Below are 57671 nucleotides of genomic sequence, written 5' to 3' on the forward strand. Positions count from 1 at the left end.
CGCTCTGCCCCGCACCGATTCATTGGTCGGGTGCAAAAGGCGCCGAACGTCGCCGCGTGTACAACGAATCAGAAGTGGAGGAGTTTCATGGAAGGCTTTATCACCGACTGGTTGAATCTTGCGATTCGCTGGTTCCACGTCGTCGCCGCGATTGCATGGATCGGCGAGTCGTTCTATTTCGTCGCACTCGACAACAGCCTGAAGCCGCCGCACGACCCGAACCAGCGCAAGCGCGGCGTGTTCGGCGAACTGTGGCACGTACACGGCGGCGGCTTCTACAACATGCAGAAGTACACCGTCGCGCCGCCTGAAATGCCCGACGATCTGCACTGGTCGAAGTGGCCGTCATACACCACGTGGCTCTCCGGCTTCGGTCTTTTCACCGTGCTGTATCTGTTTTCGCCGTCCACGTATCTGATCGACAAGAATGTGCTCGATATGGGCCCGGTGGTTGCCGTCGCGTCGGCGCTAGGCTTTCTGGCTGCTGGCTGGATCGTGTACGACTCGTTGTGCCGCATTCTCGGCAACAAGGACAAGGTACTCGGCATCTGCGTCGGCGTGTACGTGCTGATCGCGGCCTGGCTCGCGTGCCACATCTTCGCGGGGCGCGCGGCATATCTGATCATGGGCGCGATGCTGGCGACGATCATGTCGGCCAACGTGTTCTTCGTGATTATCCCCGGCCAGCGCAAGATGGTCGACGCGATGCTCAAGGGCGATACGCCGAACCCGATCTACGGCAAGCGTGGCAAACAGCGTTCAGTGCACAACACTTATTTCACGTTGCCGGTGGTGTTCGCGATGCTGTCGAACCACTACGCGATGACCTACACGCATCCGTACAACTGGGCCGTGCTGGTCGTCATCATGCTGGCCGGCGCGCTGATCCGTCAGTTCTTCGTGATGCGTCATCGCGGCCAGGTGCTGTGGTATCTGCCGCTCGCCGGTATCGCGCTGATGTTCGGCGCGCTCTTCTGGACCATGCCGAAGCCGGTGGTGCCGCAGGCGCAAGCGGCCAATGCGCCCACGGTGAAAGTGGCCGACATCGTGCCGGTGTTGCAACAGCGCTGCGTGGCATGCCACTCCGCGCATCCGACGATGATGGGCAGTGCCCCCGCCGGCGTGCTGCTCGATACGCCGGATGAGATCTCGCAGAACGCACAGCGGATCTATCAGCAAGCGGTGACGCTAAAGGCGATGCCGCTGGGCAACGTGACCCATATGACCGACGACGAGCGGATGAAGATCGCCGCCTGGTTCCAGGGTGGCGCGGCGAAATAACCGAACTCTAGCCTCTGCCGGGCCAGGCGTGGTCGAGCGTCACGAAGCGGGCTTTTCGCGGAAGCGGGAAGCCCGTTTTTTATTCGCTGCTTTCTATCTCTTTGCTGGTTGCCGTTCGCCGCGATTACGTCCGTATGGATAACTGCCTTGTCCGCAACGCTGAGTGTGCGTCGGGCAGTGCGGCCGGAGAGCGTCGTGCATTCTGGCCTTGCACTTGTCCCGCGCGCGCAGTCGGGACCTACATCTGGGGATGCGCTACACCAGGATGAGCAAGCAGGCGCGCTCGCTTTGCAAAAGCAAAAAGCCCACGGCATTGCTGCCGTGGGCTTTTAAACTGGCGGCTCGTAAACGCCGAAGCACGAACCTTAAACCACCACCGCGCTCACCGCAGCTTCAGTGAGCCAAAGCGACTCCGTCAGATCCTGCTCGTTCAGATTAAGGCCCTCCCCGCCGCGATCCACGACAATAAAGTCGCTCACGTCGCCCAACGCAATCAGCGGATGGTGCCACACGCCCTTCGCGTAGTTGACGCCCTGCCAGCCGCTCGTCACGAAGGCGCGGATTTGCGATTCGTCGAGCTCGCCGGCCGGCGCGACCACCACCAGATATGGCTTGTCGTTCAGCGGGACGAACGCCTGGCTGCCGAGCGGATGGCGTTCGAGCATCTTCACCTCGAACGGCAGCACGCGCGGCTGTCCGCGAAACAGGTTCACGAGCGTGCGGCCGTTCTCGTCGGTCACGTCCACTTTTGCCAGATCGTGATAGCGGATCGTCGTGCCGAGGTTGATCGGAATCTGCTTCGCGCCTTCGAGTTCGATCACGTCGCCGAACGCGGCGAACGCTTCTTTCGTCAGCGGTTCGATTGCAAGCGTCTTCATGATGCGAGTGTGCCCCACAGACGCAAACGCGACACGCCGCCGTCCGGAATGATGTTAAAGCGCACATGCGTGACCGGCCCGAGCGCGGCGATCTCGCTTTCAAAGTAATGCTGTTTGTCCATTTGCAGCTTCTGCTCGCCGAGCAGCACAGGCCAGAACATCGCTTGCGTGATCAGCGAACTGTCAGTGCCGCCCGTCACATACGCGGCCTGAATCGAGCAGCGGTCCGGATAGTTGCCCTTGAAGTGCGCGGTGTCGACTTCGATCTTTGAAATCACGCCCGGCTGTGCAAGCGCGACGATCGCCCAGTCGTTGCCGGGTTCGCGGCGCCGCCGCGTTTCCCAGCCGTCGCCCATGTTCACGCCTCGGCCCGGCATCAGAATGGTCGACGCAGCGCCGAAGTGCTGATTATTCGCCGCGACGAGGTACGCACCGTTTTCCATCGCGGCGAGGTCGAACTGTTCCGTGCGGCTCGCGCCTGCCCAGTCGACTTGCGGCTGCCCATACACGCGCAGACGCGCGATGCCGCCGTCCGGGTAGATGTTCACGCGCAAGTGCGTGTACGCGTTTGCGTCGCCAACTTCGAGGTAGTGGTGGCTGTTGCCCTGCAACGTGGTGGACGGAACGATCTCGGTCCATTGCGTCGACTGGTTAGGCACGCCGTCCACCACGCGCGCCGCTTCCACCGACGCCGCCGGCGGAAAGTTACCCGTGAAATGGCTCGTGTCCAGGTCGAGCCCCTTGATTACGCCCGGGCGCGCCAGCTTGACGATGCACCAGTCGTAGCCGCTCACACGTTTGCGGCGCGTTTCCCAGCCGTCCATCCACTTGCCGTGTTCGTCGTATTTGCCCGGAATGAAGACGGCCGGCTCCGGGTTCAGCATGCGTTCCTTCGGGGCGAAGAAGTCGTCGCTGGCCTCGAGCGCCTGCGCGCCCAGGCGCGGGTCCGCCAGGTTCACGTAGCGGCGCGTGAAGTCGGGTGCGTTGGGGTCGAGAATCGGGAGTGCCATCTTTGTGTTCCTTGATGTTTGTTAGTGCCAGAAATTTTCCGGTGAAGCCGCCGCGTAATGCAGTAACGTAAAGCCGCAACACAAAACCGAAGCTCGAAGCGCGGCGGCGATCATCCGTTCATCGCGCGTTCGTCACGCGCCGATCAGGTCTTCCAGCCGGAAACGTGCGATACGGTAGATCTGATCGAGGCTCGCGCGTAGCTCGTCGGCGCGGCTGTTGTTCACGCGCGCCTCGAAGTTCGCGATGATGCCGTGACGGTCGTAGCCGCGCACCGCGAGAATGAACGGAAAGCCGAACTTCTCGCGATACGCGGCGTTCAGCGCAAGCAGCTTGTCGAACTCTTCCTGCGTGCACTGCGCGAGACCGGCGCCGCTCTGCTCGCGAGTCGATTCCGCCGTGAGTTCGCCGCGCACCGCTGCCTTGCCGGCTAGCTCCGGGTGCGCGTTGATCAACGCAAGCTGCTTCTCTTCGCCCGCCGTCTCGACGATGTTCGACATCTTGCGATGCAACTCGTCGATGCTCGCAAATGGCCGCTCATGCGCCGCGATTTCCGCGACCCAGGGCGAGTGCTCGAAGATGCCCGACAGAGCCGCGACGAACGCGTCGGTCGAAATGGTGTTGAGTTGGTCCAGTGTGTATTGCATCGCCTTCATGCCGCAGCCCCGCGGTTATTTTGCTGGTAGGGATGATGTTCGCGCCAATGCCGCGCGATATCGACGCGCCGCGTCACCCACACGCGATCATGCTGTTCGATGTGGTCGAGAAAGCGCTGCAGCGCGCGAAAACGCCCAGGGCGTCCGAGCAGCCGGCAGTGCATGCCGATCGACAGCATCTTCGGCGCTTCGTCGCCTTCTTCGTAAAGCACGTCGAACGCGTCGCGCAGATACGTGAAAAAGTGGTCTGCCGTGTTGAAGCCCTGCGGGCTCGCGAAGCGCATGTCGTTCGTGTCGAGCGTGTACGGCACGATCAGTTGCGGCACTGTTGCGCCGCCTGTCACTTGCACATCCATCCAGAACGGCAAGTCGTCCCCGTAGTAATCGGAGTCGTACAGAAAGCCGCCATATTCGGCGACCAGCCGATGCGTGTTGGGACTGTCGCGGCCCGTGTACCAGCCAAGCGGCCGCTCGCCCGTGACACGTTCGATGGCTTGCATGCCGAGCCGCATATGCTCGGCTTCCTTTTCTGGCGATACGTCCTGATAGTGAATCCAGCGATAGCCGTGACACGCAATCTCATGACCGAGTTCGACGAACGCGCGCGCGAGTTCGGGATGCCGTTCGATCGCCATGCCGACGCCGAAAACCGTAAGCGGAAGCCCACGCTTTTCGAATTCACGCAGGATGCGCCACACGCCTGCACGCGAGCCATATTCGTAGATCGACTCCATGCTCATGTGACGCGCGGGATACGCCGCTGCGCCGACAATCTCCGACAAGAACTGCTCCGAGCCGGGATCGCCGTGCAGCACGCAATTCTCACCGCCCTCCTCGTAATTAAGGACGAATTGCACTGCGACGCGCGCTCGCCCTGGCCAGTTCGCCTGCACCGGGTGGCGGCCGTAGCCGATCAGATCGCGTGGATAGTTGGGGTCGAGTGGCATGGTTTGACGAATGCGTGGTGACGATACGTTGTGCTCGCAAGGTGCGTTGCGAAAGCTGCTGAAGGCCGTGCCTCGTGTAACAGCGGCAATAGCCGTGGCAGCGTCGGAAAGCACGTCGGGCAGCCCGCGCCGAGTTGGACCAGTGTAGCGAAAACGCCCGGGTGCGCCCATACACCCGGGCAGATAGTGCGTGTCAGACTGAATGTATGTGCGGCTCGGATTCGCTGGTGTTTACCCGCAGCGAATCTCCATTGACGACACGCGGCGGCGCGGGATTCGGATCCGTTGCGCTGGGACTGAACGATTCGAGCGCGCCGTCATAGCGCTTTGGCAAGGGCCGCGCATAGTCACCGCGCTTGGCCGTCGAAAGACGCAGGGAGATCAGGGCCTCGGTCCATTTGACGGCTGCCGTCACGCCTTCGATCACCGGCGCGCCGAGCGCGTCCTCGATCTCCGCGCACAGTTCGGCCATGCCCGCGCAACCGAGCACGATCGCGTCGGAGTCGTCCTCGGCAAGCGCGCGCCGGCACTCGTCGAGAATGATGCGGCGCGCCGCCGAGCCGGGCTTGTCGAGATCGAGCACCGCGACGTCGGTCGCCCGCACGTTGCGGCAGAAACGCCGCATGCCGTAGCGCTCGGCGAGATGCCACGCCATCCCGCAGGTACGCGCCAGCGTCGTGACCACCGAGAAGCCCGGAGCCAGCACGCTCGCCGCGTGCATGGCCGCCTCCGCGATGCCGATCACCGGCCCGCGCGCGAGCTCGCGCGCCGCGTACAGGCCCGGGTCGCCGAAACAGGCGATCACATAGCCGTCGCAGTGCTCGCGCTCGCCCGCCATCACTTCGGCGAGCAGACCCGGCGTGGCAAGCGCTTCGTCGTAGTAACCTTCGATGGACGGCGGACCCATCGTCGGACTGACCGCAATGACCTCGGTGCCCGGCGCGGCCACTTCGCGCGCGCAGCGGCCCATTGCGTCGGTCATGCGTTGGGTCGTGTTCGGGTTGATCAGTTTGATGCGCATCTCGTCTCCTTTTCGACTGCAATGACGGCGGCGCTGTCACCGTCGGCCACCACCTGTCACTGCTGTCACAGCATGACCCGCGCCTCGATGCTCAGCGCGCGAGGACGCGATAGAACAGTGCTCCAAGGCCCGCGCCAATGAACCACGAAAAATTCGCCATACCGTCGAGCGACGGCACCATCACGCACAACACGGCGATGATCGCGGCCGGCAGCAGCGCGGCAACCGCCCGATAGTTGACGCCGTTGCGATACCAGTACGATCCCGTCGGCGCAACGGTGTACAGATCGTCGAGCACGATTTTCTGGCGCTTCACGAGGTAGTAATCGACGATCAGGATTCCGTACAAAGGTCCGATGAAGCTGCCGAGCACGTCAAGCGTGTAGTGAATCACTGCGGGGTTGTTGAACAGATTCCACGGCGTGATGAAGATAGAAGCGACCGCCGCGAGCATGCCGCCCGCACGCCAGCTGATGAGCCTCGGCGCCACGTTCGAGAAGTCGAAAGCCGGCGACACGAAATTCGCGACGATATTGATGCCAATGGTCGCAATCGTAAAAGTCAGCGCGCCGAGAATCACGGCCGTCGGATAGTCGATGCGGCCCACCGTTTCCACCGGGTCCGTAATCAGTTGGCCGAACACCGGCAGCGTCGCTGCGGTCGTGATCACCGTCACGAGCGAAAACGCCAGGAAGTTGACCGGCAGTCCCCAGAAGTTGCCGCGCTGCACGCTACGAAAGCTCTTGCCGTAGCGCGAGAAGTCGCCGAAGTTGAGCATCGGCCCCGAGAAGTACGACACCACCAGCGAAGTTGCCGTGATCATCACCGGCAATACCTGCATGCCGTGATACTTGACGCCGCCCAGGTTGATGCCGATGTTGCGCCAGCCGGCCCGATACACCATGTAGCCCGCGAGAATGAACATCACCACATAAACCGCCGGGCCCGCGAAGTCGATGAACTTCTTGATCGTCTCCATGCCGTGCCAGAAGACCAGCGCCTGCAACACCCACAGCAACATGAAGCCGGACCAGCCGAGCGTCGACAGGCCCATGAAACCGTGGCGATGAACGTCCGCATACGGCAGCAACTGCGGGACAAACTTGAGCACGACGATCACCAGCGCGCTGGAGGCCAGGTAGGTTTGAATGCCATACCACGCGACCGCAATCAGACCGCGAATCACCGCGGGAACATTTGCGCCGAGCACGCCGAAGGTCGCACGGCACGCAACCGGATACGGCACGCCGTTGGCCTGGCTCGGCTTCGCAATCATGTTGCACAGCACGTTGACGATTCCGATGCCCACCAGCAGCGCAATGAGCACTTGCCAGCTGGTCAACCCGAGCGCGAAGAGACTGCCGGCGAACACATAGCCGCCTACGCTGTGCACGTCCGACATCCAGAACGCGAAGATGTTGTAGGCGCCCCAGGTCTGGTGACGCAACGGCGCCAGGTCCTTGTTGTATAAGCGCTCGCTGTAACCCGCCGGCATGAACACATCGCCGGATGCGTCACCGTCTGCATAGGGGGGGATTGCGGAACTGCCGGGCGCTGCGCTGAACTGAGCCATGATTCCTCCTTGTGATGGGGACCGTCGATTGCGAATCGAAGGGCATTGCATTGGCCATGCCAGTTGCGGCTCTGGCGCCTTCCTCGCGCTTCGCGTCGTTCGGGACGAACGAGGCTCGAGCCGCCGCCATGGCCACGCCGCGGTTGTCTCCGTACTGAAGTACTTGTGGTTATCGCATTGCCGGCTTTCCGCGGACGTCCGGCAATGCGTTACTGCATTCGAGGCCCGTCGCCCAGGCGACGAACGTGCGCGCGCAAGCCGGCAGCGCCCGCGCAGGGCCGCCTTGCAACGCTCGATCAATCCGGTTCAGTTCAGTGCGGCGCGCACCAGCAACGGGCGCACGCCGGCCGCTTGCCTCAGCTTGGCGCGGACTTGGCTTTGGGTGATCCTTTGGGTGATTCTTTGGGTGAGTCTTTAGGTGATTCTTTAGATGTCGCCTTGCCGGCGCTGTTAAGCGCGCCGAATACCTCATGCAGATCGGCTGCGCCACGCGCGGGCCGCTCCAGCATTTTCAACTCGACGCTTTGCAAATGGCGCGACATGAGCGCCGCCGCCTCTTTTGCATCGCCGGCGTCGAGCGCGGCGAGGATCGCTTCGTGATCTTCGAACGAACACGGGCTTCGCCCCAGTGACTCGTACAACGCTGAAATCAGCGTGGAGCGCGCCACGAGTCCGTTCAGGCAATCGCACAGCACCGTGTTGCCCGTTAGCTGAGCCAGTTCCGTGTGAAACTCGCCGGACAGACGAATCCACGACGAAAAGTCGCGTGTCTCGAACGCCTTGCGTTCGCGGCCGATCATGCCGCCGATGCTTTTCAACCGCCGCATGCCATGCCCGCCGCAGATCTTTTCGACGACGGCCAACTCGATGATGCGGCGCATCTCGAACACCTCATGCACCTCCTGAAGCGACGGGCTCGCGACAAACGCGCCGCGGTTCGGCTCGAGATCCACCAGATGATCGGTCGCCAGTTGCGCCAGCGCTTGCCGGATCGGACCACGTTTCACGCCGAACACTTCGCACAACTGCGCTTCGGTCAGCTTCGCGCCCGGCGCCAGCCGATGCTCGAGAATCGCGGCGCGAATGCGCTCGGCAATTGCTTCGGGCTTCGAACTATTTGCGTTGGCTGATTCGGTGTCGGACATGATATGTGTCTCGGTATGCAGGTCATAATAGGATGGACATAAAAATTGTCAACAATTTTTGTTTGGATCATCGACAATTTTTGCAGCGCAGCGTGCGACGACGACGGGCTGCCTGGCCGAAAGCCCCGCCGGTGCTGGTAAAAGCTGGATTCGATATGATGATTGGCGTCGCTGGCGCGACCCATTTTGTCGACAAAATGGTCGAGCGCGGTGGCTTTGCGCTTCGCTGAAACGCCGCACTTGCCGGCCGTGAGTTCCGCAAATGAGCGGCGAAAAGGCGGCCTGACCCGCGCCGCTTTGTTTGCGGCCGTTCAGCGCAGGCAGGGATAGTTCGATAAGGTCAGCTTGAAGCCGTTCGCATCTGCAATGAGGTGCGCGTCGGCGCCCACAGGCAGCGTAAGCATGTCCGGCACGTGGCCGAACTGCAAGCCGGTGACGATCGGAATGCCGATCACCGACCTCATCTGATCGATCATTGCTTCCAGGTCATAGCCGTTGTCGTAGTCGTACGGCTTGCCGCCCGAAAAATCGCCGAGCACGAGCGCCTGCTGCTCGCCGAGAATGCCGGACAGGTGCAGTTGATAAAGCATCCGCTCGATGCGAAACGGTTGCTCGTTGACGTCCTCGACAAACAGCACCCCGCCCTGCACCGACGGCATATAAGGCGTGCCGACGAGCGACGTGAGCACCGCGAGATTGCCGCCCCAGAAGGTACCCGAGACATCCACCGCGTGCGCTTGCGGCACGTTCCTCGCGATGGTCAGCGTCGGCTTTGTCAGCGCGGACCAGAAGTGCTGCATGGTGAAGTCGCTGACATGTTCCGCGCCGAAATCGCTTATCAACATCGGGCCGCCGAACGTTTTCAAGTTGGCGCGCGCGAGCAGCGCAAGCTGAATTGCCGTGAAGTCGCTGTGGCCCACCAGCGCGACCGGCTCGCCGGTCAAACGACGTTGCAACCCATCGTAATCGAGGCCGTGCAGGATGCGCGCCGCGCCGTACCCGCCGCGCACGGCCAGGACGATGTCCGGCAAGGCACGGGACGCATCGGCCAGCCGATTCAGATCCGCCGCGCGCTCGCCGTCTGTCCCGCCGAAGCGCTGATAACGGCGCCGCGTCGCGTCCACTCCTTCCACGCGATGCCCTTGTGCGCGCAGGCGCTGCAACGCGCGATTGAGCACGTCCGCGTCATGCGGATAGCCGGAAGGCGCAATCAGGTTGAAGGTACGGTGGACGCTCATCGACAGGACCTTGTCATAGTGTTCGGCGCGGTTTGGAGAGCGTTGCGGTTCAGGGCGTGTCGGACGGGTCTTTTTCCGCGTCGATGGCCGCATGCGCCGCCGCGCGCGCTTCGCGGCTCGCGCGCCGCCGCTCGGCAAAGAACGACTTCAGCGCAGCGCCACATTCGCTATCGAGCACGCCGCCGGTAACTGCGGTGTGGTGATTCAACTGCGGGTTTGCAAATGCATCGACGACGCTGCCGCACGCGCCCGTTTTCGGATCGCTAGCGCCGAACACCACGCGGGCAATCCGGGCGTGCATGATGGCGCCCGCGCACATCAGGCAAGGCTCGAGCGTCACATAGAGTTCGCAGCCCGGCAAGCGATAGTTCTGCGCGATCTGTGCCGCGGCACGCAACGCGACCATTTCCGCGTGCGCCGAAGGGTCATGCGCGCCGATCGGATGGTTGAAACCTTTCGCGATTACTTCGTCGCCACGCACGAGCACTGCGCCGACGGGCACTTCACCAGCCGCGCGGGCTTCTTCGGCGGCAGCTTGCGCGAGGGCCATGAACCGGCGGTCGCGGTCGGAGACGATGGGGTTCGCGGTGGTTGGGAGCGGCGTGGGAGAGTTCGACGTGGCTGAGTTCGGCGTGGTCTCGGCAGCGACACCCGGCTCGCTGACTGCGAAGTCACCGACGATAGTGCCAACACCACCGACAGTAACAGGCGGCATATCCGGCTCCTTCCCTGCCTCGATCCAGTCCAGGTTCGAGCCCAACATGTCGCGACGAACGACCGGCTCGCTCACTGCGGCCCCGCGCCGACGACATTCGCGGCGGACGTCGCCGCGGCGGAGCTTTCCAACCCAGACATATCGTTGTTAGAAGCTCGCTCGGACAATCGCTCTGCAATCCGACGGCAATATTCACGCGGCAGCACCAGCGGGCCTCCACGCAACGATTCGAGCGCCATGTGGAGCGCCAGCATGCGAGCCTGAAGGCGGCACCGCGCGGCCTGATCGCTCACGGCATTCAACTCGGCCTGCAAGTCACGCAACGCGCGCAACTGCTCCATTGCGGGCGGCACGAAGCCCGCGTTTTTCAGGATCCGGTTGGCGACGCGCACTTCTTCCGGGACCAGAGCATCATCGTCCAGGTTGAGCGGCGCGCCTGCGCCCGGCAAATCGTCGAATTCGCCCCGGGCGGCGGCGGCGGCAATACGCTGTTCGACTAACGCATCAAGCAATCTCATCTGCAATCCACTACGTTGCGGCCCAAGCATTCTATCAGGGAGCGCACACGGGTTCCTTCCGCCCGATTCACCCGACCCGCCGGCTTTTCGGATTTTGCGTATTGGGGCTCGCACGGATGCAAGCTAGGCTTCAACACTTTTTGCGCGGCACGCTCGCGGGATGCTTTGCCCGCCTGCTTCGCGGCATGCTTCTCGGCCTGCTTCGCTTGCCTGTTTGGCCCCCTCTTTCGCTTCCCTGTTTCCTGCTTTTTTGCCACCGATCATGCAATTGCAAATGACCCACTCACGCCTTAACGACGCTGCGAGAAACACTGCCACAAACACTGCGCCGCAGCCCGCAGCCCGCAGCCCTTGTGCCCGAGCGCCGCGCCCCACAACCCGCGCTCCGCGCCCGGCTTGACAGGCGCTCATTCATTACGGCATTGCGCGCCGCATGCGTAGCCGCAGCGATGTCCGCCCTGCTTTCCGGCTGCGCAGTTTTCTGCGGCGGAGCCGGCGGAAGCGGCGGTGGCTTCGCCGGCGTTTGCGCTACCGGTATGCAATTCTAGGCGCACGCGAACCACTCCCCCCAAATCACAACTGGCTTCACGCCCTCCGTTCATGTCCCTCTTCACGACCATCGAATCGTCGCGCCGTTGCCACTAGGGAGCGGCACCTTCGAGCGGCCAGCGCGCGAGCACGATATGCCGGGTACGCCCCAACAAACTGTGTATCAACGCGAAACCGCGCACATTCCAGCAGACCGGCTCCACCGGACGCGCGGCGGCCCAGGGCAAGCCGTAAGCCAACGTGACATGCGGCGTATAAGCCACTGCCGCGGAACCCGCGCGGCTTTCGATGCCACTGTTGTGCAGCGCGTCTGCCAATGCATCATGAAGCCGATGCAGACCCAGCACGCCCTCACTCCCTGTCAACACTAAGGGGCCCGGTCGCGGCTTCGAAGCGAAGCTCTCCGCCGTATCGAATTGGACGCTAAAGGGCGCCATGCGAACCGCGGCAGCCGCTTGCATGGCCGCCTCCACGTGTGCCTGCGGCAGCCCCCCCGCGAAAATGCCGAGATGACGCAGCGTGACGTGCAAACGCCCGACGGCGAGCGGCTTACTGCGGACGCGCGCCTCCCCGCAAAGCTGTTGCGCGAACTTTGAAATGCTGGCCGCCGTATCGGCGTCCGGGAAGACAGCGAAAAACAGGCCGTCTGTTGGCGTTGGCGGCGCCTCGAGCCCGGGCAACCACAGTTGTTCAGGCATCTTGTTCCTGCGTGCTGAAATCCGGCATCTACACGAATCCCCCTTCACATTGACCAAGCTGGCGAAAGCCAGCAGAAAACAAGCGGAAATCCGGCAACCCACAAGCAACCAACAGGCGACCAACACGAAGCAACAGCGCGCCAGCAAGCGCCCAAACCAAACCGCAAACCTGCCAAAAAACGCTTGCGCTTCCCTATCGCCTACGTACAATACTGTACATCCATACAGTATCGGCGGCAACGTGGAACTGCAGAAAAAGCTCGAAGTACTGGCTGATGCGGCCAAATACGACGCATCGTGCGCCAGTAGCGGCGCGCCTAAGCGCGCCTCGCGCGGCACGGAAGGTTTGGGCGCCAGCACCGGCGCGGGTATCTGCCATAGCTTCACGCCAGACGGGCGCTGCGTGTCGCTGCTGAAAATCCTGCTTACCAATTTCTGTCTGTACGACTGTCAGTACTGCGTCAACCGGCGCTCGAGCAATGTGCCACGGGCGCGCTTCACGCCTGAAGAGGTCGTGGACCTCACGCTGGACTTTTACCGGCGTAACTATATTGACGGGCTGTTCTTGAGTTCAGGCATCATCCGGTCGTCGAATTACACCATGGAGCAACTGGTGCGCGTAGCGCAGTCGTTGCGCGAAGATCACCAGTTCCGCGGCTACCTTCATCTGAAAACTATCCCGGACGCCGACCCAGAACTGATCGCCAAAGCCGGCCGTTACGCCGACCGTCTGAGCGTGAACATCGAACTGCCGACCGAAGGCAGTCTCGCGCGCCTTGCACCGGAGAAGGACGTGCGCACCATCAAGCTCGCCATGGGGTCGATCCGGCTTGCGCAGGAGGAGGCGCTTGGCGACGCAAAAGCTCCCCGGTTCACGCCTGCCGGCCAAAGCACGCAAATGATCGTCGGCGCGGATCAGACGAACGACAGCACCATCCTGCAGACCGCGGAAACGTTGTACGGGTCGTACAAGCTGAAACGCGTGTATTACTCGGCATTCAGCCCGATCCCTGACAGTCCTTCGGCCGTACCGGGCGAGGCGCCGCCGTTGCTGCGCGAACACCGGCTGTACCAGGCGGATTTTCTGTTGCGCGGCTATGGTTTCAACGTCGCGGAACTGTTCGAACAGCCGGGCAATCTGTCGCTCGACATGGACCCGAAACTCGCATGGGCGCTCGCCCATCGCGAACAGTTTCCGGTCGACCTGAACCGTGCGCCGCTTCGCATGATCGCGCGGGTGCCGGGCATCGGCATGCGCAATGCAAAGCGGCTGGTCGAATTGCGGCGCTCGCGGCGGGTGCGCTATGAAGACCTGGTGCGTCTGCGGTGTCCGCTGGAAAAGATCAAGCCGTTCGTCGTCACACAGGACTATCGCGCCGCCATGCACGACGCGTCGTCGGCTCATCTGCGGCGAATCCTGACGCCGCCGCCAATGCAAACGCAAATGCAGTTGTGGTGACGTGTCGTGCTTCATTGCATCGAGATCGAAAACCATTTTGCCGCGTGGCGTGCAGCAGCGCTCGTTGCGCTGGCTCAAGGCCTCGCACCGGAGTCGATCGAGTGGCGCATTAAAGAAGGCGCGGGTCATGATTCGCTGTCCGGACAAACGGCACTCGATTACGGTGAGACGTCCGGCAACGCGGCGCTCATGTCGGACGCCCCGACAGTCCACATCTCGAAAGAACTGTCGGCGCTGCTGCATGATGCGGCGCTCTATCGCGAGCCGGACCGGTGGGCATTCCTGTACAAGGTGCTGTGGCGCTGGCAATGCGGCGATCGCGCGGCGGCGTCGCCAGCCGACGTCGACGGCGCTAGGCTTTATCGGATGGCTAAAGCCGTGCGGCGCGCGAAGCACGACATGATTGCGTACGTGCGCTTTCGCAAGCAGAAACCGGACGCTCAAACGCCCGAGTACATAGCGTGGTACGAACCCGAACACGATGTTCTCGCGTGGGCCGCGGAACATTTCGCGCAACGCATGGGGCGCTCGTCGTGGATGATCGCGACGCCCCACGGCGCCGCATTCTGGAACGGCGAGCAATTGCATATCGAGGCGCGCCGGGCTCTGCGCCACGAACATCGCTGCGACACTGAAGACGAAGCCGAGGCGCTGTGGCTCGCGTACTACCGCAGCACATTCAATCCTGCGCGTCTGAACGAAGCCGCGCTCGAACAGCACATGCCGGTGCGGTTCTGGAAAGGGCTGCCGGAAGGTCATCTGATTCCCGCCATGATCAGCGAAGCAAAGAGCGGCGCGCGGCGCGTCGCGCAGGCGAGCGGAGTCGCGGTGCTCGGCGGCAAGTCCATTGCTGTTGAAGCCGAGTTCGCGCAGCCCGCCCGCGATCAGCCATCGTCGCTGGACGCCTGCCGGCGCTGCGACCTGTGGCGCAATGCGACGCAAGCCGTCGGCAGTTCGGGACCTCGCGACGCACGTATCATGCTTATCGGTGAGCAGCCCGGCGATCAGGAGGATCTGAGCGGCGAGCCTTTCATTGGGCCGGCGGGACAGTTGCTGGACCTCGCGATCGGCCGAGCCGGCCTATCGCGCGAGCAGCTTTATCTGACGAACGCGGTAAAGCATTTCAAGTGGGAACCTCGCGGTAAGCGCAGGCTGCACAAAACCGCCGCGCAGCGCGAGGTGGAAGCATGTTCGTATTGGCTCGAGCAGGAGTTGCAAACGGTTCGGCCGTCGGTCATCGTCGCGCTCGGCGCAACGGCGCTCAATGCGTTGCTGCGTGAAAAGGCAAGCTTGCGCGACTATATCGGTAAGCCGTTCGAACTCGAAGGCGGTTGGGGTATTGCAACGTATCACCCTTCGTTCGCGTTGCGTCAGCAGGACGACGCCGCGAGCGACAGAGTGCTGAGCGCCATCGGCGAAGCACTCGCCGAAGCGCGGAAACTGGCGGCATCCGTGCAAGGCGAACCGCGCGGAGTACCTTAACTGCTAGACTTCATCGCACGTTCCGTCATGCGGTTAAGGGGGCTTCAATGACCGCAAAGCTACAAGTCAGCAACTCGGGGCCCAAGCGGCGAATCATCAGTGCTCGAGGGCCTTGGGAACGTACAGGGCCTTGGGAGCCTCGGAACCCTTACTAGCCCCAAAAAGCCTTGCAGCCCGTCAACGCCCGCTCCCCAGCACCAGGCCAAAACGAACAGGACCATTCCATGAAAGACGACGTCGCCCGGGTCTCGCTCTCCACTGCATTCTGGTATTGGCTGCGGCTCGGCTTCATGAGCTTCGGCGGTCCGGCCGGGCAGATTGCGCTGATGCACCAGGAACTCGTCGAGAGAAAGCACTGGATTTCAGAAACGCGCTTTCTGCATGCGTTGAACTACTGCATGGTGCTTCCCGGGCCCGAGGCGCAGCAACTGGCTACGTACATCGGCTGGCTCATGCATCGCACGTGGGGCGGCGTGATCGCGGGCGGGCTTTTCGTGCTGCCGTCGCTCTTTATTCTGATGGGCCTTTCGTGGGTCTATCTGGTGTTCGGCAGTGTCCCTGCAGTGGCCGGCGTGCTGTACGGAATCAAGCCGGCCGTGACTGCGATCGTCGTGTTTGCGGCGTATCGCATCGGCTCGCGCGCGCTTAAAAACGCGTGGCTGTGGTCGATCGCCGCCGCGGCGTTTATTGCGATCTTCGCCGTCAAGGTGCCGTTCCCGTTAATCGTTCTCGTGGCGGGAGTCATCGGTTACGTCGGCGGAAAATATGCGCCGGGGACTTTCGTGATTGGCAGCAAGCACGGCGCCGCCGCCCAGCTTTACGGCCCGGCGCTGATCGACGACGACACGCCGACGCCTCGTCACGCGCTCTTTACCTGGAAGCGCTTTTTTATCGTGCTGGCAAGCTTCGTCGTCATATGGCTGGTGGCGATCGCGACGCTGGCCGCGCTTTTCGGATGGAACGGCGCGCTTACGCAAATGGCCTGGTTTTTCACGAAGGCGGCGCTGCTTACATTCGGCGGCGCGTACGCGGTTTTGCCTTACGTCTACCAGGGCGCGGTCGAGCATCAGCATTGGCTGACAGGGCTTCAGATGATCGACGGTCTTGCGCTCGGCGAGACGACGCCCGGCCCGCTCATCATGGTGGTCGCTTTCGTCGGCTTTGTCGGTGGGTGGACCCGCGCGATCTTCGGTCCGGACGCACTGCTGCTGTCCGCGGTTGTCGCGTCGACGGTCGTGACGTTCTTCACTTTTCTGCCATCGTTCATGTTCATCCTGCTGGGCGGGCCGTTCATCGAGACCACGCACGGCAATCTGAAATTCACCGCGCCGCTGACTGCGATCACCGCCGCGGTGGTCGGCGTGATCGTGAATCTTGCCGTCTTCTTTGCGCTGCACGTTTTATGGCCGCAGGGCCTGCATGGAAGCTTCGACTGGCCGTCGCTCGTCATCGGGCTGGCGGCTGCCATCGCGCTCTTTCGCTTCAAGGCCGGCGTGATACCCGTGGTGCTGGTGTGCGGCGCGGCGGGGCTCGCGATCCGGCTGCTTGTATGACACGCAAGTCGTCCGGCTCTATCGCGGCGCCTGTGAGGAAACGCGCTCAGGTACTCGCTACCAGCAACTCCTCGGCATTGTTCGGCGGACGCAAGCCATCGCTTCTGTTGGCGAAGTAGCGTTGCGTGAGGTCGGTCGCAGAGACGTGCCGCGCCTGCGCGAAGCCGGCCTCGTGGGCAAGCGCCAGCATCTCGGCGGGCGTGAAGAAACTGAGAAAAGGCGTGCCGCTTTCGCGCGCGCCCTTCTCCGCCATTTTCAGTCCGGGGCGCACTTCGGGGTCCGCCATGTCCAGCGGCAGCAGGAACGTCATGGCTAGCGTCGATCCCCGGGCGAAAGCCGCGACCTGGCGCAGCGTGGCCGCGTTTGCCTCACGCGTGAGATACATGCTCACGCCCGTCGAGACCACGATTGCCGGCTTGCTGTCGTCGAAGCCCTGCGCCATGAGCCGGTCCTGCCATGCTTCGCCAGCCTCGAAGTCGACCGGCACAAAGCGCAGCCATGCCGGGATGCCGAAACCGAGCTCGCCCAGCCGCTGACGCTTCCACTTCTGCGGCCCCGGCTGATCGACCTCGAATACCGTAAGGCGCGAAGCAATCCCCGGCCTGCGCTGCGCGAAACTGTCGAGGCCCGCGCCAGGAATCACATACTGGCCGATCCCGAGCGCCGCCTGTTCGACCACCAGATCTTCGATGAAACGTGCGCGCGCCACGATCGACGCGCGAAACGACCGCGTGAACTGCGGGTCCATGTCGCCGCGCTGGCGCCAGTCGTCGCCGGGAGACAGCAGTTCGAGAATCCGGCCGAGCCCGGCGACGTCTCATATGCGATCATCGTTTGAACCAGACCAACAACGGAGATCGCGATGAACAGCAAATGGTTTTCGAACTTCGCCAGCTATCTGTCGACAATGACCGGCCGGCCCGGCACTTTCGTCGTGGCTGTGTCGCTCGTAATCGTGTGGGCAATTACGGGGCCGTTCTTTCACTACAGCGACACATGGCAGCTCGTGATCAATACGTCGACCACGATCGTCACGTTCCTGATGGTTTTCCTGATACAGAACACACAGAACCGCGACACGGCCGCCATGCAGATCAAGCTCGACGAACTGATCCGCGCAATCGAAGGCGCTCATAACGCGCTGCTCGATCTCGAAGAACTGGAGGAGAAAGACCTGACGCGCTTTCGCAAGCAGTATGAAAACCTCGCCAAGGAAGCGCGAACCGCATTGCGCGAAGGCGGCAGCGATACCGATTCGCCGTTCGTCGACAATCGCGAAGTCGGCGACGAAAAACGGCGTGATGCAGACAACGACGGTGGCGCCGACAACAAAGCGGCAAAACGTGAGCGGAAAGACTAGCTCAAGACGGTTATCACTTACAGATGCTGCAAGGATTGGGCGCTCAAGCCGGCCGACAATCGAAGGTGCCGTGCCACGTTGCCAGCCGCCTGGGCAAGTCCGCCAATTCCCTTTAAGATGGAACAGGACGGAACGCTCGACGCACTGTCGCGCATCAGCAAGATCCCCGAACCTTGAACCGATTCCTCAACCTCATACGGCCCGCGCAAGACGCGGTCATAACGGGAATACCATGACCATCGATCAAGCCGTTGTCTCGTCGTTCACGCCTGCCGGCAAAGTGCGGGCATCGATCAATCTGGGCAACCCCATTCTCGCTAACAAAGACCCGCATACCGGCGAGCCGTTCGGCGTATCGGTCGACCTGGCGCGGGCGTTCGCACAGAGGCTCGGCGTCGAACTCGAACTGGTGGTGTTCGACGCAGCGGGCAAATCGGTGCAGGCCGTGAGCGAGGAGCGTGCCGACTTCGGCTTCTTTGCCGTCGATCCGCTGCGTGGCGAGACGATTGCATTTACCGCGCCGTACGTGCTGATCGAAGGCTTTTATCTGGTGCGCGACGACTCGCCTGTCCGAACCAATGAGGACGTCGATCAGCCGCATAACCGCGTCGCGGTCGGCAAGGGCAGCGCCTATGACCTCTTCCTCACGCGCGAACTGAAGGCCGCGCAGATCGTCCGTGCGCCTACCTCAACGACGGTCGTGCAAACGTTCCTCGAACAGGGTCTCGAAGTCGCGGCCGGCGTGAAGCAGCAACTCGAAGCCGATGCGCGCAGCACATCCGGACTGCGGCTTCTCGATGAGCGCTTCATGGTCATTCAACAGGCAATGGGCACGCCGAAAAGCCGCGGTGAAGCGGCGGCCACCGCGCTACGCAGCTTCGTCGAGGAAATGAAGGCGTCGGGGTTCGTGGCGGAATCGCTCGCGCGGCATCGGATTGCGGGCGCATCGGTCGCGCCCGCGGCCTGATCGCGCATGCTCAGCTATACCGGCGGTCTCGTTCTCTTTGCGGCGTTGCTTCACGCAAGCTGGAACGCGCTGCTGCACGGCAATCGCGACCGCTTCCTTTCCATGTCGTGGATGAGCATCGCCATCGCGGCGGTCGCCACGCTCATCATTCCATTCACGCCGTTGCCGGCGGCCGCGGCATGGCCGTATATCGTCGCATCGGGCCTCGTGCATATCGGCTATAACGCGAGCCTCGTGCGCGCCTACCGCCGCAGCGATCTGGCGCAAGCGTATCCGATCGCGCGCGGCTCGTCGCCGCTTCTGGTCACGCTCGGCGCGGCGCTGTTCGCGCATGAGGCGATCGGCCCGTTGCGCGCTGCCGGGATCGTGATGATATCCGGCGGCATCATTGCAATCGCACTCGAAGCGGGCCACGTGTCGCGCACCGGCGTGCTGGCCGCGCTCACCACCGGCGCGACGATCGCGCTTTACACCGTGATCGACGGCATCGGCGTGCGCCTGTCGGGCGGCGAAGCGCTTGCCTACACGGCATGGATGTTCCTGTTCTACTGGCTGATGCCGGTGCTGTTCGTCGCGATGCGCGGCGTGCCCGCCCTATGGACCCCGATACGCTCGGCGCCAATGGCGGTCGGCTCCTCGCTGGTGGGCGGAATTGTATCGGTCGCGGCATATGGCATCGTGATCTGGGCGATGCAGTCGGGCGCGATGGGCACGGTGTCGGCATTGCGCGAGACCAGCGTGGTGTTCGCGGTGCTGATCGGGCGGGTGTTTCTCGGCGAAGCGGTGAGCGGCAAGCGCTGGCTCGCCTGCGTGGTCGTGGCGGCCGGCGCGGTTTGCCTCGGACTTTGAGCCGGGACTCGCCGATCCGGCGCGTGGCGTCGCGCTTGCCTGCGTGATTCGTCGGGTACTTTCCCGGAAGCTACCTGTGCCGCTTGCTGGAAGGCCGTACCGTCGGTCAGATACCCGATACGGTCGGCCCTCCGTGCATCGATGCGGGTTACATCGGCGGCGCAACGCCATCCTTTTCCACAACCACGCGCTGAGCGATATACGTACCCTGCGACCCCGCCGTTGCCACGATGAACACCTTCTTGCCCGGCGTCAGGTCGGTGCGCGCGGCCGTCGTAAAGGTCACGATAGGTACATTCGGCGGCACCGTCACCTCGTTATTGCCGCCCTTGTACGACAGCTTCAGGTTTCGGCCGCTCGTGCCCTGAACGACTGTGTCGACGTTCGCATTGGTCATCGTGCTGTTCGGGCCGAGATCCCAGTCATAGTGACCTTCGCCCGTGCCGCGCGCGGCTTCCGGGAATACCACCACCTCGGTTGCCGTGAGCTTGCCGTCGGTGCCGGTCGTGGCCGCAGTGCCGACGAACGAGCCCGGCTTGATGTCGGAAAGCTGCATCGACTTGACTGCCGACACGGTAACGGCGGGCTTCAGTTCGATCGACACCGTGTCGCCGCTACGGCGGTGCACCTTCAGGACGTCGCCATCCAGCGCGACGATATCGCCACGAATGCGCGACGGTTTGGCGGCGGGCGTCTGCGCAAGCGCGGCACCGGCAAGAGACAGCGCCGCAAGCGTGACGCCGAGTTTCAGGCGAGTAGACATGAATGCTCCGTAAGAAACGGTTGAGAGAACTGCAAAGCCCTGAACGGGCCAATGAACATCAGGAACCGCCAAACCAGTTGTAGCCCTGGTTCTCCCAGTAACCACCGGGATAGTCGTTCGTCACGCTGATTGCGACGATATGCTTCGGATTTTTGTAGCCCAGCTTGGTCGGCATGCGCAGCTTCATGGGGAAGCCGTATTTCGGCGGCAGCGGCCCGCCGTCGTAGCCAAGCGTGAGCTGCGTTTGCGGATGGAGCGCCGTCGGCATGTCGATGCTCGTCCAGTAGTTGTCCGCGCAATGAAGCGACACATACTTTGCCGTGATGTCGGCGCCGGCGCGCTTCAGGAAGCCGGCAAAGCGCACGCCGTCCCAGCGGCCGATCGCGCTCCACCCTTCGATGCAGATATGGCGAGTAATCTGGCTTTCCTGCGGCAACGCGCGCAGCTCGTCGAGCGTCCACACGCGCTTGCCGTTCGCGAGGCCGCTCACTTCCAGCCGGTAGCTCGCGGCATCGACCTCGGGGACGTCGTCGATATCGTAGAACGCGTTGAACGGAAACGGCCGCGTGATCATCGATTCGGGATACGTCGGCGCGAGCGTGTTCGGACTGAAGAGCAATGCCTGCACGTCGTCGTTGAAGGACGACATCTTGCGCAGCATCGTATTCACGGATTTGTCGTTGGACAGATCGCAGCCCGACAGCAGCGCGATCCCGCCAAGCGTGAGAATGCGCTGGCCCAGCAGACGGCGCGCCGGATTCTTGAGTTCGCTGCGCGCATCCTTGATGATGGTCTCCGCATGAGACTGCGCAAACGCGGTGAGTTTTGCGGACTTGTTGCGAAGGGTCATGGTTAGCGTCCCCGAATCATCACGAGCAGCGAGCGCGGCACGAGCGCGACCATCGCAATGTGCACGACGAAGAATGCGACCAGCACGCTCATCGCAACGAAATGCACGACTCGTGCGTTGTCATATCCGCCCATCAACGTGCGCAGCAGCGGAAACTGCACGGACTTCCAGATCGCGAGCCCCGACAGAATGACGAGCGCGATATCGACGATCACCACGAGGTAGGCGAACTTCTGCACCGCGTTGTAGCGCGAAAGGTCTTCATGCTCCAGCTTGCCGCGCAGGGCCGCCGTGAGATCTTTTGCAATCGACCTGATGCTCACCGGCAGCAGTTTGCGGCGCAGGCGCCCCGAAACGATGTTGAGCCCGACCTAGACAAGAAAATTGACGACCAGCACCCACATGACCGCGAAGTGCCATTGCAAGGCTCCGCCGAGCCAGCCGCCCAAGGTGATAGTGGAAGGAAACTGCAAGCCCGCAAAGATGGGCGATGCGTCGTGGATCTGCCAGCCGCTCATCACCATCAGCACGACGGCTAACGCGTTGACCCAGTGTGCGATGCGGACCCAGGCGGGTTGAATCGTGGTGTAACTCAAAGCGGCCTCGTGGTTGGTAGCTGCCAAGAAACGAGCGGGGTTACCGACGTAAACATCGCCGGCGGGCAGCTATTCCATTGCATGAGAAATTTATTTTTGCGGCGAAAGGTGAATCGGGTGATTGGTCATGGTCAGGTTTTTTTCGCCTGCACCTCGCGCGTGAAGCCCATCATCAGTTGCGGAATGCCTGGCGGGAAGCTTGCGTCCCGATCTATCTGCCATGTATGCCAGGTCTTGCCGTAGGTCGTCACGAGGTCCTGCATCAGTGCATGTCCGGCGACATCGGGAATGCGCGGCGGCAGCCGCAGGCGGTCGGTTCATGTGCGTTTCTGTAGGGATGGGCGCGCCGCCGGCGGTTGCATTTCGTGCTTCGCGCAGTTCGATTTCGATGCGATGTGCTATCGGGCTGTGCATAGCGCTGCTTCGCGGGGGCCGCCCACAGGCGCAACCCGTTTGCCCTCAGCCGGCTCACAGCCGGAGCTTTGCAAGCCCGGTCGCGCCGCTTCGACGTCGGCGGGTCATGCTCATCTCGGGGCTCCGTAGGCACGCATGCGCCGGGATCACGCGCGAACATCGCAAGCTATCCGCGCTCTTGCGGACAACCTCAGCAATCCAGCATCGCCTATACCCGGCAGGGCGCCATCCAGCCAAACCGGCGCGACAGGCGCGGCACGGCCCGCGCCGCACTATCCCCCTCCCGGCCGACGATGCGCACGAACACACGGACAAAAACTATTGGTTTTCTCTAGAGTTGATGGATCGTCGGCCAATGCCGGCCGACGAAGCCGCGCTGACTCGCAGCGTGGGTCAACCAAAAGGAAAAAACCAAATGGGAACGTCTCTTCACAACGAAATATCGACCATCGACGACCGGCGCAGCACCACCCACCTGCCCTCGTCCGGTGCGCCGTTGACACTCAAACACACGATCCACCCGGAGCAGATTCGCGACAATCTGCCCACGGGCCAGGGCGGTGTCGGGTTTCTCTTTCACGCTACAGACTGGCAGACACTTTCTTTTTCCTTTCACAACGTAAAAACAAGAAACGAGTCGTTCGAAGAAGAGCTTTGGCGCACCAAGCCGTTCATTGCATCGCCAATCTATTCGGGCTCGCAGATGATCGGCGCGAACATCGCGTGCCCGGTGCCGCTCGAGCTCTGGCTCGGCAGTCCGCGCGGCATCAAGCGGTTTCGCGAGACCCAGTTCTTCCCCGCGCTCGAACTGGCGCGCCAGGCCGGTTTGAACATGGTCGCGATGGGCGCCTCCACGCCTTACGCGTGCAACTATGGCGCGCTGCCGAGGCAAACCAGGCCGCCGCATATCACGACCGGTCACGCGGCCACCGCGGCAATGCTCAAAGATTGGGCGATCCACTGCTGCAACGAGCTCGATCTCGAATTCGGCAAGACAAAGCTCGCGCTCTTCGGCGCGGCCGGACGGCTCGGCACGACGGTCGCCAAGTATCTGCTCTACAAGGAAGCGCCGAAGGAACTCGTGCTGATCGACTTGCCGGACAAGGTCAGCCTGCTCGCGGACCAGGCAAGGGAGCTGATGGCGGCGGACCTGCTTGGACGCACCAAGGTGTCGGTCCACACCTTCAGCCCCGACACCGCATTACCGCAGTTCGACGGCGCCGTCCTCGCGAGCAGCACCAGCGTGCCCTATCTCACCGCCTCGGACCTCAAGCGGGCCCGCTTCTGGATCGACGACTCGCACCCTCGCGCGGCGAGCGTGGAAGCGGAACTCGCGTCTCGCGGACATACGCTATATATTGAATGCTTCGCCCGCGGCCCGGCCGGCCTCGATTCGAGATTCCCGTTCAGGCTGCCGAGCACGCGCGACTGCTATACCTGTTTCGCCGAGGGCTATGCCGCCTGGCAGGAAGGCATCGCTTCCGACTTCATCATCGGCAGCCCGCCCGTGTGGTCGGTCTCCTACACTCACGGCCTGCTGAAAAAGTACGGATTTACGGTCGGACCTTTTCACGGAAAGGACGGCTCGGCGATCAACCTCGATCTCGGCGTGACGGCAACTATGAATTGACGGGCTCGTAAATGTCACTGGAGGCCAGATGCTAATACCGCGCGAAAGCATGCAGGACGTGCTGGAACGAAGCCGGTTTGCAATTCGATGGGGAGGCGTACTCGGCCTCGTATGCCACCCCGTCTATTACCTGGTGTGGACTTACATCCTGCCGCAGCCGTACGACAATCTGCCGCTGCGTCTGAGCGCGGCGCTCATTTGCGTGCCATTGATCTTTCAGGCGCACTGGCCGAAGCGGTTCAATCAGTACCTGCTGATCTACTGGCACGTTTGCCTGATCTACGTGCTGCCGTTCGTCTGCACGTTTCTCGCGATCAGGAATTCATTCTCCACCATGTGGATGATGACCGAGGTCATGATGATCTTCATCATGGCGCTCTGCATCGACAATCCATTTCTGCTCATGGGCTGTATCGGCATCGGCATGCTGTCCGGCGGGCTGGCTGCGGTAGCCAGTTCGCCGGCTCCAATCGTGCTGAGCACGGCGAATCAGTCGGACCTCGCGGTGCTGCCGGTTGTCGTCCTGTGCAGCATGGCCTTCAGTCATGCGATCAGCAAAGGGCGCATCTTCGTCGAGAAGAACCGCGCACTGCAGGCGCTCGCCGGGTCCATTGCGCATGAAATGCGAAATCCGCTCAGCCAGTTGAAACACGTTCTGGATCGCGTGGAAGAGACGCTGCCCGCCGTTACCGAACATGGCCGCGCGCCCGCGCTGCCGGGTGCGGGTGCGGCGCTGCTCTACCGGCATCTCGCGCACGGGCAGTTGTCGATCGAGCGCGGCCTGCGCGTGATCGCAATGACGCTCGATGAAGTCAGTGCCAAACAGATCCGCTCGGACTCCCTCACTTACCTGAGCGCAGCCGCGACCACACGCAAGGCGCTCGACGAATACGGCTTTGCCGACAGGAAAGAGCGCGGCAAGGTCCGCCTCGCGGTGCTCGAAGATTTCACCTTCAAGGTCGACGAAACTGTCTATCTGTTCACCCTGTTCAATCTGATCAAGAACGCGCTGCATCACATTGCACCGCTTCCTTCTGCCACGCTTACACTGACCGTCGACCGGCACTGCGTCAGCGTTCGCGATACCGGCAGCGGTATCGCCCCGGAGATCCTGCCACATCTGTTCGAGCCGTTTCGCACCGCCGGCAACTCCGCGGGTACGGGCCTCGGACTCGCCTACTGTCAACGCGCCATGCGCGCCTTCGGCGGCAGCATCGCCTGCAAGTCGGAGCTCGGCAAGTTCACGCAATTCACGCTGCAATTTCCGCCCGTCACCGAGAGCGAGGTGGCGGCGCACGAGCGCGCAATCGTCGAGCGCGCCACTGCGGTGCTCATCGGCAAACGCATCCTTCTCGCCGACGACGACGCCGCTCAGCGCGCCCGCACACGCCGCACGCTGGCGAAGGTCGGCGCCGAGGTGAGCGAAGCCGAAAACGGCGCGGCCGCATTGGCGATGCTGCGCGAAGCGTCGGCATACGACCTCGTGCTGATGGACGTCAACATGCCGGTGCTCGACGGCTACTCGGCCACCGAACAGTTGCGCGCCGGCCGCGATCATCCGAACTGGAACGTGCTCGTCGCCGCCTACACGTCCGAGCCTGGCAACATCGCGCGCGTGCTGGCACGCCGCGCCGGCATGGACGACATGATCAGCAAGTCCTGCAGCGTCATGGACCTGTTCACGTCGCTGCAAGCGCTTTTCGAGAACGGCAACCGGCGCCATCTGAACCAGCGGTTCGACGACTTTTCGGGCAAGTCGATTCTCGTTGCCGACGACGACAACTACAGCCGGCTCGTTGCCAAAGCCTATCTGGAGCGCTTCGGCGCGAGCGTCGTTGAGGCCGAACATGGGCAGGCGGTGCTGGACCGGCTTGACGAAGAGGCCGTCATCGACGCAATCGTGGTGGACATGAACATGCCGGGAATGGGCGGCCTCGAAACGGCTGCGGCGATTCGCGCGCGCACCGACGGCTACGCGAGCGTGCCGATCATCGCGTTGACGAGCCAGTCGGATATCGGCTCGGTGCAGGCGTGCATCAGCGCGGGCATGAACGAAGTGATGATCAAGCCCGTGCAGGTCGGCGCGCTCTATGCATGCCTGACGAGACAGTTCGCGCAGCAGCGCAGCGGCAGTAGCGGCAGTGCGCCGGTCGAGGCGCAGCGCTCGCCGATGTCGGCTCAGGTGCCGCCGTCGTCAGGCCCGTCAGGCCCGTCAGGCTCGGCGGGGTTGCCGGCGCAAGCCGCGTCGGCAGGCTCTGGCGGCGGTCTCGCCGTGGTGCGCGAAAACGATCTGCTCGACGCCGCTCATCTTGGAGAACTGGCGGCACTCGACCTGATTGACGAATCGTTTGCGAACGGCATCGAGCAGATCCGCGCGCTGACTTCGCAGCTTCGCGCGAACGCCGCCGACCGCGACCTCGACGCCGCGCATGGCGCGTTGCACGTGCTGCTTGGCGCGAGCGGCAACGTCGGAGCGAAGGCTTTGCACCAGTTCACGCGGCACATCTATCCACGCACGCTGGAAGGCGAATGGCCCGCGGAGCCGGACTGGCTCGAGCGGATCGACGCGTTGAGCGAGCGTTCAGCCGACGCGCTGTATCGCTATCAGGCGTCTGCAAACGCCGGGCGAGGCCAGCTCGAAGCGCCGGGCGACGCGGGGCGCATCAGCACCAGCGCGGCCGCGAGCACCACCACGAGCGCCACCACGACCACGAACACGAGCGGTCTCGCGGTTCGCGAGAACTAAGGCTTCGTGCTCAAGCGGCGTGACTGTCCGACGCCGCTTCGCTCACGCCGTCATGCACCCGCCCTCTGATGCCGGGAAAACGCATTGTCACGGTGGTGCCCTCACCGACCGTGGATTCGATCCTCAGCCCGCCGCCGAACGACTGCATGATGCGGTTGCAAAAGATCATGCCCATACCGTGGCCGCCACGACCCGCGTGCGTTGTGACCGGATCGAGCAGCAAGCGCGCCTTGACCTCCGGTGCGATGCCCGGACCGTTGTCGTGCAGACGGATTTCCGGCTCGGGCCCGTCCGTCACTTCTATACGCAGCGAGGGCGCCGGACAACCGTCGAGCGCGCGCAACGCATTCGACAACAGCGAAGAGAGCACGAGCGCCACGCAATTCGGCATAGCATGCACGACGAAATCGCCTCGCATGTCGACGCCTATCCATTCGCGCTGCGAGCCGGCGAACGGATAGGAGTCGAGTAGCGTGGCGACGAGGCGTGTCGCCTTGACCTCGCGCGCGGCGCTGCCGGTCGCCGACTGCGGGCCGCCGCTTTTGTGCACCGTCGCCCAGAACGACGAGATCAGCGTCAGGCAATACTGTGCGTTGTTCAGCATCGAGGTGGCAGCGGTGCCAATTTCCTGTTGACGCTGCGGGTCGTATTCCTGCGCGACATCGTTTTCGACCGAGCGCGCAAAAAGCGATATCGCGGCAAGCGGCGTGTTCAGTTCGTGAGCGAGGAACGCAAGCGTCTCGTCCATTGCAAGCAGCCTTTGCTGACGCGTCTCGCGCTCGACGTAGCGCGCCACCGCCTGCTTCAGAACCTCGCGCACCGACTCCATGCGAAGCGGCTTTTCGATGATGCGGAACAGGTCGCCGGTATTGAACGTTTGCAGCAGCATGTCCTTGTCGGCATAGGCGGTGACAAGGATGCGCACGATCTGCGGATACGCCTGCGCAACCTCGCGCAGCAGATGGCCGCCATCGCGCCCCGGCATGCGAAAGTCGGTGACGAGCACGGCGATTTCAGAACCGAGTTCTTGCAGCAGCGCCATGGCTTCGTCGGCGCCCTGGGCCAGATGCACGCGGTAATCGTCACGCACGGCGCGCGCAAAGTGGTTGCGCGACATCTCGTCGTCGTCGACGAACAGGATGGAAAACGGCGCTTGTATCGTGTCACTCATCGTGTTTCCGGCGGTTCCCTTGGCGGACGCCGACAGTCGGGGTTCGCTCGCATTCTACCGTCGCGGCAGGCCGGATCGGAAACGCAGGTCATTGGGCCGGCGTAAAAGGACTAAGTCGATTCGACCGGATTAAAGGCGTTCGGCAATAAATCCCATTACAGTTTACCCACGCTCCCGCAGACATTCACAATACAATAATTACACTAAACCCACAATTACCTTCGACCCGGCATTCAGCACGATAATTGCTCCCAGGATTAACACCGACAAAGCTGCGCTCTTTCCTGCAGCCGCTTAACGGTCGGCGTACACTCGCGCTCGAAGCCCATGCCATAGGGCGCACCGGGCACCTCTACATCGAACGCGCGTTATTGGAGACCAGGAGAACATCAATGAACTGGACACGGGAACAGAGAAACGTCACGATTGCCGCCTATCTTGGCTGGACACTCGACGCATTCGATTTCTTTCTCATGGTGTTCGTATTGAAAGATATCGCGGCGGAATTCAATACGAAAATCCCCGAAGTCGCATTCGGCATAATGCTGACGCTAATGATGCGCCCGGTCGGCGCGCTGATTTTCGGCTGGCTTGCGGACCGCTATGGTCGCCGGCCCACGTTGATGGTCAACATCGCGTGCTTCTCTCTGCTCGAACTGCTGTCCGGCTTTTCGCCAAACCTTGCCACGCTGCTCGTGTTGCGCGCGCTGTTCGGCATCGCGATGGGCGGCGAATGGGGCGTGGGCGGCGCATTGACCATGGAAACCGTGCCGCCGAAATCGCGCGGCATCGTCTCCGGCCTGCTGCAAGCAGGCTATCCGAGCGGCTATCTGCTCGCCTCGGTCGTGTTCGGCGTGTTCTATCAGTACATCGGCTGGCGCGGCATGTTCTTTGTCGGCGTGCTGCCCGCGCTGCTCGTGCTGTACATTCGGGCGCACGTGCCGGAATCGCCGGCCTTCAAGACGCTCGAGAAGCAGGCGCGTCCTGGCCTTGTCGCGACGCTGAAGCAGAACGTGAAGCTGTCGCTCTACACGATCGTCCTGATGACCGCGTTCAACTTCTTCTCGCACGGATCGCAGGACCTGTACCCAACATTCCTGCGCGTCCAGCATCAGTTCGACGCGCATACGGTGTCGTGGATCACGATCACGCTGAACATCGGCGCGATCTGCGGCGGGCTCTTTTTCGGAATGTTGTCGGAGAAGATCGGGCGCAAGCGCGCGATCTTCATCGCCGCGCTGATCGCATTGCCAGTGCTGCCGTTGTGGGCTTTTTCGAGCACGCCGGTGCTGCTCGCGCTCGGCGCTTTCCTGATGCAAATCTCCGTGCAAGGCGCATGGGGTGTCATTCCTGTTCATCTGAATGAGATCTCGCCCGATGAAATTCGCGCGACCTTCCCCGGTCTCGTGTATCAGCTGGGCAATCTGATCGCTTCGGTCAACGGTCCGCTGCAGGCGAGCGCCGCTGAAGCGCACGGCAACAACTATGCGCTCGTGATGGCGGTCGTGATCGGCATTGTCGTCATCGTGATCTGCGCGCTGATTCCGTTTAGCCGCGAGCGCCGCGGCATCGACATGACGCAGTCGGCCAGACATGTTGGCCCAGATCCGCGGGGAAGTACGGTTGGAGGACAGGTCTAAGCGTTCGCACCAGACAACAGGTCTTCATTCACGCGAGGCCGTTCCGATTCTTCGGAACGGCTTTCTTATTTCCGGATGCAAACGTGCAGCTAACCCCTACGACGGGCGCGAGGCGCGAGGTCTTCTAGAGGAGTTAATCGACATCCGACCCTTGCCCGGATCGACCATCCTTCTTATTCTGAAAAAAACGGCTGTTTCAAATACCTATTTGAATCGCGTGTTCGCAAAGCGGGCGCCCGAGAACAGGGAGACGCAATATGGCAGGTCGCACAACAGGCCGGCACGCCGGCGATACGAAGTCACGCATCCTGGATGCGGCCGAGGCGCTCTTCATCGATTGCGGATACGAGGCCATGTCGCTGCGCCCGATCACTTCGCGCGCCGAGGTCAATCTTGCGGCGGTCAACTACCACTTCGGCAGCAAGGAGTCGCTGATTCACGCGATGCTGTCGCGCCGGCTCGACCGGCTCAACCAGGAGCGAGTGAAGCTCCTTGAGCGTTTCGACGGGATGCTCGGCGAGCGTCTGACCTGCGAGCACGTGCTCGGCGCAATGTTCATCCCGGCGCTGCGGCTCTCGCGCGATCCGCGCGTCGGCGGCAAAGCGTTTCTGCGCTTGCTGGGCCGCGCTTATACGGACCCGTCCGCGTTCATTCGCGACTTTCTGAACGCCCACTATGCGTCGGTGGCCGGGCGTTTTTTCGATGCGTTTCAGCGCGCGCTGCCGCATCTGCCGCGCGAAGAACTGGGCTGGCGGCTGCACTTTGCAATCGGCGCGTTGTCGGGCGTGCTCGCGGGCACCGATACGGACAGCCTGATTGCCGAGTTCTCGCAAGGCAAGTCAATGAACGATCTGCAACTGATCGCACGCCTCGCCTCGCTGATGGTCGCCGCGCTGAAGGCGCCGCTGCCCGATGCGTCGCAACTCGCGATGTTCGCCGCCGTGCTGGGCGATGCCGACGATACAGGCGCGGACAGCGCTATCGACGGCAGCACGCAGAGTGCTGGCGATGCGGCAAGTGAAGCGCATGGCGACGGCTCGGGCTTGTTGGAGTCGGCGGCGGGTTCATCCGCTTCTTCGGGACCTGTGGACTCCGACGGCAAGCATCGCGGCGGCACGATGGAGGCATGCTCGTTCCAGCAGGCGTTGCATGGCGCGACGTAAAAGGAGCGCCCGCAACGGCCGTTTTACCGATGCGGGCGTTACGCACAAAGACGCAAAGCCGCTCGCACAACATCGATAACAACGTGAACCGTCCATGCAACGTGGATGCGTTTGCACGCATCACGGAAACAGGGAGGAAACGTCATGTCGTGGTTCATCCTGCTGCTGATTGTCGGCGCTCTTGCGCTCGTCTACGCTCAGGCGCGCGCGCTATGGTGGCTTGCCTTCATGATCGCCTGGGTTGCGGCGGTACGATTGAGCGGAGCCGCGGGCGCGGCCGCAACCACGCTTTTCGCGATCGTTCTGGTGCTCCCTGCCTTCGTGTTCGCCGTCAAACCGTTGCGCCGCGCGTGGCTCACGAAGCCGGTGCTCGACGTGTTTCGCAAGATCCTGCCGGAGATGTCGCCGACCGAGCGCGACGCGATCGAAGCCGGCACCGTCTGGTGGGACGCCGAACTCTTCTCCGGACGGCCTCATTGGGACAAGCTGCTCGGCTACGGTCCCGCGACATTGACGGCGGAGGAGCAGGCGTTCCTCGATAATGAATGCGAGCAGCTGTGCGATCTCGCGAACGACTGGGAAACCACTATGGTGTGGCAGGACTTGTCGCCGCAAGCATGGCAATTCGTCAAGGAGCGTGGTTTTCTCGGCATGATCATTCCGAAGCGGTACGGCGGCAAACAGTTCTCCGCGTACGCGCATTCGCAGGTCATCATGAAGCTGGCCACGCGCTGCTCGGCCGCAGCCGTTTCGGTGATGGTGCCGAACTCGCTCGGCCCCGCCGAACTGTTGATGCACTACGGCACCGACGAGCAGAAGAACCACTATCTGCCGCGTCTCGCGCGCGGCGAGGAAATTCCATGCTTTGCGCTGACGAGCCCGTACGCCGGTTCGGACGCCGCCGCGATTCCGGATGTCGGCATCGTTTGCAAGGGCATATTCGACGGACGCGAGACGCTCGGCTTTCGCGTCACATGGGACAAGCGCTACATCACGCTCGGGCCGATCGCGACCGTGCTCGGCCTTGCGTTCCGGGCGCTCGATCCCGAGCATCTCCTCGGCTCGGCCGACGAACCCGGTATTACCTGCGCATTGATTCCGACCGATCATCCGGGCGTGAACATCGGTCGTCGTCATTGGCCGCTGAACGCCGTGTTCCAGAACGGCCCGAATTCCGGCAAGGACGTCTTCATTCCGCTCGACTGGGTGATCGGCGGACGCGCTCAGGTCGGCAACGGCTGGCGCATGCTGATGGAATGCCTCGCGGCGGGCCGCGCGATCTCGCTGCCGTCGTCGAATGTCGGGATGGCGAAGCTCGCCGTGCGCGGCACGGGCGCATACGCCGCGGTTCGTCGCCAGTTCCGCACGGCTGTCGGCAAATTCGAGGGCGTGCAGGAAGCGCTCGGACGCATGGGCGGCAATCTCTATGTGATGGATGCCGCGCGCCGCCTGTCCGCGCATGCGGTCGATCTCGGCGAGAAGCCTTCGGTGATTTCGGCAATCGCCAAGTACCACATCACCGAACGAGCCCGCATGGTGATCAACGACGCCATGGACGTGGCCGCCGGCAAGGGAATCTGCATGGGGCCGTCTAACTTTCTGGCACGCGCGTATCAGCAGGTGCCGATTGCGATCACCGTGGAAGGCGCGAACATTCTCACGCGCTGCCTGATCATCTTCGGCCAGGGCGCGATTCGCTGCCATCCGTATGTGCTGAAGGAGATGAGCGCGACGCGCGAGACGGACCGCGCCAAAGCGCTGCGCGACTTCGACGACGCATTCTTCGGCCATGTCGCCTTCACGCTTTCGAACGTGGTGCGCAGCTTCGTCTACGGCATCACGGGCGGCGCGTTCATTGCGAAGCCGCGCGCTGCTCATGCGCCGCTTCACGCGTACTATCGCGCGGTCACGCGGCTTGCCACCGTTTTCGCGCTGCTCGCGGATGTCTCCATGTTCGTGCTCGGCGGCGATTTGAAGCGCCGCGAACGCATCTCGGCGCGCCTTGGCGATGTGCTCTCGCAGCTTTATCTGATCTCCGCGACGCTCAAGCGTTTCGAGGACGAGGGCCGTCAGGAAGACGATCTGCCGCTCGTGCGCTGGGGCGTCGAAGATTCGCTCTATCGCGCGCAACAGGCGCTCGACGGCGTGCTCGCGAACTATCCGAAGCGCTTCGCCGCCGGCCTCGTGCGTGTGCTGGCGTTCCCGTTCGGGCTGCCGCATCGCGAACCGTCGGACCGCCTGGGCAGCGAGATCGCCGAGTTGATGCAGACGCCGGGCGCCGCGCGCAACCGGCTGGTGTCGGACTCCTACGTGCCGCACCCGGATGTCGACGGGCTCGGCTATGGCGAACTCGTGTTCGAACTGAACCCGCGCTTCACGCAGATCGAGCAGAAGCTGCGCGAAGCGGTGAAGGAGCGGCGCCTCGAGCCAATGCCGCAGAGCGTCGCGCAACTCGCCGCATGGGCCGACGCCGCGCTGCAACAAGGCCTGATCGACGCCGACGAGCGGCGTGTGCTCGGCGACTACGCGCGCTACGCCGCACAAGTCGTGAAAGTCGACGATTTCCCCGCCGATTTCGACATTCTCGCCAGTCTGCAACAACGCAAGGAGGCGCTCGAAAAGGTCATGGAAGCGGCGCTGTGATTCCCATGGATGCTTGCGCAAACGCATGAAAAAACCTCGCTGCGTGGCACGCCGATGCGCCAAACTCAGTGCACACTGACAGACGTGCGGGCGTGTCCAGCGGAGCAACGAACAATATGAACGACTCTTACCTGAACTTCGTCAATTCGCCGTTCGGCGCGCGCGTTGCGCGTTCTCTTGGCCTTCCGAAGCCCGAGGTGCTGCGCCGCTATCGCGCCGACGAGCCCGAGTTCGGCGGCCTGGTCGCGATTGGCGCCGGGCGCGAGCCGCATCTGCTCGATTCGCTGGCGGACCTGGTGGCGAGCATCGGCGTGACGAGCGTCGCGCATGAAAGCGCCGGATTGTGGATGCCCCTGGCGCACCGTCACGGTCTGCTGACGGGGCGCTTCGAACCTGCGGAGTCGGGCTCGGCCGCGCGTGTCGGCGCATTGATCTTCGACGCGAGCGGTATCGACGAAAGCAGCCAGATGGAACCGCTGCACGCGTTCTTTCACGACACGCTGCGCTCACTTGGGAAATGCGGGCGCATCGTCGTGTTGGGACGGCCGCCCGAAGCGTGCCCGAGTCCGCGTAAATGGACTGCGCAACGCGCGCTGGAAGGACTCACGCGTTCGCTCGGCAAGGAAGCGCGGCGCGGCATCACGGCGAATCTGGTCCATGTCGCCGAAGGCGCCGAGCGCGAAATGGAAGCCACGCTGCGCTTCTTTCTGTCACCGCGTTCGGCGTATGTGTCGGGCCAGGTGGTGCGAATCGCCGCAGACGGTTTGCATCGTCTTGCAAATAGCGTGGTCGTTACCGATGCCATCGGTAACGACGCTGCATCGCCCTTCGACTGGAACCAGCCGCTCGCGAACCGGCGCGCGGTCGTGACAGGCGCCGCACGCGGCATCGGCGCGGCGATTGCGAACGTGCTCGCGGCGCAAGGCGCGCACGTGATCGGCATCGACATTCCGCCCGCGCGCGACGCGCTCGAAGCCACCATGCGCCAGTTGAACGGCACCGCCCTCGCCTTCGACATCGCCGCGCCCGAAGCGCCCGCGCAGATCTCCGCGGCGCTCGACGACCACGGCGTGGACATCGTCGTGCACAACGCCGGCATCACGAAAGACAAAACCATCGCGAAGATGACAGGCAGCGCGTGGCAAAGCGTGATCGACATCAACCTGTGCGCGCAGGAGCGTATCGACGACGCGCTGCTCGCGGCGGGTATTCTGCGCGACGGCGGGCGCATCGTCGGCGTGTCGTCGATCAGCGGGATCGCGGGCAATCCCGGCCAGACCAACTACGCGACGTCGAAAGCCGGCGTGATCGGCCGCGTGCAAAGCATGGCGCCGCTGCTGCGCCCGCGCGGCATTACGATCAACGCGGTCGCGCCAGGTTTCATCGAAACGCAGATGACCGCGAAGATGCCGCTGGCCCTTCGCGAGGCAGGCCGCCGGATGAATTCGCTCGCGCAGGGCGGCCTGCCTGTCGACGTCGCCCAGACTATCGCGTGGCTCGCGCATCCAGGCTCGGCCGGCATCAGCGGCCAGGTCGTGCGCGTGTGCGGACAAAGCCTGATCGGAGCATGAGCATGGATGAACCCGGCGATCCGTTTGGCGGGAATCATGCAACGAAGCTCGCGCCGCACGCGGTGCGGCCCAAGACTGTCGTCGTCGAAACCCTGCCGACGCCGGCGAAGCTCTATGCGCGCGCTTTGTCGGGCATCGTCAAACGCGGACGCCCCACGCAGTTGCCCGCGTTGCGCCTCGTGCGCCCCGCCGTCGCGCTCGATCCGGGGCCGGCGTGGCGTTACGCGCGCGTGTGCGGCTTCATCCCGGAGCACGGCGTGCCTCTCACGTATCCGCATCTGCTCGCGTTCCCCTTGCATCTGCTGATGCTGACCGATCCGGCGTTCCCGTGGCCCGCGGTCGGGCTGCTGCATCTGGCCAATCATGTGCGTCTGCGCCGGCCGCTCGCGTACAAGGACCTGCTGCGGGTCGAGGTGGAATTCGGCGCGCTGCTGCGCCACGACAAGGGCCAGGCGTTCCTGCTGCATACCCGCATTTACCGGCGCGGCGAAGCGGTGTGGGACGGCGACAGCGTTTATCTGAAACGCGGCGTGCCGGCGAGCGGCGCGCAGCTCGATCCGCTTCAGGTCGATACCGCGGCGTTGCAACGCATCGCGCGCTGGCAGCTTGCGCCGCAACTTGGCCGCGATTACGCGAGCGTGTCGGGCGACTACAACCCGATCCATCTGAGCGCGCTCTCCGCAAAAGCGTTCGGTTTTCCGCGCGCGATCGCGCACGGCATGTGGACGCTCGCGCGCGCGGCATCGTCCTTGCAGCCGCCTAAGCCGCTTGCCGAAGCCACGCTCAGTGCCGAATTCAAGCTGCCGATGCTGCTGCCAGGCGAAGCGTCGTTGTGGAGCGCGTCGTCTTCGCTGATCGAACGCGATATCGAGGTGCGCGACATCGCCGGAGAAAAGCCGCATTTGCGCGGCCGCATGCAATGGAGATTGCAATGAAGCGCGCGCCGTTTGCCCGATAGCGGCGCTCGCACTCGAACCCCGACCATCACCACACGCAACTAGCTGAAGGAGCCAGGCATGTCCCACCCGCTGCCACCCGTGCGCCGCGTCGCGATTATCGGCGGCAACCGGATTCCGTTCGCCCGCTCGAACACCGCGTATGCGACCGCGTCGAATCAGGACATGCTGACCTTCACGCTGCAAGGACTGATCGACCGCTATGGCCTGCACGGCGAACGTCTCGGCGAAGTTGCGGCGGGCGCCGTCATCAAGCATTCGCGCGACTTCAATCTGACGCGCGAATCCGTGCTGTCCACCACACTCGCGAAGGAAACGCCCGCGTACGATGTTCAACAGGCCTGCGGTACGGGGCTCGAAGCCGCCATACTCGTTGCCAACAAGATCGCGTTGGGACAGATCGAAGTGGGTATCGCGGGCGGCGTCGATACGACATCGGATGCGCCTATTGGCGTCAACGAAAACATGCGCAAGATTCTGCTCGAAGCGAATCGCGGCAGGAGTACGGGCCAGCGCGTGGGCGCGCTCGCGAAGCTGCGGCCCGGTATGTTCTTCAAGCCGCTCCTGCCGCGCAACGGCGAGCCGCGTACCGGCCTTTCGATGGGCGAGCATTGCGAACTGATGGCCAAGCGCTGGAACATCTCGCGCGAAGCGCAGGACGTGCTGGCTTACGAGAGTCACCGCAAGCTGGCCGAAGCTTACGCGCGCGGCTTCGTCAACGATCTGATGACGCCGTATCGCGGCCTCGCGCGCGACAACAATCTGCGCTCAGACCTCACGCTGGAAAAGCTCGCCGCGCTCGCGCCCGCCTTCGATCGCGACGCGGGCACGCTGACCGCGGGCAACTCCACGCCGCTCACCGACGGCGCCTCCGCCGTACTGCTTGCAAGCGAGGAGTGGGCCCCGCGCCACGGGTTGCCGGTGCTCGCGTATCTGAGCTGGTCGGAAACCGCGGCAGTCGACTTCTTCGACAAGAAAGAAGGCCTGTTGATGGCGCCCGCCTACGCAGTGCCGCGCATGCTTGCGCGAGCCGGACTGACGTTGCAGGACTTCGATTTCTACGAGATTCACGAAGCGTTCGCGGCGCAGGTGCTATGCACGCTCGCGGCGTGGCAGGATGACGAATACTGCCGCACGCAGCTTGGCCTCGACGCGCCGCTCGGTTCGATCGACACAGCGAAGCTCAACGTGAACGGCGGCTCGCTCGCGACCGGGCATCCGTTCGCGGCGACGGGCGGCCGCATCGTCGCGGGTCTGGCGAAGATGCTCGCTCAACTCGACAAGCCGGCGGGCACCGCGCGCGGACTGATTTCGATCTGCGCGGCGGGCGGCCAGGGCGTGGTGGCGATAATCGAGCGTTGAGCGTCGCGGCGGCGGCATGCAGCGATGGAAAGCGGGACCTGACAACAGGCGAGTAACTGGCAAGCTACCGACAAGCTACTGGCAAGCAAGCGCCAGGCAAAAGGGAAGCAGAAGCAGCAACATGCTGGACCGCTTCAACCAGCGCATAAACAATTGAAGCCAAGGCTTCAGGAGACGACCGATGACCCAGCCCACTCAAGCCTCGCTATCGCCCGCCGCTGCGAATCAGGCGACCGGGGCCGCTCATGCAGACGCGGCGGCAACTCCTCACGCAATGCAAGACGCAACGGGGCGCCCTAACCAGTCGCCCAACACCGACGGCATCTGGTACGCGTCGTATCCCGCCGACGTGCCGCATGAGATCGACGTCGGCAAATACGACTCCGTCGTGCACTTCTTCGACGAATGCATCGCGCAATTCCGTGAGCGCGTTGCCTACGTGAGCGTCGGCGCGAGCTTGACCTATGGCGAACTCGGCCGCAAGGCGACGGCCTTCGCCGCGTATCTGCAAAGCATCGGCGTGAAGCCGGGCGAGCGCGTCGCGATCATGCTGCCGAATACGTTTCAATATCCGGTGTCGCTGTTCGGCATACTGAAAGCCGGCGCGGTGGTGGTCAACGTGAATCCGCTCTATACCGTGCGCGAACTCGCGTATCAGTTGAAGGACAGCGGCGCGCAGACCATCATCGTTTTCGAGAACTTTGCGAAGACGGTGCAGGACGCGCTGCCGGGCACCAAGGTGCAGAACGTGATCGTGACGGGACTCGGCGATCTGCTCGCCGATGGTCTGAATCTGAAGGGACGTCTGCTCAATTTCATGCTGCGCCACGTGAAGAAGATGGTGCCCGCGTACACGCTGCCGAACGCCGTTGCGTTGCTGGAGGCGCTTGCCATCGGTTATACGCGGCCGCTCACGCCTGTTCGGCCAACGCATCACGACATCGCGTTTCTTCAGTACACCGGCGGAACGACCGGCGTCGCGAAAGGCGCGATGCTCACGCACCGGAACATCATCGCCAATCTGCTGCAGGCAAAGGCGTGGGCCGAAGGTCAATTGAGCGGCGAAGTCGAAACCGTGCTCACGCCGCTGCCGCTCTATCACATCTATTCGCTGACGGTGAACGCGCTGATCTTCATGGGTCTCGGCGGGCGCAACATTCTGATCGCGAATCCGCGCGACATGAAGCGCGTGATGATGATCATCCGTCACGAGAAATTCACCGGCATGACGGCGGTCAACACGCTCTACAACGCGTTTCTCGAGAACGAGGAATTCTGCAAGCGCGATTTCTCCGACCTGAAACTGGCAATGGCGGGCGGCATGGCAACGCAGCGGTCGGTGGCCGAGCGCTTCAAGGCCGTCACGGGCAAGCCGATTATCGAAGGCTACGGCTTGACCGAATGCTCGCCTATCGTGTCGATGAATCCCGTCGACATCTCGAACCTGCGCGAGTTCGAAGGCTCGATCGGCCTCCCCGCGCCCTCCACGCAAGTCCGCTTCAAGAAAGACGACGGCAGTTGGGCCAACATCGGCGAAGCGGGCGAATTGTGCGTGAAGGGGCCGCAGGTCATGAAAGGCTACTGGAACCGGCCAGAAGAAACGGCGAAGGTGATCGACGACGAAGGTTGGCTTGCGACCGGCGACATCGGCGTGATGGATTCGCGCGGCTTCATCCGGCTGATCGACCGCAAGAAAGACATGATTCTGGTCTCGGGCTTCAACGTCTATCCGAACGAGATCGAGGACGTGATCGCGGCGCACCCCGATGTGCGCGAAGTAGCTGCAATCGGTGTGCCCGACGACGCCCAGGGGGAACGCGTGAAGGTGTTCATCGTGAAGCGCAATCCGTCGCTGACCGCCGAGCAGGTGATCGCGCATTGCCGCAAAAACCTGACGGGATACAAGGTGCCGAAGGTAGTCGAGTTTCGTGACGATCTGCCGCAAACCAACGTCGGCAAGATTCTGCGCCGCGCGCTGCGAGACGAGGAACTCGCGAAGCAAAAGACTGCCTGAGAGGCAAGGCGCTTGCATGATCTCTTGCGCCACCCTTTCGGAGAGTTCGATGACGCACCGCCTGTTCGCACGTCTGCGCATTGCCCGTTTCGTGCGGCCCGACGCTCACGTTAGCGCGGGCGGCACCGCGTCGGCGCTCGCAGCGTCTGGTAGTGCATCGCACCGGTGCGGTCTTGGCACGCTGCTGCTGGGCGCGTGGATGGCCGGCGCGGCGAGTATCGCGACAGTGCCCGCGTTTGCGCAAAACGACGACAAGCCGCCGCCGCTCGAAGTCGCGAGCGCTGTCAAGGCGCCATCCACGCCGGCGTCGCAGGTCGGCACGCTGACGCTGGATCAGCAGGTCAAATGGCTGCGCGCAGCGCAACAAAGCGGCGCGCTCCAAACGCTCGGCGACGCGCAACTTGTCGCGCTCTTCAAGTCGCTCGATCCGCTCGCGTTGCCGCGCTATATCAAGGAAGGGCCGAACGGCTACGCGTCGTATGAAATGACGATGTCGCGTTCGGAACGCATTCGCGGCCAGTGGCCCGACAAGCCGGACCACATGCTGGTGCGGGTCGCGCACGACCCGCTTCGCATCTACGCGAAGTGGCTGCCCGACGGCGCGCATGCAGGCCAGGAGATCCTCTACGACGAGTCCAAGCGCGCGGACGAAATGTACGGACATCTGGGCGGCATCATGAACGTGATGCCGTTATGGACGTCGTTGAACGGCGCCCTCGCCCGCTCGCAATCGAATCACGACGTGCGCGATCTCGGGACCGAATACGTCGCTCAGCAATACCTCGCCGAGGGTAAAAAATTTATCGAGGCCGGCTTGCCGCGCTCGACGCAGATCGAAGTGAAGACGATCGACGGCGTGCGCGTAGTCGCGTTCACGTTCGAGACACCGAGCGGCCAGCCGCAGTTCTACGCAAAGAGGGAAACGCTTGGGCTCGATCTGCGGCATCCGTATTTCCGCACTGTCGAGTCTTACGACAATGACGGCCGCATCTTCGAGAAGATCGTGTTCGAAACGATCACGCCGAAAACTTTCGACGATTCGACTTTCGATCCCAGGAACAAGGCTTATAAGTTCTAGCGCGGCGCGAATACAAAGCTTACGTGAGCGGACTGCGTGCCCAGCTCATGGCTCTGTTCATGGCCGTGTTCGATGCGATGCGTTGCACTCGTGGCGAGTTCTTTGAGCACGAAATAGTCGGACGCGCGTGTCACGCCTATTAGCCACGGCGCCGGTTTCCCGTTAGTCGATATCCGGAGCATGGGTGCAAGCGCCGTGTGCCATAGCAAGCCGATGTCGTCCCCGGTTTCGAATATCGGCAACTTCATCGCCGCCGCGTAGCGGGCGAATGCGGCGCTGAACGCGAGCGTGGAATCGGCGATCGCGAACGTGTCGCGACGCGCCGCGGCATGCGTGAGCCATGGCCACGCAGAGCCTGCCGTGGTGGAAAGCCATGCACTCGTCATCATGAAGGTGCGCCGGTCCATGCGTTGGTTTGCCTGTTGGTTGCCTGTTGGTTGCCTGTTGGTTGCCTGTTGGTTGCCTGTTGGTTGCCTGTTGGTTGCCTGTTGGTTGCCTGTTCGTTCGCCTGTTCGTTCGCCTGTTCGTTCGCCTGTTCGTTCGCCTGTTCGTTCGCCTGTTGGTTTGCTCGGCGAGCGCAATGCTCGTCGAACAGTTGCGCACTGCCCGCCTAATGTCACCTGACGTTCATGTATAGCCGCGCCGCTCGCGCCACGCCGCAGGCCAGATGCCCTGCTTGCCCGGCGCGAGGACGCCGTTCGGGTCGAGCGCGTCCTTGATCGTTTCCGACAGCCGCAGCAATGCGCCGTCGTTGAAACTGTACTGCGCGGCGGCGAAATCCATATACGCGAGGTGCGCGCGATATTGGCCATAACCGGCCGCGCGCGCATCGCTCATCAACGAGCGCAGTAAGGCGCCCGCCTGCTCGACCTGATTCGTATCGTCGCGATCGAAAATGGCCGCGAAGATGTGATGCAGATGACGCACGCCCGCTGTAAAGCCGCCGTAGTAGTCGAAGCCGTACTCGGCCGCTCGGGCCTTCACCATCGAGTATTGGCGCAACGCATCGCGTCCGCTCGCTGGACACACAGGCGCAAAGTCCACGTGCGCGCCCGCGCCGCCGCGCCAGTCGAGCATGCGAAACGCGCTCGTTGCGGGAATGCCGGCGAGATTGCGGTCGCCGCCCCCTGTGGGCTGCGCATCGCCCGCATAACGCTTTGCCACGAGCCGCGCGTGAGGCACACGCGCGAACGCGCGCTGCACGATTGCATAGCGTGCGTCGATCATCTCGGGCGTGCCGTACAGCGCAAAATGCAGGTTCCAGCGGCCGACGTTCAGTTTGTCGAGCATCGCGGCGACCGCGCTTTCGGGCATCGCGCCGGGGCCGTCGTACCATTGCGCGCGCGCCGACAATCCGGCGGCGCGCCGCAAGCCGCCCTCGATCACCGCGTGATTGCGGATCGTTTCATCGAGCCGCAACGGCCGCATTGTGTCGACGATGGCCTCCAGATCCGCTTCGTCGCGGAACTGGATTTCGCCGAGCAGATACGCGGGCGGCGCGGGCATCAGCCAGACGCCGAGCTTGGTCACGATGCCGTAGTTCGACTGCATGAACATTGCGTCGAACGAAGGTCCGTAACCGGGCTGGTAAAGCTGCCAGGCGGTGCTGGTGTCGATTGCGCCCATGCCGGTTCGCAACACGTCGCCGTTGGCCAGCACCACTTCCATCCCGCATTGCGTGGCCGCGTGATCGCCGTATGGCGTGTAGCCGAAGCCGCGTTCGAGCGTGTTGCCGACCACGCTGCCCCAGCCGGCCGCCGGCGGATCGACCCACAGCCGGTAGCCCTTATCGTGCAGGTGCGCGTGGAGATCGAAGTAGCTCACGCCCGGCTCGACGAGCGCATAGGCGAGCGTCTCGTTCACTTCGACAATGCGGTTCATCCGTTGCAAATCGAGCACGACCGAACCGGTAAGACGCGGCGCCGCGCCGCCGTACGCGAAATTGCGCCCCGTGGAAACGGTCCACAACGGAATGCGATATTGATTCGCCACGCGCAGCACCGCGCGAATTTCATCGACGGATGCGGGCAGCAGCGCAGCGCTCGCCGCGAACGCCTCACGTTCTCCGGGCGCGAACGGATCGAGATAAGTGGAGAGTCCGGCCGCCGAATCCACGACATGCGGCTCGCCGACAATCGAGCGCCAGGCGGCGAGCGCCCGGTCGAACTGCGCGGCGGAAACTCTCGGCGGCAAGTGGCGGATCAAGGGTTCTCCTTCAGCGCGGGGACGGATTGGGTGGTGTGGTCGGGTATTTTTGTAGTCGCGCGCTCGGGGTGCTCGGGGTGCTCGGGGTGCTCGGGCACTCGGGCACTCGGGCACTCGGGCACTCGGGCACTCGGCACTCGGCACTCGGGCGCTCCGCACTCGGCACTCGGTGCACTCGCGGCGCTCGGGGCACTCGGTGCGCTCCCCGCACTCGGTGCACTCGCGGCGCTCGGGGCACTCGGTGCGCTCCCCGCACTCGGTGCACTCGCGGCACTCGCGGCGCTGGGGACACACGCGACACTCGCGGCACTTGCTACTCTCCAGCACCCGGGGCATCCGATCATTCACGCCGTCGCGCCTGATGCGCTAGCGCAGCGCGCCTGACATGCATCTCCCGACGCGCGGCGCGAAACTCCGCCGTCGGACTACAGGAAGCGCCTGGCACAGCAATAGCCCCGCTATTGTCACGCTATTGTCACGCTACTGCCACGCTTCGGGCTTGCCACCGAGCGCACTGCAGACGTCGACGGCAATCGAGCGTAGCTTGCCTTCCGCGATCGGCCCTGACAACGCGTAACCCATGCCGTCGCTGATCCAGTAGAAGGTGCGCCGGTTGCCGTCACGTAGCAGGCGGAACGCGGTCTCGTCGCGCGCGGTGCCGGTCACATACAGCGTGAGCCGCGCGCCGCTGCGGTTCTCGTACATGAATTGCGCGGCCGGCCCCGCTTCGCCTGGCAACAGACGGCCGCCCACGAGCGAATAGCCGTATTCCTGCAGCGACGGCACGGAAAGCGACCGGTTCAGACGTTTGGAAAGCCAGGAGATCAGATGCTCTTCTTCGCTCGCCGCGACTTCCACCGGATGACGCCGCTCCGGCGTATAAACAGCATACGCGACGTCGGCGCGTTCAGCGAAGCTCGGCGGCTGCGCACCGAAACCGTTCCACGCGCCGCCCGTCAAACGCGGCGCGAGCGGCCCCAGCGCGAGCGCGAGCCCGGCGCCCGCCGCGAGCCAGCACGCGGCCATCCCCACACGCCGCCACCAAGGCGTGCGCGGACGCAGCACGATGACGGCGGGCTCATCGGCATCATCGGCTCTGCGCGCGGTGTCTCCAGCCTGGTTGCCCGGCGCGCGACGCGCGTCGTCCTGCGGCGCGCCGCACAATACCTGCAACGCTGCTTTTTGCGCGCGCCACGCGGCGACGCGCGCAGCGGCTTGCGGATGCCCGTCGAGCAGCATCGCGATCCGTTCGCGTTCCGCATCCGACAATTCGCCGTCGACAAACGCCGATAGCGCTTGCAGGTCTACCCCGTCGGGCAAGCTGAGATCGTGGTCGTCATTCATCGCGGGTTTCTCACTACTTTCAGCGGCGGCGGCTTGCGCGCCGGCCCCTGAGCGGGTCCTTCCAGCAACCCGCGCAGATGTTCCCGCGCGCGCGACAGACGCGACATCACCGTGCCGACCGGCACGCCGAGCGCCTTCGAGGTCTCCTGATAACTGAGTTCTTCGACGCAGACGAGCAACACCACCTCGCGCTGCTCGATCGGCAGGCAATACAGCGCGCGCTGCAGATCGCGCAGGACGAGACCGTCGATCTCGCGTTGCGGCGCTTCAAGGTTGCGCCAGGGCGCGCTTTCTTCATCGACGGCAATCTCGCGGCGGCCGCGCAACTGATCGATATAAAGATGCCGCAGGATGGTGAGCAGCCACGCGCGCAGATTGCTGTTCGGCCGGAACCCCGCCCAGCGCGCAAGCGCGCGCTCCGCCGTGTCCTGAACCAGGTCGTCGGCCCATGCGCGGTCCCCCGTCAGCGCGCGCGCGTAGCGGCGCAACTGCGGGAGCCACGAGATCACTTCTGCTTCGAAGCTCACGCGGCGCGTGGCTCTCAGTAGCCGCCGCCGCCGCTACTATTGCCGCCGTTGGTACCCGATGCGCTGTTGTCGGCGGTGGAGGTGCAGGCGCTGGTCCCGAGCGACGCCACTGCGAGCGTGAACAACATAACCACGATGCTGAAAGCTGCTTTCATACGAGTCTCCTGTCGATCAGAGTTAGCGCTTTAGCGCTTACTCTCATCCCATGCAAAGCTGTCGATCCAGAGTTAGCGCTTCAGCGCTTACTCGGGTCCCATGCAAAACGGTCGACGGGAGTTAGCGCGTTAGCCCTTAGTCCCGTCCCATGCAAAGCTGTCGAACGGAGTTAGCGCTTTAGCGCTTACTCCGTTCCCGTGCAAAGCCACTGACCAGAGTCAGTACTGCAGCACCCGCTCCTCAGCGCCTAACCCTGTCCCTGACTAAACGCGTTGGCCTCGGTTTTTATTCCACCGACGCGCCGGCGGTGCCGGCTCTTTCCGCCATCGACGCGGTCAAACGCGGGCCGTGGCCGAAGAAGCCGGCCAATGGTCGGCTGATTTCGTAACTCATCGTTACAGCCAATAGTTATCAGGTGCTTATGTCACCGCAAGCCGTTATAGTGGACGCAGTTCGCCCGTCGACGCGTTCTGCCCCCACACAGGGTAGAATCGCGGCGAACAACCGTCTTTCTAACCTGAATTGTCCATGGCTTCCGCAGAATCGCATCCGCAAAACGACTTCATGAACGCTGCGCGCAAAGAACGAAAGCGCGTTGAGATTTACCTTGTCAACGGCATCCGCCTGACAGGGTGCATCGAGTCGTTCGATCAGTACCTGGTGATGCTGCGCACGCCCGTCGGCCTGCAAGGCATTTACAAGCGCGCCATCTCGACGATCCAGCTCGATACCGGAACTCGTCCGGCTCCGCGCGCGGGCCGTCCATCGCATGGCGAGCACACCACGCGCGGGCCGCACGGCTCGCGGGAGCCGCGCGAGCATCGGGAACCGCGTGAACCGCGCGAATCGTACGGGGCGCCGTCATCCGACAGGCCTGCGCCAGAGCGCGGCAGCGCGTCAGACGCTCCGGTAGTGGTGACGCGCCGCCGGCGCCTGTTCGGCACGGGCGGCGACGGTGGCAATCATGGCGGCGGCGGTCACGCGTAAGCGTCAACCGGTCCGCGGTGCGGCGGCGGTCACTTCGCGAGAGGACCGAGCCGCTGCAGAATTTTCTCCACCCTTGCCACCTGCTGGTCCGTCAGTTCGAACTTGCATTTGACCGCCAACACGCGACGCCGCCAGTAGCCGGCGTCCAACATCCGTTGCGCCGGCTGCCTCGTTGCCCAATCCAGATGTTCCAGCTCTGCCTCCACCACGTGTGAAGCGTTGAAACGCTTGGCGCGCGCGGGTTTCTTGTCCATGGTGTTTGCTGCCTTGTCGTTCGCCGATCGTGTTTGCGCTCCTCCCGAGCTGAACAGTGCAGGCTTCGCGCAGGCGGTCTGATGGGCCGGCCCACGCGACCGTCATTGTTTTATTTTCCGCACTGCATTCCTGCGACACTCGGAAAACGAGCGGGCAGGCTCACGTTTGAAGTCTATCTTTATGTAGATTGGCGCTCGCCGGCCGCGCGTAGATCCGCGCGTCCTCGCAAGTGTGCGGACGCGCGTCCTATGCTTTTCGGTCGATGTCGCCGACGCTCCCTTTGCGTTATGCTCAACCGTCGACTACGTTCATAGGGAGCCTGTTATGACGAGCAAGAAGCACACTGCGTCGCCCGACGCCGGAAAGCAGGCGGAACCGGCGATAGACTCGACCGATAGCCGCCTCGACGAGGCGTTGGAAGAAAGCTTCCCCGCGAGCGACCCGATCGCCGTCCACGAGCACGAGCCGCGTCGCGCATCGGAAAACGAGCAGCCGGAGGGAGAAAAGAAGCGGCGCTAGCGCGCGGCAAGAAGGAAAGCGCATGCTTCGCAAGACCAGCGCGCGGTCCGCACGAGTGGGAATGCCGTCGTCTGGCAATGCGTCGTTTCGGCGGGCCGGGCTGCGGTGAAGCACCACTGCGCCCGGCCTTGGGATGGGCCGTTCGGCCCGCTCCGGTCAGTGCGCGGGCAAGCCGCTTTCGAGTTGGCGCTGCAGGTCGCGCACCTGGCGCTGGGCGACACGCAGTTGCTCCTGCGCGGCAGTCTTCTGCTGCGCGAGCGCCACCGCTTCGGCGCGCGTTTGCTGCTGCTGGTTCGCAACAATCGTCTGCTGCTGGCGGGCAACGTCGAGGTCGGCTTGCAGACGGTTTGCGCGACTCTGTGACAACGCGATCATGCGTTCGGTGAACGCCTTCTGCGCCTCGAGTTGCGTGCGGCGAATCTCTACGCTCGACAATTGCACGGTCTGGCGCACGAAATCGCGATAGATCATCTCGGCGCGCGCCGCGTCCTGCGTCTTGATCACGCGCCAGAAGTTCTTCTGCTGGAAAAGCGCCACGTAGTACGTCATCTCCTTGCCGTGGAACAGTAAGCTCGTCCCATAGCTGCCGTTGTACGTGGTGCGCAACTCGCTGAGCTCCGAGCCCTTGATCAACTGCTGCAGTTCTGCGACGTTCCCCGCGGCGGATTGCTTCGCCTCGTCGGGCGTGAGCGCGGATGTCTGAACTTGCGTCTGCGCCGGCAGCAAAGCGGACGGCAGTGCGGTTGTGGTATCCGGTTCGGCAACCAGCCCGGGTGTTCCATTGCTATCGGCCTCAGGCTGAGCCTGTGCGCACGCGCCTTGTGCTACCCCCAACGCCATGATCGCGGTGACGGCGATCTGTCGTAGTTTCGACTTTTGGTCCATGTAATTCCTGCTTCGACAGTTTTTGTTTTAGTTCCCAATCGTCTCATTATTACTCACTTTCGTAATTTGCGGGCCCTTCGTCGAAAATTTGGTACTTACCTGTTTTTTTTGAGTCGGACGTTCGCGGCGGAGGCTCTGAACGCAAGTCGGCGGGTGTCGACTTCGCGCAGCAGCGCCTGCATGCGATCGGAGGTGGCAAACATTGCATCCGACCCAGGCTTCATCGCACACAGTGCGCACTTTCAGTGCACGCTTCCTCACACGCCGCGCAGCTCCTCGCAGGTCGAGTCGAGCGTTTGGTCCGGTGAGCGCCCTGCTCTTGCAACTGACGGGCACTCCGAGTTTGGTTGTGGCCGACTCAGCCAGTTTCAGCGGTTCAAGAGGCTCTCAGCCAACTTGACGAGCGGGCTCATGACGTCGCCCTGCGGCTGTGCGCCGGCAATTCATAAGTACCCCACATTAACGTTATAGGCACGGCGCGTTTCTCACGCGGAGTTATCAACCGGGCCACGCATCGGGCCATTCGGGCCATTCGGGCCGGGGCTGGTGTTGGAGATCCGCCCTGCGTGCACAAAGGCTTCACATAGTTGCGCGCACTGTCACGCCGTATATTCGTTCGATATGACGCACGTCCATCAGCATGCGGGCGCTCACCCGCCGTCGGGGCTTTCGTCGATCGCCTTAGGCTTGCCGACCAGCGACGCGAAGCACGACAACCTGGACCTCTCTGTGTCAACGAGGTCGGCAACGCACCCGTGGAAAGCGCCTCACGCAGGCCGCGTATCAAAGCCATGCTCCGGTATCAGTTCAATTGAGCCGGAAAGTGCCGCAGTCTGATTAGAGGTTCCACTATCAAACGGTAGCCGCACTTTGACGCACACTTAACGTATTCTGCGCTGACGACACGACGCGGCCGCACGAGAGCCGTTAATCCGGCCTCGCGCCGCGGGCGTCAGGAGAACCCGGAAGCATCACGCGAGATAGCGAGTCTAACGTCTCGCAATATGACTTCACGCGATGCCAATAACGCTGCGCGACCACGATCGCGCTGTCTCTTATCAAGGAGGAAGACAATGATGCAGTTCACTCAACGCGCTCGCGCGGTCGCGCTTCGCACAGCGAAACATGCGGCGGTTGCTGGTGCGCTTCTCGCTGGCGCCGTCACGGCGATGGCGCAAACAGACACTCCGGTAGGCACCTGGCAGACTATCGACGATCACACCGGACAGCCGAAGGCACTAGTGCAGATCTCGCAGGATGGCAATGGCACGCTGAGCGGCAAGGTGATCAAGGGTCTTGGTCCGAACGACCAGCCGGATCGCCGCTGCACCGCTTGCACCGATGCGCGCAAGGACCAGCCGATTCTCGGCATGACCATCATTAGCGAGATGAAAAAGGACGGAGAAGCCTGGGATCACGGGCAGATTCTCGACCCGGAAAACGGCAAGCTATACAAGTGCAAGATGCATCTGGAAGATGGCGGCAACAAGCTCGTAGTGCGCGGCTACATCGGCGTATCGCTGCTTGGCCGATCGCAAACGTGGGTTCGTCAGCAATAGCGTATGCGCGCCAGCCGCGCTGACCAACTCAAAAAAGACAAACGGCCGACGATATTATCGTGCGGCCGTTTTTCCAAGTGATGTCGCGTGATTTGAGTCGTCATGCAGCGTGTTTGAAGGGCGACGTGAAAGCAAACGGAGAAGACGGCAAGGGCTTGGCTGGTGCCGGGGTGTGCGCCGTGGGTGCTGCCAGTGCCGGCGCCTTTTCTGCTGCGACGACGCTTTTCTGTTCCGCGCTCACGTGCGTGCGCATGCGCGCCTGCATCATTGCGCAAAGTTCTTCACTCGCTGCGCCGAACAGCTGCTCCATGACGCGCTTCAATACGCCGGATTCGTACCACGCCTTGAAGCGACGATGACAGGTTTGATAAGACGGGTATTTGCGCGGCATGGCCGACCAGGTGGCGCCGCTGTACATCACCCACAACACGCCGTTCAGAACAGAACGTGTATTGGCAAGCGGGCGTCCGCGCAATTCCGAGCGCGGGCGCAGTTCGGGCAGCAACGGCGCGATGCGTTGCCACTCTTCGTCGTTGATGTCGCGGTAGGGGTTCATGGTTTCTCCTTTGTCAGATACTCGACAAAGATAGCCAGTCGCCCAAACACGGAACATCAGAGCAATCCGAATCCTGAAAATACGCCTTTCGACCTAGTCCGCTAGGCCGAAGCGGCGTGAGCTATCGCAAAAGGACCGCCCGCGGGTTGCAGGAACTCGCCCGGGCACTGCTCAGGTCAGCGACGTATCGACGATCCGGCGCGGCGCATCGAGATACTCTTTGCTCCGCATTTCGACGATCCGGGACACCGTGCGCGTGAATTCGTTGGCCATGGGGCCATCGACGTAAAGTTGCTCGGGCGGCACCGCAGCCGACATCAGCAGCTTCACCTTGTGGTCGTAGAACACGTCGATCAGCCACGTGAAGCGGCGCGCCTCCGAGGCCATGCGCGCCGACATCTGCGGCACCGCTGACAAGATCACAGCGTGGAAACGGCTCGCCAGTTCAAGGTAGTCGTTCTGCGAACGGGGACCGCCGCACAACGTCGCGAAATCGAACCAGACAACGCCGTCTGCCTTGCGCAGCGCCTTTAACTCGCGTTTTTCGATATGCAGGATCGGACTTTCGTCGGGGACCGCGGCGAGGCGCGCGAACGCGTCGCGCAACGCCTTGTCGGCGGCCGCGCCAAGCGGCGTGTGATACACCTCCACCTGAGCGAGGGTGCGTTGCCGGTAGTCGATGCCCGCATCGACATTGATCACGTCGAGCTTCTCCTTGATAAGCTCGATGGCCGGCAGCATGCGGTCGCGGTGCAGGCCGTCCGGGTACAGCGTGTCGGGATCGTAGTTGGACGTCATCACGAACTGCACGCCGTTTTCGAACAGCTTGTCGAGCAGGCGGTAGAGGATCATCGCATCGGCAATGTCCGACACGTGAAATTCATCGAAACAGATCAGCCGGTAGCGCTTCGCAATGCGTCGCGCGAGTTCGTCGAGCGGATCGGCCTGGCCTTTCAGTTCTTCCAGTTCGCGATGCACCTCGCGCATGAATTCGTGGAAATGCAGCCGTGTTTTGCGCTGCACCGGCACGATCACGTAGAAGCTGTCCATCAGGAAGCTTTTGCCCCGCCCTACGCCTCCCCACATGTACACACCGCGCGGCGGATCCGGGCGATTGATGAGCTTCTTCAACGCGTTCGAGCGGCGCGACTTGTACTCGACCCACTCTTCGTAGCACCGCTGCAGACGGTCCACCGCCGCGCGTTGCGCCGGGTCGGATTGATAGCCCCGCGTCTGCAGTTCTTTTTCGTAGTATTCGGTGACGTTCATCGTGTTGCTGCGAAAAGAAAGGCGGGAGGGAGTGAACCCGCCCGCCTTTGTGGTGATGCCAGAGTACGTTCAGTCAGGCGTGCGCGATTACATGTTCAATGCGCGCTTGTCCACGGCGAGTGCCGCTTCGCGCATGACTTCCGACAGCGACGGGTGCGGATGGCAAATGCGGCCAAGGTCTTCCGACGCCGCCTTGAATTCCATTGCGACTACGGCTTCCGCGATCAGGTCCGATGCGTTCGCCGAGATGATGTGCACGCCGAGCAGTTCGTCGGTCTTTGCGTCGGCGATCATCTTGACGAAACCATCCGCCTTGTTGATGCCGAGTGCGCGGCCGTTTGCCATGAAGGGGAACTGGCCCGTCTTGATCTCGCGGCCTTCCGACTTCAGTTGCTGCTCGGTCTTGCCGACCCACGCGATTTCCGGCTCGGTGTAGATCACCCACGGAATGCAGTTGTAGTCGATATGCGGCTTCTGACCGTCGATGATCTCGGCAACCAGCACGCCTTCGTCTTCGGCCTTGTGCGCGAGCATCGGTCCACGGACCACGTCGCCGATCGCGTACACGTTCGGCACGGCCGTCGCGCAATGATCGTCGACGTCGATAAAGCCGCGTTCGTTGGCCTTCAGGCCAATCGCTTCGAGGCCGAGGTTGTCCGTGTTCGGCACGCGGCCGATCGACACGATCAGGCGGTCGGCTTCGAGCTTCTGCGCGTTGCCGTCCTTGTCCGTGTAATTGATCGTGACGTTGTTCTCAGTGGTCGTCACTTCGCCGACCTTCACGCCGACGTGAATGTCGAGACCCTGCTTCTTGAACTGCTTGGCCGCTTCTTTCGCGAGCGCCTGGTCAGCCGCGCCGAGGAATTCCGGCAGCGCTTCGAGCACGGTCACTTCCGCGCCCAGACGGCGCCACACCGAGCCCAATTCCAGGCCGATCACGCCCGCGCCGATCACGGCCAGCTTCTTCGGTGCCGTGTCGAAAGCGAGTGCGCCTTCGTTGTCGGCGACGATCTTATTGTCGACCGGAATGTTCGGCAGATGGCGTGCCTTCGAACCCGTGGCGATGATCACGTTCTTTGCCGTGACCACTTCGGTTTCGCCCTCGCCGCTCACTTCGATCTGCACGCCGGCGTCCGTCTTGCCGGTGAACTTGCCGTGACCCTTGAGCCACGTGATCTTGTTCTTGCGGAACAGGAATTCGATGCCCTTCGTCATCTTTTCGACTATGCCGTCTTTGCGGGCCATCATCTTCGAGATGTCGACCTTCACGTTTTCCACCGAAATGCCGTGGTCAGCGAGGTGATGCGATGCGTTTTCAAACTCTTCCGACGACGCGAGCAGCGCCTTCGACGGAATGCAACCCACGTTCAGACACGTGCCGCCGAGCTTCAGCGTGCCGGCCGGGTTCTTCCATTTCTCGATACATGCGACGGTCTTGCCGAGCTGCGCTGCGCGGATGGCGGCGATATAACCGCCAGGGCCTGCGCCAATCACGACGACGTCAAATTCTTTGGACATGACAATCCTTTTGATGGCGGAACGGCGCGCAGCCACACTTCGTGGCGCGCGTCGTTCCTGTACTGCGGAATGCGAAAGACGTGATGCTTGCCTGATGCCTCATATGGCGCCGGCTCGCGCGATCGCAAGCCGGCACCGGCAGAAGCGGGCTTACAGGTCGAGCAGCAGGCGCGCCGGGTCTTCCAGCGCATCCTTCATGGCGACGAGCGACAGCACGGCTTCACGGCCGTCGATGATCCGGTGGTCGTAGGAGAGCGCGAGGTAGTTCATCGGGCGGATCACGATCTGGCCGTTCTCGACCACGGCGCGTTCCTTCGTGGCGTGCACGCCGAGGATCGCGGACTGCGGCGGGTTGATGATCGGCGTCGACAGCATCGAACCGAACACACCGCCGTTCGAGATCGAGAACGTACCGCCGGTCATTTCCTCGATCGACAGCTTGCCGTCTTTGGCCTTCTGGCCGAACTCGGCAATCTTCTTCTCGATCTCGGCGAGGCTCAGCTGATCTGCATTGCGCAGGATCGGCACCACCAGACCGCGCGGCGAACCGACAGCGATACCAATGTCGAAATAGCCGTGATAGACGATATCGTTACCGTCGATCGACGCGTTCACCAGCGGGAACTTCTTCAGCGCGTGAACCGCCGCCTTCACGAAGAACGACATGAAGCCAAGCTTCACGCCATGTTCCTTTTCGAACTTGTCTTTGTATTTGTTGCGAAGGTCCATCACCGGCGCCATGTTCACTTCGTTGAACGTGGTCAGGATGGCGTTGGTTTGCTGCGACTCGAGCAGACGCTCGGCGATACGCGCACGCAGACGCGACATCGGCACGCGTTGCTCCGGGCGGTCCTTCAGCCACTGGTCGGCCGATGCCGGGCCCTTGACGTCCGGCAGCGAGGGCCTGGCGGCCTTCGGTGCGGCAGCCGGTGCGGGCGCGGCGGCTTTCGCAGCCGCTGGGGCAGCCTGGCCTGTCGTCAGCACGTCGCCCTTGGTGATGCGGCCGTCGCGGCCCGTGCCGGCGACGTCGCCCGACGACAAGCCCTTCTCCGCCATCAGCTTGCCGGCAGCCGGCGAAGCAGCGGTGTTCGCACCCGTTGCGGATGCGGCTTGAGCAGCCGGCGCCGGTGCGGCGGCCGGGGCGGGCGTGGCGGCCGGAGCCGGCTTCACTTCCGCTTCGACAGCGGCGGCGCCTGCCTTGCCTTCCGTGTCGATCTTGGCGATGACCTGATCGGCCGTAACGGTGTCGCCGTCGTTCGCGATGACTTGTGCAAGCACGCCGGCCGAGGGTGCCGGCACTTCGAGCACGACCTTGTCGGTCTCGATTTCGATGAGAATTTCGTCCTGGGCAACAGCCTCGCCGGGCTTCTTCTTCCACTGCAGCATCGTGGCTTCCGAGACCGACTCGGACAGCTGGGGAACCTTGACTTCAACAATAGCCATTATGAATATCCTGAATACGTATCGGGTGACGGCGCGGTGAACGACGACCGCCTGCGAACCATGTCTGCCGCGCCTGGACCTTTGTCGGTCGCTGAACGCGGCACGGGAAAGCGCACTGCGCTTTCCCGGTTCGTCTGTTCTTTTTATTTAGCGATCGACGCGCTCTTGAGGCGGCCGAAAGCGCCTTCGACCAGCGCCTTCTGCTGCTCGTAGTGCTTCGCGTAGTAACCGACTGCCGGCGAAGCCGAAGCCGGACGGCCGCTGTATGCCAGCTTCTGTCCTTCCTTCATGCCTTCCTTCAGATGGTGCTCGATGTAGAACCACGGTCCCTGATTCTGCGGCTCGTCCTGCACCCAGACCACTTCCGTCGCGTTGTCGTACTTCTTGATTTCCGCTTCGAACTGCTTGTGCGCGAACGGATACAGCTGTTCGATACGGACGATCGCGACGTCGTTCGCCTTCGCTTCGCGGCGATGCGCGACGAGGTCGTAGTACACGCGGCCCGAACACACCAGCACGCGCTTGACCTTCTTCGCCTCGATGGTTTCGTCGACTTCGCCGATCACCGGCTGGAACGAACCCTTTGCCAGTTCCGACAGATCCGAGACGGCTTCCTTGTGACGCAGCAGCGACTTCGGCGTAGCAACGATCAGCGGCTTGCGGAACAGTCGGATCATCTGACGGCGCAACAGGTGGAAGATCTGCGCCGGCGTGGTCGGCTGAACCACTTGCATGTTGTGGTCTGCGCACAGTTGCAGGAAACGTTCGATACGCGCCGACGAGTGCTCCGGACCCTGGCCTTCATAGCCGTGCGGCAGCAGCATGGTCAGGCCCGAGACGCGGCCCCACTTTACTTCGCCCGACGAAATGAACTGGTCGATCACGACTTGCGCGCCGTTCACGAAGTCGCCGAACTGCGCTTCCCATGCGACGAACGTATTCGGTTCAGCCGTCGAGTAACCGTATTCGAAGCCGAGCACCGCTTCTTCGGACAGCACCGAGTCGATCACCGTGAACTTAGCCTGACCTTCGGCGATGTTCTGCAGCGGCACGTAAGTGCCGTCGTTCCAGCGCTCGCGGTTCTGGTCGTGCAGCACCGCGTGACGGTGCGTGAACGTGCCGCGGCCCGAGTCCTGGCCGGTCAGGCGCACCGCATAGCCGGACGCGACCAGCGACGCGAACGCGAGGTGCTCGCCCATGCCCCAATCGAGCTTCGCTTCGCCACGGCCCATTGCGCGACGGTCGTTGAGAACACGCTCGACGAGCGGGTGAACCTTGAAGTTTTCCGGGACGGTGGTGATGCGCTCAGCAAGGCGCTTCAGTTCCGCGAGCGGCACAGCCGTGTCGGCCGCGTCGGTCCACTTGCGGTTCAGGAACGGCACCCAGTCCACCGCGTACTTGCTCTTGTAGTTCGAGAGCACCGGGTCGACCGTATGATGGCCTTCGTCCATCGCCTTGCGGTAGGCCTTGACGAATTCCTCGCCTTCTTCGGCCGTGATCACGCCTTGTTGCACCAGCTTTTCCGCGTACAGCGCGCGTGTGCCCGGATGCTTCGCGATGGTCTTGTACATCAGCGGCTGCGTGACAGCCGGCGTGTCCTGCTCGTTGTGACCGAGCTTACGGAAGCAGACGATGTCGACCACGACGTCTTTGTGGAACTGCATCCGGAAGTCGATAGCCAGTTGCGTGGCGAGAACGACTGCTTCGGGATCGTCGCCGTTCACGTGCAGCACCGGCGCCTCGATCATCTTGACGACGTCCGAACAGTACAACGTGGAGCGCGAGTCGCGCGGGTCCGACGTCGTGAAACCGATCTGGTTGTTGATGACGATGTGCAGCGTGCCGTGCGTGCCGTAACCGCGCGTTTGCGCGAGGTTCAGCGTTTCCATCACCACGCCCTGACCGGCAAAAGCCGCGTCGCCGTGGATCTGCACCGGCAGCACTTGCAGGCCGCTGTCGTCGCCGCGACGGTCCATACGCGCCTTCGCCGAACCTTCGACCACCGGGTTGACGATTTCGAGGTGCGACGGGTTGAACGCGAGCGACAGGTGAACCGGGCCGCCTTCGGTCGAGACGTCCGACGAGAAACCCTTGTGGTACTTCACGTCGCCAGCCGGCAGGTCGTCGACGTGCTTGCCTTCGAATTCGGCGAACAGGTCAGCCGGCATCTTGCCGAGCGTATTGACCAGCACGTTCAGACGGCCACGGTGAGCCATGCCGATGACGATTTCCTGCACGCCGCGTGCGCCGCCGTGACGCACGACTTCGTCCATCGACGCGATGAAGCTTTCGCCGCCTTCCAGCGAGAAGCGCTTCTGGCCGACGTACTTGGTATGGAGGAAGCGCTCGAGGCCTTCAGCGGCCGTCAGGCGATTCAGGATGTGCTTCTTCTTCTCGTTCGAGAAATTCGGCGTGGAGCGGATCGACTCCAGCTTTTCCTTCCACCAGCGCTTCTGTTCCGGATCGCTGATGTACATGTACTCGGCACCGATTGTGCCGCAGTACGTGTCGCGCAGTGCCTTGACGATCTCACGCAGCGACGCGCGCTCGAATCCGAAATACAGATTCGTGGCGCTGAACTCCTCGTCCATATCGGCTTCGGTGAAGTCGTAGAACGCGGGTTCGAGTTCGGGGATTGCGGGACGTTCGCGGCGCTTCAGGGGATCGAGATTGGCCCATTGCGAGCCGAGGAAGCGATATGCGCCGATGAGGGACTGCACATAGACTTGCTTTCGCGCGGTAGCGAGGTCTTCGCCGCCGGTTGCCGTGCGCGGGATGAAGGCGTTGGCCTTGGCCCGTTGTGCAAACGATTCGACGATCGGGCCATGGGCCACGTCGTTGGCATTGGTGCCATCCGATGCAGGAACATTCTGCAACGCGTCGAAATAGCTGCGCCAGTTCTCGGGCACTGACGCCGGGTTGTCGAGATACGCTTCGTACATTTCTTCTACGTACGGAGCATTGCCGCCGAACAGATAAGAGTTCGACTGGAATTGCTTCATCATTTTTACGCTCACCTTTCTTCGAGTTTCTCGAGAAATAGCGGGTTACAGAACCTTCCGCGACACGGCCTGACCGTTTAGCGGATTGCGCGAATCAAGTCTTGCTTGGAAGGACCTAAAACTTTGCACCCGGGGAGCATATCACATAACGGATAGTGCAGATAGCAGACGGAATGCCGCTCGGGCCTTCAGCGGCGGGCTTCAGCGGCAATTGCTGATAGCGCGGATGCCGCCCGGAAATGTCAAAAGCCACCCGAAGGTGGCTTTTGACTAACAACTCGAGCGAACGCCCAGGCCGTTGCGCGCTGCTTAATCGACCGCGCCCTTACGGCTCGCACTGCGGCGCTCGTGTTCCTTCAGGTAGCGCTTGCGCAAACGGATGGATTGCGGCGTGACTTCAACCAGTTCGTCGTCGTCGATGAATTCGACCGCGTATTCCAGCGACATCTGGATCGGCGGCACGAGGCGCACTGCTTCGTCGGTTCCCGACGAACGCACGTTGGTAAGCTGCTTGCCCTTGATCGGGTTCACGACCAGGTCGTTGTCACGGCTATGAATGCCGATGATCATGCCTTCATACAGCGGCTCGCCCGGCGACACGAACATACGGCCGCGGTCCTGCAGCTTCCACAGCGCGTAAGCGACTGCCGCGCCGTCGTCCTGCGAAATCAGCACGCCGTTACGGCGCTCGCCAACCGAGCCTTCCTTGACCGGCTGATACGAGTCGAACGTGTGACTCATCAGGCCCGTACCGCGCGTGAGCGTGAGGAATTCCGACTGGAAGCCGATCAGGCCACGCGCCGAAATACGATACTCAAGACGCGTGCGACCGCGGCCGTCCGACGCCATGTCGAGCATTTCGCCCTTGCGGCGGCCCAGCTCTTCCATTACGCCGCCCTGGTGCGCGTCTTCCATGTCGACGGTCAGGTTTTCGTACGGCTCGTGCTTCACA

At 62.8% G+C, this 57671-nt stretch carries 50 protein-coding genes and 2 pseudogenes (1 of these 52 only partly in view); 22 read left to right on the forward strand and 30 right to left on the reverse strand.

Annotated elements, in window-relative coordinates:
- The first annotated feature begins 87 nt into the window (after window positions 1–87).
- Window positions 88–1281: a urate hydroxylase PuuD gene (locus tag RW095_RS29345; RefSeq protein ID WP_317022244.1), complete on the forward strand. Its 1194-nt coding sequence runs from the start codon at window positions 88–90 to the stop codon at window positions 1279–1281.
- A gap of 365 nt (window positions 1282–1646) precedes the next feature.
- Here RW095_RS29345 and RW095_RS29350 read toward each other — a convergent pair whose 3' ends face one another.
- From RW095_RS29350 to RW095_RS29380, 7 genes are all read right to left on the reverse strand, one after another.
- Window positions 1647–2159 carry an ureidoglycolate lyase gene (locus RW095_RS29350; RefSeq protein ID WP_317022245.1) on the reverse strand — a complete coding sequence of 171 codons (513 nt, stop codon included), beginning with the start codon at window positions 2157–2159 and terminating at the stop codon, window positions 1647–1649.
- The gene (gene alc / locus RW095_RS29355; RefSeq protein ID WP_128595250.1) at window positions 2156–3169 is read right to left on the reverse strand and encodes an allantoicase; all 1014 of its coding nucleotides are present in this window, start codon (window positions 3167–3169) and stop codon (window positions 2156–2158) included. Before alc ends, RW095_RS29350 begins: the two co-directional genes overlap by 4 nt.
- A gap of 132 nt (window positions 3170–3301) precedes the next feature.
- Window positions 3302–3823: a 2-oxo-4-hydroxy-4-carboxy-5-ureidoimidazoline decarboxylase gene (gene uraD / locus RW095_RS29360; RefSeq protein WP_317022246.1), complete on the reverse strand. Its 522-nt coding sequence runs from the start codon at window positions 3821–3823 to the stop codon at window positions 3302–3304.
- Window positions 3820–4770 (reverse strand): allantoinase PuuE, encoded by a 951-nt coding sequence (gene puuE, locus RW095_RS29365; RefSeq protein WP_128595251.1) that lies wholly within the window; start codon window positions 4768–4770, stop codon window positions 3820–3822. The genes uraD and puuE overlap by 4 nt, the downstream gene beginning before the upstream one ends.
- A 193-nt stretch (window positions 4771–4963) precedes the next feature.
- Entirely contained in the window at window positions 4964–5791 is an 828-nt protein-coding gene (locus tag RW095_RS29370; RefSeq protein WP_317022247.1) for an aspartate/glutamate racemase family protein, read from the reverse strand.
- A gap of 91 nt (window positions 5792–5882) precedes the next feature.
- Entirely contained in the window at window positions 5883–7364 is a 1482-nt protein-coding gene (locus RW095_RS29375) for an NCS1 family nucleobase:cation symporter-1 (protein WP_317022248.1), read from the reverse strand.
- Between the two features lie 356 nt (window positions 7365–7720).
- Window positions 7721–8509: a GntR family transcriptional regulator gene (locus tag RW095_RS29380; protein WP_317022249.1), complete on the reverse strand. Its 789-nt coding sequence runs from the start codon at window positions 8507–8509 to the stop codon at window positions 7721–7723.
- 32 nt (window positions 8510–8541) lie between these two features.
- Between RW095_RS29380 and RW095_RS29385 the strand changes: the two genes are divergently transcribed.
- A complete protein-coding gene (locus tag RW095_RS29385) occupies window positions 8542–8739 on the forward strand; it encodes a hypothetical protein (protein ID WP_317022250.1) in 198 nt (65 codons plus the stop codon).
- A gap of 81 nt (window positions 8740–8820) precedes the next feature.
- On the opposite strand, the gene ldcA is transcribed toward RW095_RS29385, so the two are convergent.
- The 4 genes from ldcA to RW095_RS29405 all read right to left on the reverse strand — a co-directional run bounded on the left by ldcA (window position 8821) and on the right by RW095_RS29405 (window position 12227).
- Window positions 8821–9747: a muramoyltetrapeptide carboxypeptidase gene (ldcA, locus tag RW095_RS29390; protein WP_317022251.1), complete on the reverse strand. Its 927-nt coding sequence runs from the start codon at window positions 9745–9747 to the stop codon at window positions 8821–8823.
- Window positions 9748–9796: 49 nt separating this feature from the next.
- A complete protein-coding gene (gene tadA / locus RW095_RS29395; protein WP_394365204.1) occupies window positions 9797–10537 on the reverse strand; it encodes a tRNA adenosine(34) deaminase TadA in 741 nt (246 codons plus the stop codon).
- Entirely contained in the window at window positions 10534–10980 is a 447-nt protein-coding gene (locus RW095_RS29400; protein WP_317022253.1) for a DnaJ family domain-containing protein, read from the reverse strand. The genes tadA and RW095_RS29400 overlap by 4 nt, the downstream gene beginning before the upstream one ends.
- A 641-nt stretch (window positions 10981–11621) precedes the next feature.
- Entirely contained in the window at window positions 11622–12227 is a 606-nt protein-coding gene (locus RW095_RS29405; protein ID WP_317022254.1) for a 2'-5' RNA ligase family protein, read from the reverse strand.
- A 241-nt stretch (window positions 12228–12468) separates the two neighbouring features.
- Here RW095_RS29405 and RW095_RS29410 point away from each other — a divergent pair, with 241 nt between their 5' ends.
- The 3 genes from RW095_RS29410 (at window position 12469) to chrA (ending at window position 16721) form a co-directional block, all read left to right on the forward strand.
- Entirely contained in the window at window positions 12469–13686 is a 1218-nt protein-coding gene (locus RW095_RS29410; protein ID WP_317022255.1) for a putative DNA modification/repair radical SAM protein, read from the forward strand.
- A gap of 6 nt (window positions 13687–13692) precedes the next feature.
- Window positions 13693–15168 carry a UdgX family uracil-DNA binding protein gene (locus tag RW095_RS29415; RefSeq protein ID WP_317022256.1) on the forward strand — a complete coding sequence of 492 codons (1476 nt, stop codon included), beginning with the start codon at window positions 13693–13695 and terminating at the stop codon, window positions 15166–15168.
- Between the two features lie 224 nt (window positions 15169–15392).
- Entirely contained in the window at window positions 15393–16721 is a 1329-nt protein-coding gene (gene chrA, locus RW095_RS29420) for a chromate efflux transporter (protein WP_317022257.1), read from the forward strand.
- Window positions 16722–16767: 46 nt separating this feature from the next.
- On the opposite strand, the pseudogene RW095_RS29425 reads toward chrA, so the two are convergent.
- Window positions 16768–17514 (reverse strand): annotated as a pseudogene (locus RW095_RS29425) (class I SAM-dependent methyltransferase); the annotation flags it as partial.
- A 69-nt stretch (window positions 17515–17583) separates the two neighbouring features.
- On the opposite strand from RW095_RS29425, the gene RW095_RS29430 reads away from it, so the two are divergent.
- From RW095_RS29430 to RW095_RS29440, 3 genes are all read left to right on the forward strand, one after another.
- Entirely contained in the window at window positions 17584–18081 is a 498-nt protein-coding gene (locus RW095_RS29430; protein WP_317022258.1) for a low affinity iron permease family protein, read from the forward strand.
- Between the two features lie 232 nt (window positions 18082–18313).
- A complete protein-coding gene (locus RW095_RS29435; RefSeq protein WP_317022259.1) occupies window positions 18314–19048 on the forward strand; it encodes an ABC transporter substrate-binding protein in 735 nt (244 codons plus the stop codon).
- A gap of 6 nt (window positions 19049–19054) precedes the next feature.
- On the forward strand, window positions 19055–19897 hold the full coding sequence (locus RW095_RS29440; protein ID WP_317022260.1) for a DMT family transporter: 843 nt from the start codon (window positions 19055–19057) through the stop codon (window positions 19895–19897).
- A 148-nt stretch (window positions 19898–20045) separates the two neighbouring features.
- On the opposite strand, the gene RW095_RS29445 is transcribed toward RW095_RS29440, so the two are convergent.
- From RW095_RS29445 to RW095_RS29460, 4 genes and pseudogenes are all read right to left on the reverse strand, one after another.
- Window positions 20046–20660 (reverse strand): hypothetical protein, encoded by a 615-nt coding sequence (locus RW095_RS29445; RefSeq protein ID WP_317022261.1) that lies wholly within the window; start codon window positions 20658–20660, stop codon window positions 20046–20048.
- A gap of 58 nt (window positions 20661–20718) precedes the next feature.
- Window positions 20719–21510, reverse strand: a complete 792-nt coding sequence (locus tag RW095_RS29450; RefSeq protein WP_317022262.1) for a molybdopterin-dependent oxidoreductase — start codon at window positions 21508–21510, stop codon at window positions 20719–20721.
- Between the two features lie 2 nt (window positions 21511–21512).
- A pseudogene (locus tag RW095_RS29455) lies at window positions 21513–22106 on the reverse strand (cytochrome b/b6 domain-containing protein).
- Between the two features lie 131 nt (window positions 22107–22237).
- Window positions 22238–22369, reverse strand: a complete 132-nt coding sequence (locus RW095_RS29460) for a DUF1264 domain-containing protein (RefSeq protein WP_394365205.1) — start codon at window positions 22367–22369, stop codon at window positions 22238–22240.
- A 566-nt stretch (window positions 22370–22935) separates the two neighbouring features.
- Here RW095_RS29460 and RW095_RS29465 point away from each other — a divergent pair.
- Together RW095_RS29465 and RW095_RS29470 are read left to right on the forward strand one after the other, a co-directional pair.
- Window positions 22936–24150, forward strand: coding sequence for a hypothetical protein (locus RW095_RS29465; protein WP_317022263.1), 1215 nt, complete (start codon window positions 22936–22938; stop codon window positions 24148–24150).
- A gap of 28 nt (window positions 24151–24178) precedes the next feature.
- Window positions 24179–26896, forward strand: a complete 2718-nt coding sequence (locus RW095_RS29470) for an ATP-binding response regulator (protein ID WP_317022264.1) — start codon at window positions 24179–24181, stop codon at window positions 26894–26896.
- A gap of 10 nt (window positions 26897–26906) precedes the next feature.
- Here the strand turns inward: RW095_RS29470 and RW095_RS29475 are convergent, their stop codons facing one another.
- A complete protein-coding gene (locus tag RW095_RS29475) occupies window positions 26907–28067 on the reverse strand; it encodes a hybrid sensor histidine kinase/response regulator (protein WP_317022265.1) in 1161 nt (386 codons plus the stop codon).
- Window positions 28068–28459: 392 nt separating this feature from the next.
- Here RW095_RS29475 and RW095_RS29480 point away from each other — a divergent pair, with 392 nt between their 5' ends.
- From RW095_RS29480 to RW095_RS29515, 8 genes are all read left to right on the forward strand, one after another.
- Window positions 28460–29707 carry an MFS transporter gene (locus RW095_RS29480; protein ID WP_317022266.1) on the forward strand — a complete coding sequence of 416 codons (1248 nt, stop codon included), beginning with the start codon at window positions 28460–28462 and terminating at the stop codon, window positions 29705–29707.
- Between the two features lie 257 nt (window positions 29708–29964).
- Window positions 29965–30870: a TetR/AcrR family transcriptional regulator gene (locus RW095_RS29485; RefSeq protein ID WP_317022267.1), complete on the forward strand. Its 906-nt coding sequence runs from the start codon at window positions 29965–29967 to the stop codon at window positions 30868–30870.
- Between the two features lie 144 nt (window positions 30871–31014).
- Window positions 31015–33513, forward strand: a complete 2499-nt coding sequence (locus RW095_RS29490; protein WP_317022268.1) for an acyl-CoA dehydrogenase — start codon at window positions 31015–31017, stop codon at window positions 33511–33513.
- A 116-nt stretch (window positions 33514–33629) separates the two neighbouring features.
- Window positions 33630–35084: a 3-oxoacyl-ACP reductase gene (locus RW095_RS29495; protein WP_317022269.1), complete on the forward strand. Its 1455-nt coding sequence runs from the start codon at window positions 33630–33632 to the stop codon at window positions 35082–35084.
- A 2-nt stretch (window positions 35085–35086) separates the two neighbouring features.
- Window positions 35087–36019 (forward strand): MaoC/PaaZ C-terminal domain-containing protein, encoded by a 933-nt coding sequence (locus tag RW095_RS29500; RefSeq protein WP_317022270.1) that lies wholly within the window; start codon window positions 35087–35089, stop codon window positions 36017–36019.
- An 81-nt stretch (window positions 36020–36100) separates the two neighbouring features.
- Window positions 36101–37402 (forward strand): acetyl-CoA C-acetyltransferase, encoded by a 1302-nt coding sequence (locus RW095_RS29505; RefSeq protein ID WP_317022271.1) that lies wholly within the window; start codon window positions 36101–36103, stop codon window positions 37400–37402.
- 181 nt (window positions 37403–37583) lie between these two features.
- Window positions 37584–39416, forward strand: coding sequence for an AMP-binding protein (locus RW095_RS29510; RefSeq protein ID WP_317022272.1), 1833 nt, complete (start codon window positions 37584–37586; stop codon window positions 39414–39416).
- A gap of 199 nt (window positions 39417–39615) precedes the next feature.
- Window positions 39616–40494 carry a DUF1571 domain-containing protein gene (locus RW095_RS29515; RefSeq protein ID WP_394365221.1) on the forward strand — a complete coding sequence of 293 codons (879 nt, stop codon included), beginning with the start codon at window positions 39616–39618 and terminating at the stop codon, window positions 40492–40494.
- Here RW095_RS29515 and RW095_RS29520 read toward each other — a convergent pair.
- Both RW095_RS29520 and RW095_RS29525 read right to left on the reverse strand, forming a co-directional pair.
- Window positions 40491–40901: a hypothetical protein gene (locus tag RW095_RS29520; RefSeq protein WP_317022274.1), complete on the reverse strand. Its 411-nt coding sequence runs from the start codon at window positions 40899–40901 to the stop codon at window positions 40491–40493. The genes RW095_RS29515 and RW095_RS29520 overlap by 4 nt on opposite strands.
- Window positions 40902–41121: 220 nt before the next feature.
- Window positions 41122–42699 carry an FAD-dependent oxidoreductase gene (locus RW095_RS29525; RefSeq protein WP_317022275.1) on the reverse strand — a complete coding sequence of 526 codons (1578 nt, stop codon included), beginning with the start codon at window positions 42697–42699 and terminating at the stop codon, window positions 41122–41124.
- Window positions 42700–42732: 33 nt separating this feature from the next.
- Here RW095_RS29525 and RW095_RS29530 point away from each other — a divergent pair, with 33 nt between their 5' ends.
- The gene (locus RW095_RS29530) at window positions 42733–43083 is read left to right on the forward strand and encodes a hypothetical protein (RefSeq protein WP_317022276.1); all 351 of its coding nucleotides are present in this window, start codon (window positions 42733–42735) and stop codon (window positions 43081–43083) included.
- Window positions 43084–43179: 96 nt separating this feature from the next.
- Here the strand turns inward: RW095_RS29530 and RW095_RS29535 are convergent, their stop codons facing one another.
- From RW095_RS29535 to RW095_RS29545, 3 genes are read right to left on the reverse strand one after another with little or no spacing between them, the layout of a single operon-like run.
- On the reverse strand, window positions 43180–44043 hold the full coding sequence (locus RW095_RS29535) for an anti-sigma factor family protein (protein WP_317022277.1): 864 nt from the start codon (window positions 44041–44043) through the stop codon (window positions 43180–43182).
- The gene (locus tag RW095_RS29540; protein WP_317022278.1) at window positions 44040–44570 is read right to left on the reverse strand and encodes an RNA polymerase sigma factor; all 531 of its coding nucleotides are present in this window, start codon (window positions 44568–44570) and stop codon (window positions 44040–44042) included. The genes RW095_RS29535 and RW095_RS29540 overlap by 4 nt, the downstream gene beginning before the upstream one ends.
- Window positions 44571–44584: 14 nt before the next feature.
- Window positions 44585–44725, reverse strand: a complete 141-nt coding sequence (locus RW095_RS29545) for a hypothetical protein (RefSeq protein ID WP_317022279.1) — start codon at window positions 44723–44725, stop codon at window positions 44585–44587.
- A gap of 529 nt (window positions 44726–45254) precedes the next feature.
- Between RW095_RS29545 and hfq the strand changes: the two genes are divergently transcribed.
- On the forward strand, window positions 45255–45713 hold the full coding sequence (hfq, locus tag RW095_RS29550; RefSeq protein WP_317022280.1) for an RNA chaperone Hfq: 459 nt from the start codon (window positions 45255–45257) through the stop codon (window positions 45711–45713).
- 29 nt (window positions 45714–45742) lie between these two features.
- Here hfq and RW095_RS29555 read toward each other — a convergent pair whose 3' ends face one another.
- Window positions 45743–45967 carry a hypothetical protein gene (locus RW095_RS29555; RefSeq protein WP_317022281.1) on the reverse strand — a complete coding sequence of 75 codons (225 nt, stop codon included), beginning with the start codon at window positions 45965–45967 and terminating at the stop codon, window positions 45743–45745.
- Between the two features lie 325 nt (window positions 45968–46292).
- On the opposite strand from RW095_RS29555, the gene RW095_RS29560 reads away from it, so the two are divergent.
- Window positions 46293–46487 carry a hypothetical protein gene (locus tag RW095_RS29560; protein ID WP_317022282.1) on the forward strand — a complete coding sequence of 65 codons (195 nt, stop codon included), beginning with the start codon at window positions 46293–46295 and terminating at the stop codon, window positions 46485–46487.
- A gap of 156 nt (window positions 46488–46643) precedes the next feature.
- Here the strand turns inward: RW095_RS29560 and RW095_RS29565 are convergent, their stop codons facing one another.
- The gene (locus tag RW095_RS29565) at window positions 46644–47372 is read right to left on the reverse strand and encodes a DUF2968 domain-containing protein (protein WP_317022283.1); all 729 of its coding nucleotides are present in this window, start codon (window positions 47370–47372) and stop codon (window positions 46644–46646) included.
- 1073 nt (window positions 47373–48445) lie between these two features.
- Between RW095_RS29565 and RW095_RS29570 the strand changes: the two genes are divergently transcribed.
- Window positions 48446–48931, forward strand: a complete 486-nt coding sequence (locus tag RW095_RS29570; RefSeq protein ID WP_317022284.1) for a DUF2147 domain-containing protein — start codon at window positions 48446–48448, stop codon at window positions 48929–48931.
- Between the two features lie 100 nt (window positions 48932–49031).
- Here RW095_RS29570 and RW095_RS29575 read toward each other — a convergent pair whose 3' ends face one another.
- The 6 genes from RW095_RS29575 to typA all read right to left on the reverse strand — a co-directional run.
- Window positions 49032–49487, reverse strand: coding sequence for a transposase (locus RW095_RS29575; RefSeq protein ID WP_317022285.1), 456 nt, complete (start codon window positions 49485–49487; stop codon window positions 49032–49034).
- 171 nt (window positions 49488–49658) lie between these two features.
- Window positions 49659–50756 carry a cell division protein ZapE gene (gene zapE, locus RW095_RS29580; RefSeq protein ID WP_317022286.1) on the reverse strand — a complete coding sequence of 366 codons (1098 nt, stop codon included), beginning with the start codon at window positions 50754–50756 and terminating at the stop codon, window positions 49659–49661.
- An 87-nt stretch (window positions 50757–50843) separates the two neighbouring features.
- Window positions 50844–52274, reverse strand: coding sequence for a dihydrolipoyl dehydrogenase (lpdA, locus tag RW095_RS29585; RefSeq protein WP_317022287.1), 1431 nt, complete (start codon window positions 52272–52274; stop codon window positions 50844–50846).
- A 150-nt stretch (window positions 52275–52424) separates the two neighbouring features.
- A complete protein-coding gene (gene odhB, locus RW095_RS29590; protein WP_317022288.1) occupies window positions 52425–53717 on the reverse strand; it encodes a 2-oxoglutarate dehydrogenase complex dihydrolipoyllysine-residue succinyltransferase in 1293 nt (430 codons plus the stop codon).
- A gap of 143 nt (window positions 53718–53860) precedes the next feature.
- The gene (locus RW095_RS29595) at window positions 53861–56722 is read right to left on the reverse strand and encodes a 2-oxoglutarate dehydrogenase E1 component (protein WP_317022289.1); all 2862 of its coding nucleotides are present in this window, start codon (window positions 56720–56722) and stop codon (window positions 53861–53863) included.
- Window positions 56723–57028: 306 nt separating this feature from the next.
- Window positions 57029–57671 carry the 3' end of a translational GTPase TypA gene (gene typA / locus RW095_RS29600; protein WP_020070123.1) on the reverse strand. 1184 nt of this gene lie beyond the right edge of the window, so the window shows 643 of its 1827 coding nt (coding positions 1185–1827); its start codon lies off the right edge, out of view; the stop codon is at window positions 57029–57031.

This window comes from Paraburkholderia kirstenboschensis, assembly GCF_032806925.1.
GTDB lineage: Bacteria > Pseudomonadota > Gammaproteobacteria > Burkholderiales > Burkholderiaceae > Paraburkholderia > Paraburkholderia kirstenboschensis.

Bases quoted from the DNA above. Each gene is read 5' to 3' on its own strand.
- RW095_RS29510 (WP_317022272.1), top strand. From the start codon at position 37,584: ATGACCCAGCCCACTCAAGCCTCGCTATCGCCCGCCGCTGCGAATCAG.
- RW095_RS29375 (WP_317022248.1), bottom strand. From the start codon at position 7,364: ATGGCTCAGTTCAGCGCAGCGCCCGGCAGTTCCGCAATCCCCCCCTAT.
- RW095_RS29430 (WP_317022258.1), top strand. From the start codon at position 17,584: ATGAACAGCAAATGGTTTTCGAACTTCGCCAGCTATCTGTCGACAATG.
- RW095_RS29345 (WP_317022244.1), top strand. From the start codon at position 88: ATGGAAGGCTTTATCACCGACTGGTTGAATCTTGCGATTCGCTGGTTC.
- RW095_RS29555 (WP_317022281.1), bottom strand. From the start codon at position 45,967: ATGGACAAGAAACCCGCGCGCGCCAAGCGTTTCAACGCTTCACACGTG.
- RW095_RS29535 (WP_317022277.1), bottom strand. From the start codon at position 44,043: ATGAATGACGACCACGATCTCAGCTTGCCCGACGGGGTAGACCTGCAA.
- odhB (WP_317022288.1), bottom strand. From the start codon at position 53,717: ATGGCTATTGTTGAAGTCAAGGTTCCCCAGCTGTCCGAGTCGGTCTCG.
- RW095_RS29445 (WP_317022261.1), bottom strand. From the start codon at position 20,660: ATGTCTACTCGCCTGAAACTCGGCGTCACGCTTGCGGCGCTGTCTCTT.
- RW095_RS29380 (WP_317022249.1), bottom strand. From the start codon at position 8,509: ATGTCCGACACCGAATCAGCCAACGCAAATAGTTCGAAGCCCGAAGCA.
- hfq (WP_317022280.1), top strand. From the start codon at position 45,255: ATGGCTTCCGCAGAATCGCATCCGCAAAACGACTTCATGAACGCTGCG.
- uraD (WP_317022246.1), bottom strand. From the start codon at position 3,823: ATGAAGGCGATGCAATACACACTGGACCAACTCAACACCATTTCGACC.
- RW095_RS29545 (WP_317022279.1), bottom strand. From the start codon at position 44,725: ATGAAAGCAGCTTTCAGCATCGTGGTTATGTTGTTCACGCTCGCAGTG.
- lpdA (WP_317022287.1), bottom strand. From the start codon at position 52,274: ATGTCCAAAGAATTTGACGTCGTCGTGATTGGCGCAGGCCCTGGCGGT.
- RW095_RS29560 (WP_317022282.1), top strand. From the start codon at position 46,293: ATGACGAGCAAGAAGCACACTGCGTCGCCCGACGCCGGAAAGCAGGCG.
- RW095_RS29480 (WP_317022266.1), top strand. From the start codon at position 28,460: ATGAACTGGACACGGGAACAGAGAAACGTCACGATTGCCGCCTATCTT.
- RW095_RS29500 (WP_317022270.1), top strand. From the start codon at position 35,087: ATGGATGAACCCGGCGATCCGTTTGGCGGGAATCATGCAACGAAGCTC.
- RW095_RS29370 (WP_317022247.1), bottom strand. From the start codon at position 5,791: ATGCGCATCAAACTGATCAACCCGAACACGACCCAACGCATGACCGAC.
- RW095_RS29460 (WP_394365205.1), bottom strand. From the start codon at position 22,369: ATGCAGGACCTCGTGACGACCTACGGCAAGACCTGGCATACATGGCAG.
- RW095_RS29405 (WP_317022254.1), bottom strand. From the start codon at position 12,227: ATGCCTGAACAACTGTGGTTGCCCGGGCTCGAGGCGCCGCCAACGCCA.
- RW095_RS29450 (WP_317022262.1), bottom strand. From the start codon at position 21,510: ATGACCCTTCGCAACAAGTCCGCAAAACTCACCGCGTTTGCGCAGTCT.
- RW095_RS29565 (WP_317022283.1), bottom strand. From the start codon at position 47,372: ATGGACCAAAAGTCGAAACTACGACAGATCGCCGTCACCGCGATCATG.
- alc (WP_128595250.1), bottom strand. From the start codon at position 3,169: ATGGCACTCCCGATTCTCGACCCCAACGCACCCGACTTCACGCGCCGC.
- RW095_RS29400 (WP_317022253.1), bottom strand. From the start codon at position 10,980: ATGAGATTGCTTGATGCGTTAGTCGAACAGCGTATTGCCGCCGCCGCC.
- RW095_RS29495 (WP_317022269.1), top strand. From the start codon at position 33,630: ATGAACGACTCTTACCTGAACTTCGTCAATTCGCCGTTCGGCGCGCGC.
- RW095_RS29470 (WP_317022264.1), top strand. From the start codon at position 24,179: ATGCTAATACCGCGCGAAAGCATGCAGGACGTGCTGGAACGAAGCCGG.
- RW095_RS29520 (WP_317022274.1), bottom strand. From the start codon at position 40,901: ATGGACCGGCGCACCTTCATGATGACGAGTGCATGGCTTTCCACCACG.
- RW095_RS29385 (WP_317022250.1), top strand. From the start codon at position 8,542: ATGGACATAAAAATTGTCAACAATTTTTGTTTGGATCATCGACAATTT.
- RW095_RS29440 (WP_317022260.1), top strand. From the start codon at position 19,055: ATGCTCAGCTATACCGGCGGTCTCGTTCTCTTTGCGGCGTTGCTTCAC.
- RW095_RS29575 (WP_317022285.1), bottom strand. From the start codon at position 49,487: ATGAACCCCTACCGCGACATCAACGACGAAGAGTGGCAACGCATCGCG.
- chrA (WP_317022257.1), top strand. From the start codon at position 15,393: ATGAAAGACGACGTCGCCCGGGTCTCGCTCTCCACTGCATTCTGGTAT.
- RW095_RS29490 (WP_317022268.1), top strand. From the start codon at position 31,015: ATGTCGTGGTTCATCCTGCTGCTGATTGTCGGCGCTCTTGCGCTCGTC.
- puuE (WP_128595251.1), bottom strand. From the start codon at position 4,770: ATGCCACTCGACCCCAACTATCCACGCGATCTGATCGGCTACGGCCGC.
- RW095_RS29465 (WP_317022263.1), top strand. From the start codon at position 22,936: ATGGGAACGTCTCTTCACAACGAAATATCGACCATCGACGACCGGCGC.
- RW095_RS29435 (WP_317022259.1), top strand. From the start codon at position 18,314: ATGACCATCGATCAAGCCGTTGTCTCGTCGTTCACGCCTGCCGGCAAA.
- RW095_RS29485 (WP_317022267.1), top strand. From the start codon at position 29,965: ATGGCAGGTCGCACAACAGGCCGGCACGCCGGCGATACGAAGTCACGC.
- RW095_RS29515 (WP_394365221.1), top strand. From the start codon at position 39,616: ATGGCCGGCGCGGCGAGTATCGCGACAGTGCCCGCGTTTGCGCAAAAC.
- RW095_RS29505 (WP_317022271.1), top strand. From the start codon at position 36,101: ATGTCCCACCCGCTGCCACCCGTGCGCCGCGTCGCGATTATCGGCGGC.
- RW095_RS29350 (WP_317022245.1), bottom strand. From the start codon at position 2,159: ATGAAGACGCTTGCAATCGAACCGCTGACGAAAGAAGCGTTCGCCGCG.
- zapE (WP_317022286.1), bottom strand. From the start codon at position 50,756: ATGAACGTCACCGAATACTACGAAAAAGAACTGCAGACGCGGGGCTAT.
- ldcA (WP_317022251.1), bottom strand. From the start codon at position 9,747: ATGAGCGTCCACCGTACCTTCAACCTGATTGCGCCTTCCGGCTATCCG.
- RW095_RS29570 (WP_317022284.1), top strand. From the start codon at position 48,446: ATGATGCAGTTCACTCAACGCGCTCGCGCGGTCGCGCTTCGCACAGCG.
- RW095_RS29595 (WP_317022289.1), bottom strand. From the start codon at position 56,722: ATGATGAAGCAATTCCAGTCGAACTCTTATCTGTTCGGCGGCAATGCT.
- RW095_RS29475 (WP_317022265.1), bottom strand. From the start codon at position 28,067: ATGAGTGACACGATACAAGCGCCGTTTTCCATCCTGTTCGTCGACGAC.